The following is a 57,671-nucleotide window of genomic DNA, read 5'->3' on the forward strand; positions in this document are numbered from 1 at the left end:
TGCAAGCACCGGATCATCGTTCGACTTGCATGTGTTAAGCACGCCGCCAGCGTTCATCCTGAGCCAGGATCAAACTCTCCGTAAATGCATTACAGACACAACACAGGCCCCCGGGAAAACGGGAACCCCTGCTGCACAAAATTCGAAACCAGCCAAAAAAACCGGCCCACCACACACAAGGTGCGGCAAACCAGCCAATTCAACCAATCAAAAAACAATCGGTATCAACAAACTTGGCACACTATTGAGTTCTCAAACAACAGGCACTACCGGCACCACACAACCCGCAAAAACCAGGCCATCCTCGCTCCGGAGCAACTTCACAAGCCTACCCGCACCAGCCAGACTCTCCAAATCGGCCGACTCTCACCGTCTCCGCTGCTTCCAGCGGGAACCACGATCTACCGTTTGTGTGAGCGTCATCCGACCGGAATCATCGATCAGCGCGGATATAAACTCTAGCACCTCTGGGCCCGGGAAGTAAATCCCGCCGGGCCCTCTGCAGGGCCCGGCGTCCAAGTATTACGCCTTCGGAGCGAGGTAGAGGACTCCCAGGGGTGGCACCCTCAGGTCGGCGTAGGCCGGCTGGCCATTGTGGGCACCTTCAACGGCGGTCACGGTGCCCGGGTTTCCGACTCCCGAACCGCCGAACTGCTCGGCATCGGTGTTGATGACCTCGGTCCACTCCCCCGCCCAAGGCAGGCCGATCCGGAATCCCTCGTGGGGTCCGCCGGCGAAGTTCGCAACGCACACCAGGGGATTGCCCTGATGGTCCCATCGGATGAAGGACAGCGTGTTGCGTGCACCGTCGCTCTCGTCGATCCACTGGAATCCCGCCGGCTCGTTGTCCCGCACGTAGAGCGCGGGTGTCTGCCGGTAGACGGTGTTCAGCGACCGGACCAGTTCCTGGACCCCCCGGTGCGGCGGGGTGTCGCACAGCCACCAGTCGAGCCCGTGCTGCTCGGCCCACTCGGATTCCTGGGCAAACTCGGAACCCATGAAGATCAGCTGCTTACCCGGGTGCGCCCACTGGAACGCGAGGTAGGCACGCAGGTTGGCCAGCTGCTGCCAGCGGTCACCCGGCATCTTGCGCAGCAGCGAGCCTTTGCCGTGCACAACCTCATCGTGGCTGATGGGCAGCAGGAAGTTTTCGGTGTACGCATAGACCATCGAGAACGTGATCTTGCCATGGTGGTATGCGCGGTTGACCGGATCCTCGGCCATGTACTGGAGGCTGTCGTGCATCCAGCCCATGTTCCACTTCAGGCCGAAGCCAAGGCCGCCCGAGCTCGTGGCGCGGGTGACGCCGTCGAACGCGGTCGACTCTTCGGCGATCATGACGATTCCCGGCACCCGCTTGTACGCGGTGGCGTTGACCTCCTGGAGGAAGGAGATCGCCTCGAGGTTCTCGCGGCCGCCGAAGCGGTTGGGCCGCCACTGGCCCTCTTCGCGCGAGTAATCGAGGTACAGCATCGAGGCGACGGCGTCGACGCGCAGTCCGTCGATGTGGAATTCCTCGAGCCAGTACAGAGCGTTTGCGACAAGGAAGTTGCGCACCTCGCGCCGCCCGTAGTCGAAAATCAGGGTTCCCCAGTCCATGTGCTCCCCGAGCAGCGGGTCACCGTGCTCGTAGAGCGTCCCGCCGTCGAACTTGGCCAGGGCCCACTCGTCCTTCGGGAAGTGCGCGGGAACCCAGTCCATGATGACGCCGATGCCGGCCTGGTGGAGTTGGTCCACGAGGTACTTGAAGTCATCGGGATGGCCGAAGCGCGACGTCGGAGCGTAGTAAGAGGTGACCTGGTATCCCCAGGACCCGCCGAACGGGTGCTCCGCGACCGGCATGAGTTCAACGTGGGTGAATCCCTGCCATTTCACGTACTCGACGAGCTGTTCGGCCAGTTCCCGGTAGCTCAGCCCCACGCGCCATGAGCCGAGGTGAACCTCGTATACGCTCATCGGCCCGTTGTGCGGGTCGGTCGCGGCGCGCTTCTGCATCCAGTCGTCGTCCTCGAAGACGTAGCGGGATTCGACGACGCGCGAACCGGTCAACGGCGGCACCTCGGTGCCGCGGGCCATGGGATCGGCCTTTTCGCGCCAGTGGCCGTCGCTGCCGAGGATTTCATACTTGTAGCAGGCTCCGGCCTGGGCGCCGGGGATGAAGATTTCCCACACACCGGAGCTGCCGAGGGCGCGCATGGCGTTGATGGTGCCGTCCCAGCCGTTGAAGTCGGCCTTGACGCGAACTGCGCGTGCGCTGGGGGCCCAGACGGCGAAGGAGACGCCGTCGATCGCTCCGAGCACCGACGAGTAGTGGCGGACGTGCGCGCCCAGGGCGGTCCACAGCGTCTCGTGCCTGCCTTCGGCAATGAGGTGGATGTCGATTTCACCGAGGGTGGGAAGGAAACGGTAAGGGTCGTCGACCAGCTCGGGTTCACCGCCGTAGGCAACCTCGAGCCGGTAGTCGGGAACGTGCCCGGGGTTCTCGGCCGGCAGCGTGCCGACCCAGATGCCGTTGTGCTCGTGATCAAGCTCCACCCGGCCCTGGCCGGTGACGACGGTGACGGAGCTCGCCAGCCGCCGGAGCGTCCGGATGGTGACGAGGCCCGAAGCGTCGAGGTGGGCACCCAGCACCGCGTGCGGCTGGTGGTGGACTCCTTCCGAAACCTGCTGGAGCAGCTCGCGGGAGACCTGGACGGGGCCGGTGCTCGCGGCGGGAACCTTCGGTGACTTGGCTGCCGGCCGGACGGTTGCCGCCTGCCCGCCCGGGAGGGCGTCAGCGCCGCCGGCTGCAACAACGGCAACCGGTTCGGCTGCTGTTTCCGCTGCTCCGGACGCGGAAAGCGCCTTCAGGGCGCGCCGGACGTCGCGTGCCGGCAGTTCCACCCAGTCGGGCCGGTTGCGCAGGTCGTAAACCACCTCATAGAGGGCCTTGTCCAGCCACAGCGCCTGGAACAGGGTCGACGTCGTATCGACCGGGGTTCCGGCTTCCGCAGCGTATCCCTCAAGGAATGCCGTGCGGGCATCGTCGGCCCACTGGTCGCCTACGCGGGCCTCTTTGGAACCCTCAGCTGAGGCGCCCCGTGACGCGGCAGCGTATTCGAACGAGCGCACCATGCCCACGACGTCGCGCACCGCGACGTCTGGCACGCTGCGCTCGGCGGTGGGGCGCAGCGGCTCCCCTTCAAAATCGAGGACAACCCAAGACCCGTCGGGCGCCCGCAGCACCTGACCGAGGTGGAGGTCCGAGTGGATGCGCTGCAGGTCCGGAAGGCTTGGGATCGAACGGACGCGCTTGACGATCGCTGCGATCTCGGCGTCGAACGAACCAAGGGTGGCCGATGCCTCATGCCACGCCCAGGTGATCCGTCGAACGATGGATTCCTTGAACTCCGCCGCCTCATCCTCGGTTGCCGCGCGGCTGCCGAAGGCGGAGCGGAGCTGGGCGTGGATGCGGCCGACAACGCGGCCCAGTTCCCGGGCCTCGCTGCTGAAGGAGGTGCCTTCGGAGGCCGCGAGGAACGCGACCCGCCAAGCATCGGTGCTGTCTTCGACGAAGTCGCGCAGCACGCTCAGGTGGCCGGTGACGTGGGTTCCGGGAGCCGCGTGGGCTTCCTGCCACTCTCCGGTCACCCACCCGTAGGTCGCCGGGACGTCGGTTGAACCGGCCTCGGTGAGCCGGGCGCTGATCTGTACGTCGGGGCTCTCGCCCGCGGCCAGGACGCGGAAGAATTTGACGATCATCGAACCGGCACCGGCCCCTACGACGACGGAGGTGTTCGACTGTTCCCCCTGCAGCACGCGGACCGCAGGCGGCGCAGCCGCGTCGTCGGCGGGGAGGGAATCGAGCGAGACTCCGTGGATCCGCCCGTCGGCACTGGATGAATTCGAGCGGATCAACTGCAGCCAGGCGCCGATGAACGCTGGATCATGGGTGGCGTCGTAGACCCACCGCGATCCGAGGTCCGGGTGGTCGACCTGTCCAACGAGGCCGGACGCGGCCCCCGGCAGCGGCACCGACCGGTAGCTCAACGGCACGCTGACGACGTCGGTGCGGCGCCCGGATTCGACAGCGAGCAGGTGGACCTCAAGCGCCGCCTCGCCCGTCGGGTCCTCCAGGACGCTGCCGCCCACAACCGTCAGGGAGACGTTCTTCCCCTTCGCCGGGAACCAGCGCTGGTTTGGGAGCCACTCGTTGAGGATTTCTGGGATGAAGGGCGTGTGGTTTCCCATTATCTAATTGCCTCCGAAATAGGTATCACGGGCAGTGCTTCGGTGTGGGGGGACGCGGAATTCGAGCTGGCCGAACGCAGGCGGAGCCAGAAGAAGTCGTGGCTCCCCAGGGTCAGCGTGATGTTTCCGTCCTCGCCGAAGGCCGGGAAGGGTGTGCCGCCGAACAGGTCGCGCAGGCCCCTGCCCGCGTACTGGGGAAGGTGCATGTTCGCCGCGACCGGGTGCTGGGAAAGGTTGAAGATGCACAGCACTACTTCGGGGCGCTCACCTTCCGAGTTTCCCTCGGGGACCTCGCGAAGGAACGCGAGGACGGACTCGGACTCGGTGGCCACATTGCGGTAGTCGCCAAGGCCGAAGGCCGGGTGGGCCCGGCGCACGGCGAGCATCTGGCGCATCCAGTGGAGCAGCGAGCTCGAGGTGGCGAGCTGCGCTTCAACGTTCACGTGGTTGTAGTGATAGACCAGCGACTGGACGACCGGCAGGTAGAGCTTGCCCGGGTCCGCCGTGGAGAACCCGGCGTTGCGGTCGGGGTTCCACTGCATTGGCGTCCGCGACGCATCGCGATCCTCGAGCCAGATGTTGTCGCCCATCCCGATCTCGTCCCCGTAGTAGAGGAACGGGCTTCCGGGGAGGGAGAGCAGGAGCGCATGGATCAGTTCCACCTCGGCGCGTGAATTATCCAGCAGCGGCGAGAGGCGCCGGCGGATGCCGACGTTCGCGCGCATCCGCGAATCGGGGGCGTACCAGCCAAGCATCGCCTCGCGTTCCTCATTGGTCACCATTTCGAGGGTCAGCTCGTCGTGGTTGCGCAGGAACGTTCCCCATTGGGCGCCGTTGGGGATCTGCGGTGTTTCGTTCATGGTCTCGATGATCGGTGCGGCCTTCTGGTCACGCAGGGCGTAGAAGAGCCGGGGCATGATCGGGAAGTGGAACGCCATGTGGCACTCCGGGCCGTCCTCGTCGCCGAAGTATTCGACAACCTCCTCGGGCATCTGGTTCGCCTCGGCGATGATGACCCGGCCCGGGTAGTTCTCGTCGACCATTGCGCGGAGGTCCTTGAGGAACTCGTGCGTCTTGGGCAGGTTCTCGCAGTTGGTCCCCTCCTCTTCGAAGAGGTAGGGAATTGCGTCAGCGCGGAAGCCGTCGATTCCCTGGTCCAGCCAGAACCGGACCACGTTGAAGAGCGCCTCGACCACCTTGGGGTTCTCGAAGTTCAGGTCAGGCTGGTGGCTGAAGAACCGGTGCCAGAAGAACTGGCGGCGCACCGGGTCGAAGGTCCAGTTGGATTCCTCGGTGTCAACGAAGATGATGCGGGCGTCTTCGTATTTCTCGTCGGTGTCGCTCCATACGTAGAAGTCGCCGTACGGGCCCTCGGGGTCCCTGCGGGATTCCTGGAACCAGTGGTGCTGGTCGGAGGTGTGGTTCAGGGGCAGGTCGATGATGACCCGGACACCGCGTGCGTGCGCTTCGGCCACAAGGCGCTTGAAGTCGCTGATCGTACCGAACTCGTCGAGGACATCGTAGTAGTCGGCGATGTCGTACCCGCCGTCGCGCAGCGGTGACTTGAAGAACGGCGGCAGCCACAGGCAGTCGATGCCGAGCCACTGCAGGTAGTCGAGCTTTTCAATGAGTCCCGAGAAATCTCCCGACCCGTCCCCGTTGGCGTCCGCAAACCCACGGACCAGAACTTCGTAGAACACCGCCTTGCGGTACCAGTGGGGGTCGTGCGCGAGACCAGGCGCATTGAGTTGGAAGGGGTTGGGCACTAGTGCTGCCTCCTGACAGAAAGGATGTGTGCCGGCTCAACATGGGCGTCCAGCCTGACGTAGTTATGTTCTCCCCAGTTCCAGCTTGAGCCGGAGATGAGGTCATCGACCCTGAACGTGCCGTCCTCGTTACGGTCGGCCGCGTCGATTGACAAGGCGGAAAGGTCGAGGGAGACGGTGGACTCCCTGGCGCTGTGCGGGTCGAGGTTGACCACGACGATGATCGTGTCTTTCCCCTCATCGGTTTCCTTGTGCTTGGAGAATACGACCGTTGCCGCGTCGGTGCTGGAGTGGATCGTAAGGTTCTCGAGGTCCCCCAGCGCCGGGTGCGCCCGCCGGATGGCATTGAGGCGCGTGAGGTATGGCGCGAGCGACCTGCCTTCAGCTTCGGCCGCCGCGTAGTCCCGCGGCCGGTACTCGAACTTCTCGTTGTCGATGTACTCCTCGGCACCAGGGCGTGCGACGTGCTCGAAGAGTTCGTAGCCGGAGTAGACGCCCCACAGGGGGCTGCCCATCGAGGCGAGGACCGCCCGGATCTTGAAGGCCGCCGGGCCCCCGAACTGCAGGTATTCGGTGAGGATATCCGGCGTGTTGACGAAGAAGTTCGGCCTGAAGTACGGCGCCGAGACCTTGCTGATCTCGGTGAAGTATTCCTCGATCTCGGTCTTCGTGTTGCGCCAGGTGAAATAGGTGTAGGACTGCTGGAATCCGGCCCGGCCGAGGGCGTGCATCATCGCCGGCCGGGTGAAGGCCTCGGCGAGGAAGACGGCGTCGGGGTGCCTGCGGTTGACCTCGGCGATCAGCCATTCCCAGAACTGCACGGGTTTCGTGTGGGGGTTGTCGACCCGGAAGATCTTCACGCCGTGGTCGATCCACATCAGCACGATCCGCAGGATTTCCTGCGAAAGACCCTTCGGGTCATTGTCGAAGTTGATCGGGTAGATGTCCTGGTACTTCTTCGGCGGGTTTTCGGCGTAGGCGATCGACCCATCGACCCGCGTGGTGAACCATTCCGGGTGCGAGGTGACCCACGGGTGGTCCGGTGACGCCTGGAGGGCGAAGTCGAGCGCCACCTCGAGGTTCAGTTCCTGCGCACGCGCAACGAACGCGTCGAAGTCGTCGAAAGTGCCGAGGTCCGGGTGGATGGCGTCGTGCCCGCCGTCCTCGGAACCGATCGCCCACGGCGACCCGGGATCCCCGGGGCGTGCGGTCAGCGTGTTGTTCGGGCCCTTGCGGTGCGTCTTCCCGATCGGGTGGATGGGCGGGAGGTAGACGACGTCGAAGCCCATGTCGGCGACCGCATCGAGGCGCTTGGCCGCGGTGCGGAAGTTGCCCGACGTCCACGACCCGGTTTCGGGGTGGTACACCGCACCCTCGGAGCGGGGGAAGAATTCGTACCAGGATCCACGCCCGGCACGTTCGCGCTCAACGAGGATGGGGTACGGCTGGGAGGCGGTGACCAGGTCGCGCAGCGGCTTGCGCCGGATTGCATCAAGGACGTCGGCGGTGCTTCCGGCGGCGAGCCGCTCCTCGACACTGCGTGAGCTATCGGCAAGCGTGGCGGCGGCGCGGCGGAACACTGCTGCATCGCGGGAGGTCCTGCCCTGGGTTGCCCGGGTGAACAGCGCTGCGCCCTCGGCGAGCATCAGTTCGACGTCGACTCCCGCGGCAATCTTCACTGTCGCGTCGTGCTCCCAGGTCCCGTAGAGGTCCGACCAGCCCTCGATGGTAAAGGTGTGGAGCCCCTCAACCCGGGGGCGCAGCATGCCCCGCCACCGGTCGAGGCCGGCGCCGACCGGTTCAAGGCGGATGCGCTGCACCTCCTTGCCGCGGGGGTCGTAAAGCACAGCCGAGACGCCGAGCTGGTCGTGGCCTTCACGGAAGACTGTCGCTCCAATGACGATGTCCGAACCCGGCACGGCCTTCGCGGGAAATTTCCCGTCTTCGATCACCGGGCTGACCGCGGTGATGGGGATGCGGCCGAAGCGTAGTCCGTCAGCGTACGTACCGGGGGAAGTTTGCTCGCTAGATAAGGTCACTCACAGCACGTTAGCGAGAAAAAGTTGGAAATGCTAAGGGAGCTTTGCGTAACATCGCGATATTTTGCCCTTTTACGCAAGCGGTTACCTTCTTGGCTCCCTTGCCGAAGACAAGTGCGCTAGCGTAACCCGAGTGAAGGCAATCCGTAGATTTACAGTCCGAACCGTCCTCCCCGAAAGCATTGCGCCATTGGCCAAGCTCGCGGGCAACCTGCGCTGGTCGTGGCACCTGCCCACCTCGCGCCTTTTCGAGGACATCGACCCCGCCGCGTGGGAGGCAAGCGACCGCGATCCGGTGACGTTCCTCGGCTCGGTGACGCGGGAGCAGCTCCAGCAGCTCGCGGCTAACGAGGACCTCGTGCAGCGCATCCAGGAGCTGGGAGCCGACCTCGACTCCTATCTTAATGAGCCCCGCTGGTACCAGTCCCTCGGTGACGACGCCCCCCGCTCCATTGCCTACTTCTCCCCCGAGTACGGCATCAGCGCGGTCCTGCCCCAGTACTCGGGCGGTCTCGGCATCCTCGCCGGCGACCACCTCAAGGCTGCATCGGACCTCGGCGTGCCCCTGATCGGCGTCGGACTGCTCTACCAGGCCGGCTACTTTATGCAGTCCCTCTCCCGCGACGCATGGCAGCAGGAGACCTACCCGGTGCTTGATCCCGACGGCCTTCCCCTGACGATGGTGCGCGAAGACGACGGCACCCCGGCGAAGGTTGTCCTGCCGCTGCCCAACGGGCGCAAGCTCTCCGCCCACATCTGGCGCGCCGACGTCGGCCGGGTGCCCCTGCTGCTGCTCGACTCGAACGTCCCCGGCAATGACGAAGCGGCCCGCAACGTCACCGACCGCCTTTACGGCGGAGGCGGAGACCAGCGCCTCCAGCAGGAGCTCCTGCTCGGGATGGGCGGCGTCAAGGCTCTCCGCATTTTCGAGCGGCTGACCGGCACCCCCGCGCCCGAGGTGTTCCACACCAACGAGGGCCACGCGGGTTTCCTCGGCATCGAACGCATCCGCGAACTGATGGATTCCTCCAACGACATCCCCATGAGCTGGGAGGAGGCGCTGACCGCGGGACGCGCCTCGACGGTCTTCACGACGCACACCCCGGTTCCCGCAGGAATCGACCGCTTCGAGCGCGCCCAGATCGAGTACTTCTTCAACGCTGGGCTCGCGCCGTCGGTCCCTACGGACAAGGTGCTGGCCCTTGGCGCGGAGAACTACGAGGGCGGCGACCCGACGAAGTTCAACATGGCGGTCATGGGCCTTCGGCTCGCCCAGCGTGCCAACGGCGTTTCGAAGCTCCACGGCGAGGTGTCCCGCGGCATGTTCTCGGGGCTGTGGCCGGGCTTCGACACCCGCGAGGTTCCGATCACTTCGGTCACCAACGGCGTTCACGTCCCGACCTGGGTTGACCCGCTGATCGCGGACTTCGCACGGGAGAACTTTGGGGCAGAGTCGATCCTCGACCCGCAGTGGGCGCGTGTTTACGACGTCGCGGACACGGACATCTGGGCGCTGCGCCGGAGCCTGCGCTCCAACCTCGTAGACGACGTCCGGGAGCGCCTGCGGTCCTCCTGGAAGAAGCGCGGCGCAGCCGATGCCGAACTCGCCTGGACCAACACGGTCCTCGACCCGGACGTGCTGACAATCGGCTTTGCCCGGCGCGTTCCGACCTATAAGCGCCTTACCCTCATGCTCCGCGACCCAGCACGGCTGAAGGCGCTCCTGCTCCACCCGGAGCATCCGATCCAGTTGGTTGTGGCCGGCAAGTCACACCCGGCGGATGAGCAGGGCAAGCGCATGATCCAGGACCTCGTTCGCTTCACCGACGATCCGGAGGTGCGCCACCGCATCGTGTTCCTGCCCAACTACGACATCGGGATGGCGCGGACCCTGTTCCCGGGCTGCGATGTGTGGCTCAACAACCCGTTGCGTCCACTTGAGGCGTGCGGCACATCGGGCATGAAGGCGGCAATCAACGGCGGCCTCAACCTTTCGGTCCTCGATGGCTGGTGGGACGAGATGTACGACGGCGACAACGGCTGGTCAATTCCCACGGCCAACAATGGGGCAACCGCCGAGGAAAGGGACGACATCGAGGCCGCGGCCCTCTACGACCTGCTCGAAACCCAGGTGGGACCGCGCTTCTACGGCTCGGTCTCCGCGGTCGGGGCGGGCTCCGCAGGCCCGTCGGAGCCATCGCACGACGGCGTCCCCCACCAGTGGATCGCCATGATCAAGCACACCATGGCGACCCTGGGTCCTGCGGTTTCCGCCGAGCGGATGATCCAGGACTATGTGGGCCTGCTGTACCAGCCGGCCTGGCGCTCGGGACGGGATGCAATGAGCGACGGTTTCGCCCAGGCCAGGCGCACCGCCGCGTGGCGCACCCGCATCCAGGGCGGCTGGCCGGCCGTCCAGGTCGAGCACGTCGATTCACTCGGTGTGTCGGAGGATCCGCAGATCGGCGACAGCCTCACCGTCAACGCGTACGTGGCCCTTGGGAACCTCGACCCCGCCGACGTTTCGGTTGAGGTCGCCTACGGCAGGGCATCGAGCACCGATGAACTCAGCGACGTCGCCCTCGCGGAACTGAACGTTGCGGAGAACCTCGGCAGCGGCCGCTACCTGTTCACCGGGGAAACCCGCATCGACCACTCAGGCTCGTTCGGCTACACCGTGCGCGTGCTGCCGCGCCACGTGACGCTCGCCTCGAAGGCCGAGCTCGGACTGGTGGTCAACGCCTAGCACCCCGGGGCTGGCTTTCGGCCCCGCGTTTCCGCACTGTGGACCGGTTCCCCGACGGGAGCCGGTCCACAGTGCTTTCCAAGGGTGGGGCGGGCGGCACGGAGCGCCTGGGCCACCCCCTTCTGCCCACCGGACCTGCGCCGTCGGTGGGCATGTCCGGATATGCCCATTGACCGGCAGGTTTCAGTGGGCGGAAGTCCCGCGGACCCGTTCGCTGGGCAGCAGCGATTCAGCACGCCCGCGTGGGGAACGCCTAAAGGGCCGATACTGCGTTCTCAAGCTCGGAAACCGGGCCCGCAAGTTCAACTGATCCCTCAGACGTCGAAAGTTCAACAACCCGCCAGGTGGGCCCCATCCGGAAAATGCCCTCGGTTACCGTGATATCGCGCTCGCGGCCGACGGAATCCACCCTCAGCGTCAACAGCTCGCCCTCGTCGCCCCCGCTCACCCGTCCCCGCGGTTGAAAGTCGAGCCGGCCGCTCGCACCAGTCGCAAGACCCGGCTTCCAGGTGCGGGGCACGCCGGAAACTCCTCCGCTCCGGGCGCGCAGGAGGCACTCGACCTGGTTCTGGACAGCGCGGCGACGCCGCTGGATATTCGACTGGCGGAGGCCTTCCGACAGCAGGACCCCGGCCACTGCCGCGGTCGGCCAGCTCAACAGCTCATGGGTCCACGGCTTGCCTGCGAGGACATACATGCTCAGAATGGCGGCAAGGCAAACAGCACCTTTGACGCTGACGGCGATGAGTGTATTACGGCAGGGCATAAGGCACCCTACGCCCGCATCCTGCCCTATGGGGAGATCCCGTCACTGGGCATATCCGGACATGCTCACCGACCGGGCGGAGCCGGTGGGCAGGAGCGTGCCGCGGGAATGAGCGGTGGGCGGGTGGGGCCGGGACGTCAGCAGCGGTAGACGACGACCGAGTTCGCTGTGGCACGGTCGAACTCCCCGGATGAGATCCGGGCGCCCCTGCGCCTGCGCCGGGGATCCGCGGAGTCGAAGGCGAGTTCGAAGGACGACGGCCTGGCGTCCTCGATGCCCTGTCCCCGAAGGATCCAGGCCGCCGGGAGGTGGATTTCCTGATCGGAGAGGGATCCGTTGATCACGATCAGGGTCCGCCCGCCGCCTTCGGGAGCGCTCAGCAGGAGCTGCACGGTTCGGGTCTCGGAATCGTGCCAGTCCTCCGGCGTCATCGGCACCCCGGACGCGTTGAACCACAGCAGCGCCGAACTTCCCACCCGGCCAGGAAAGAGCGGGGGCTGGCTGGCGAGGCAGGCCCGCCGGATGGCCAGGAGGTCGCGGGTTGCCCCAAGCATGCGGGAGGCCGCGGCATCGCGGGACCAGTGAACCCAGGCCAGCTCGTTGTCTTGGCAGTAGGCGTTGTTGTTGCCGCGCTGGGTGCGGCCCAGTTCGTCGCCGGCCGTGATCATCGGAACGCCGACCGAGAGCACGAGCGCAGCCATCAGGTTCCGTGCTGTCTGCTCCCGGGCCGCTACGATGCCCTCATTCTCGGTGCGGCCCTCGGCGCCGTGGTTGTAGCTGCGGTTGTCGTTCGAACCGTCGCGGTTCTCCTCGCCGTTCGCTTCGTTGTGCTTGCGCTCGTACGAGGTGAGATCCGCCAGGGTGAACCCGTCATGTGCAGTGACGAAATTAATCGAGGCAAGGGGTGTGCGCCCGGAGTGTTCGAACATCTCCGCGGACCCCGCAAGGCTGCGGGCAAGCCGCGCGGCCGAACCGGCCTGTCCGCCGGAGCGGAGCGACTCCTGGTCGCGGAGCCAGAAGTCCCGCATTGTGTCGCGGAAGTTGTCGTTCCAGTCGGCCCAGCCGTGCGGGAACTGCCCGGTCTGCCAGCCGCCCAGTCCGAGGTCCCAGGGTTCGGCGATGAGTTTGGTTCCCCGGAGCGCCGCCGAGGCTCCGACGGCGACGAGGAAGGGGTGGCGCGGCGTGAAGTTGTTGTGCTCGTCGCGGGCAAGGGTGACGGCGAGGTCGAAGCGGAAGCCGTCGATGTGGAATTCCTCGACCCAGTACCGCAGCGAATCCAGGGCGAACTGGATGACCTTCGGCTGCGAAAAATTCAGCGAGTTGCCGACGCCCGTGGTGTCCAGGTACCTGCCGGCGTCGTCGTGCCTGTAGTACTCAGCATCGCCGAGGCCGCGCCAGCACAGGGCAGGGCGGTCCTTCCCCCCTTCGGCCGTGTGGTTGTAGACGACGTCGAGCAGCACCTCAAGGCCAGCCTCGTGGAGGCGCTTCACCGTTGTCTTGAGTTCGGCGATCACGGCAGCGGGGCCGGCGGCCCGGGCAGCGGCGGTGGCGTAGGCGGCGTGCGGCGCGAAGAACCCGAGGGTGTTGTACCCCCAGTAATTGGAAAGGCCCAGCGGTTCGAGGTGCGGCTCGTCGATGAAGAACTGGATGGGCAGCAGCTCTACGGCGGTGATCCCCAGCCCGAGCAGGTGCTCGATCATGGCGGGGTGGGCAAGGCCGGCGTACGTGCCACGCAGTTCCTCGGGGACGTCGGGGTGGAGCTTGGTGAGGCCCTTCACGTGGGCCTCGTAGATGACGGTGTCGCGCCACGGGGTTGCCGGCCGGGATGATGCGCCCCAGTCGAAAGACTCCTCGACGTAGACCGACCAGTAGACGGCCCGCTCCGAGGTGCCCACCGGCTCCTGCGTCTCGACGGCCCGGGCGTACGGATCAAGGAGCAGCTGCCCGTCCTCCGGCAGCGCCTTCCCTGTGGGCCAGAACCCATACCGGGTGGTGTCCGGAAGCGGGCCGACGACGCCGTGGTGCACTCCCCCGTCGAGCCCTGGCAGCGTCTCGCGTGTCCAGCGCCCATCCTCCAGTTGGAAGTGAACATCAATCGAGGAGACGGCCGGGGCCCAGACGGCGGCGTTGACGTGCCCGTCGACGGCCCACCGGCTCTTCAGCCGGTGAAGGCCGAGCGGAAACTCACGCGAGGCCGCATTGACCGGCAGGGAGAGACTCATGGCTGGCGGAGGATCAGGCCGAACGCTGGCGGGAAATCTCGTAAAGGCTGATTCCCACCGCCATCGACGCGTTGAGCGACTCCATTGCGGAATCGATGGGGATCGAGACGATCTGGTCGCAGTTCTCACGGACGAGCCGGGACAGGCCCTTGCCCTCCGAGCCCACAACCAGGCATACCGGATCTTTCCCGAGGGTCAGTTCAGGAAGGGAGATGTCGCCGTCGCCATCGAGGCCGAGCACGAAGATGCCCATGTCCTTGAAGGATTTCAGCGCCGAGTTGAGGTTGCCGACCCGGGCGACGGGCACCCGCACCGCAGCACCGGCGCTTGTCTTCCACGCCGACGCGGTGACGCCGACCGAGCGGCGTTCGGGGACAACGACGCCGTGCGCGCTGAAGGCCGACGCCGAACGGATGATTGCACCAAGGTTGCGGGGGTCGGTGATGCCGTCGAGCGCAATGAACAGCGGGGCGTTGGAGATGTGCCCGCGCTTGAACTTGTCGATCGTTTCGGCGACGAGGTCGATGGCGTCGGCGTACTCATAGGGCGGGATCTGCAGCATGAGGCCCTGGTGCACCGCACCCTCGGTCATGCGGTCAAGTTCAGGCTTGCCGGTCTCCATGACGGGGACGCCGCGTTCGGTGGCGAGCTTGAGCGCCTCGCGTACGCGGTCGTCCATCTCCACGCGGATCGCGACGTGGAGGGCTTTGGCGGGGATTCCGGCACGCAGAGCCTCAACCACAGAGTTGCGGCCGGTGACGATTTCCTCCGTGGCCTTGCCCTTGCGGCCCGAACCGGCGTTCTTGCCGCCGGCCCGCTTGGCGGCGGAGCGCTCGGCCAGCTCCTTGCTCTTGTACGCCTTGTGGTAGGGGCGGTCCTCCGCCTTCGGGGTGGGCCCCCTGCCTTCAAGGGCCTTGCGTCCGTGCCCGCCGGTGCCTGTGGTGGGGCCCTTTTTCAACTTGCGCACCGCGCCTGGACGTCCGTGACTGGCCATGGGGAAACACCTTCGAATAGAGGAAAAGTCACCTCCAGTTTACGCGGACGACGCCCGCCGGCATTCCCGCGCGCGAATCCGCCCGCTCAGCGGGCCTCGAAGTCCACCTCAGCGGCCCGCGAGACTCCATTCCGCGCCATCTACGGAGTCCTCAACGAGGATGCCCGCGCTGGCGAGTGCGTCGCGGATGGCATCGGCACGCGCCCAGTCCTTCGCGGCACGGGCGGCTGCGCGGTCGCGCAGCTGGGACCGGATGAGCGAGTCAAGGGCAGCGGTCTGCTGTCCGTCCGCGGGGCCGACGGCGTCCGTTGCGTCATTGAGCCCGAGCACCTCGACCATCGCGGCAACCGCGGCCTGGGCGGTGCGGGCCCCGTCCGGATCACCGGCCGCAAGCGCGGTGTTGCCGGCCCGCACAGTCTCGTGGAGGACTCCGAGCGCCTGGGGGATATTGAGGTCGTCATCCATCGCAGCGCCGAAGGCGTCCGGAAGGTTCGCGGGCTCCGGCGCCGCGGATCCGAAGCGGGCCTCGGCCTTTGCCAGGAAGCCGTCAATGCGCTCGACGGCGGAAGCCGCCTCGTCAAGGGAGGACGGCCGGTAGTCAAGGACCGAACGGTAGTGGGCCTGCCCCAGGTAGTACCGCACGACGCGGGGCCGGGCGACGGCCAGCATTTCCTCGGGGCTGACTGTGTTGCCGATGGACTTAGACATCTTGTCGCCCTCGTAGGTGACGAGGCCGTTGTGCATCCAGTACTGGGCGTAGCCGCGCTTGACCGCGTGTGCCTGTGCCATCTCGTTTTCGTGGTGCGGGAAGCGCAGGTCGAGCCCGCCGCCGTGGATGTCGAACCGCGGTCCGAGGTACTTGTTGGTCATCGCGCAGCATTCGGTGTGCCAGCCGGGGCGCCCAGCGCCCCAGGGGCTCGGCCAGGACGAGGAGGCGGGGTCGGTGTCCTTGTGGCCCTTCCACAGCGCGAAGTCGCGCGGGTCGCGCTTGCCGCGGGGGTCGGCGTCGGTTGCGGCCTGCATGTCGTCGATGTTCTGGTGGGTGAGGGAGCCGTACTCCGGCCAGGAGCGGACGTCGAAGTACACATCCCCGGATCCGTCCGGGGCGGGATACGCATAACCGGCGTCGATGAGTTCCTGGATGAGCGCCTGCATCTCCGGGATGTGGCCCGTCGCGCGCGGCTCATACGTTGGGCGGCGCACCCCAAGGGTGTCGTAGGCCTTGTTGAATTCAAGCTCATAGCGGTAGGCGAGCGCCCACCACTCCTCGTTCGGTATGCCGCCCGGCGCCGGTTCGGCGCCGTCGAAGGAAGCCTTCGACTTTTCGAGGATCTTGTCGTCGATGTCGGTGACGTTCCGGACTGAGGTAACCCGGAAACCGCGGGCCTCGAGCCACCGGGTCAGCTGGTCAAAGACAATGGCGGAGCGGACGTGGCCCACGTGCGGCATCCCCTGAACCGTCGCACCGCAGTAGTAAAGGCTGACGGCCCCCGGAGTCAGGGGGACGAAGTCCCGTACCTCGGCAGTGGCGGTGTCATAGAATCTCAGGCTCACTGCTCCAGATTAGCCGAACCGGGGGCACCGGCCGGGCTGTTACCCAGCAGAAATGACGACGGCGGTCGCCACCGCGGCAATCCCCTCGCCGCGTCCCGTCAGGCCGAGCCCGTCGGTTGTTGTCGCAGAGACGCTCACCGGCGCTCCGGCCGCCTCCGACAGGGCCGCCTCGGCTTCGGCGCGGCGCGGGGCGAACCGGGGCCGGTTGCCGATCAGCTGCACGGCGACGTTCCCGATTTCGAACCCGGCCCCGCGGACGATTGCTGCGGCTTCCCCGAGCAGCCGCACTCCGGAGGCGCCGGCGAGCTCAGGGCGGTCGGTGCCGAAGTGCGTGCCGAGGTCGCCAAGCCCGGCGGCCGAGAACAACGAGTCGGCGGCGGCGTGTGCGACGACGTCACCGTCGGAATGCCCGGCCAGCCCGCGTTCGCCGTCCCACAGCAACCCCGCGAGCCACAGGGGTGCGGGTGCCTCTTCCGGGGCGAAGGCGTGGACATCGATGCCCAGCCCGGTGCGGGGCAGGTGCGCGTGCTGGGTCATGGTGAGGTTTCCTCGGGGAGGTCGGAGGGGACTTGGATCGTGGATTGCGCGGGTGTGGCGGCGAGAGGTTCGGCGAGGAGGGCCTCGGCGAGCAGCAGGTCGAGCGGCGTAGTGATTTTGAAGCCCGCGGCGTCCCCGTCGACAACGAGGACGGCGGCGCCCTGGGCCTCGACGAGCATCGAGTCGTCGGTGATGAGCGGATCGCCGGCTCCCGGCCGCGCGTGGGCCGCCCGCAGGACGTCGGCGGCGAAACCCTGGGGTGTCTGCACGGCGCGCAGTTCGGCCCGGTCCAGGGTGCCGGCAACCTGCCCACCCCTGACGGTCTTGACCGTATCGGCAACCGGCAGCACCGGCAGCACGGCGGGCGCCCCCTGGATCAGCCGTCCGGCGACCCGGCGGAAGACCTCCGGTGGGGTGAGCGCACGGGCCGCGTCGTGGACGAGGATCAAGGGGGCGCCACCGGAGAGGGCTGCAATACCTGCGGCAACCGAAGCGGAGCGGCTTGCCCCTCCGGGAACGATGCGGACCGGGACGGGGCTGGGAACCGCTGCGGCCGCGTCGGCCAGCGCTGTGTCGCCCTCCGGGATGACGACGGCGACTTCGGCGGCAACGCCGCTCGCGAGGATGCCGCGCAGCGCCCGCTCAAGAAGGGTCATCCCGCCGCAGAGGACGCGGGCCTTCGGAATGCCCTGCCCCAGGCGTTGCCCGGAGCCCGCGGCAACCAGGACCACCCCGGCGGTGCCGCGGGTGTCCGGGGGATTCCCGGCCGCGGTCGACGGCGCCGGCTGGGCGTGGGCGGGAAGGGGCGAAGACACACGAATACCCTACGGCACACAACAAGAGGGGCCCCTTCCGGGTGCCCCTCTTGTTGTGTTGAACCCGCCTAGGAGGCGAGGACCTCGTCGAGGACCGTTGCGGCCTTCTCTTCGTCGGTCTTCTCCGCCAGTGCGAGTTCGGAAATCAGGATCTGCCGGGCTTTGGCAAGCATCCGCTTTTCGCCCGCCGACAGCCCGCGGTCGTGGTCGCGGCGCCACAGGTCGCGGACGACCTCGGCAACCTTGATGACATCGCCTGAGGCGAGCTTCTCAAGGTTCGCCTTGTAGCGGCGCGACCAGTTGGTGGGCTCCTCGGTGAACTCGGCGCGGAGTACATCAAAGACGTGCTCCAGGCCTTCCTTGCCCACCACGTCCCGTACTCCGACTAGGTCAACGTTCTCTGCTGGTACTTCTATTGTCAGATCACCCTGTGCCACCTTGAGCTTGAGATACATCTTCTCTTCGCCCTTGATAACGCGCATCTTGATCTCTTCGATCTTCGCTGCGCCGTGGTGAGGGTAAACAACTGTCTCGCCGACCTCAAAAACCATGTGGACTTTCCCCTTTCCCGCAAGTCAGTTTATCACGGCAACGACACGCCCGACTTCGCGTTTTCGCAGGTCAGGGCACTCAACCCGCGCGTCCGAACTATGATTCGCCTCTTGACTGGGCAGGCTTTTGGTGCTGCCGCCGTGTCACGCGGGCGAATCGTCTCTCCAAACTTCCGCTTTGCCGTTAGTCTGGTTCTTGTTTCACCGACATGGTGGAGACCGCAACCGAACCGATCGCCTTATCGGAGAACCCCAGGAGTTTGTGCTGTGAGAAGTGCACCGAACAACCGAGTGCAGCAGGCCGTCGCTGCCGGCGCCGTGCTGGCCATGCTGGGAATCTCCGGCTGCAGCACCATCAATGAGCAGTCGACCACGCGGCAGTACTCGGCATCGGACGGCATCGTCGAGGACCTCGGACCGCTGCAGCTGCGCAACATCCTCATCATTTCCACGGCCGAAGGCGAGCCGGGGACGCTCCTTGGAACAGTGTTCAACCCCACCGACTCACCGGTGCAGTTGACCATCGAGAGCCAGAACACGACCACTGACATCCGCATCGATGCGCGTGACAAGTATGTCTTCGAGGACGAGGCCAGCGACGACGGGACCATCCAGGGCGTCTCCCAGATTCCCGGCTCCCTTGTCGACCTTGATTTCACGGTGAACTCGGAAACCGCCACCTACGCCGTGCCCGTCCTCAGCGGAACGCTCCCCGAATACCGGGAGTTCGTTCCCGGCGGCTACACCCCTGAGCCCAGCGAACCTGCGGCAACCGAGGGAGCAGGCGGCGGGGAGGCCGAAGGCGGCCACGGGGGCGGGTAGCCTCCGGCAGCCTCAGGGCTCGAACTTGTAGCCGAGCCCGCGCACCGTGATGAGGTAGCGCGGGTTCGACGAGTCGGGCTCGATTTTCCCCCTCAGGCGTTTGACGTGGACGTCGAGGGTCTTGGTGTCCCCCACATAGTCGGCGCCCCAGACCCGATCGATCAGCTGCCCCCGGGTGAGCACCCTTCCCGAATTGCGCAGCAGCATCTCGAGCAGCTCGAACTCCTTGAGGGGAAGAGGCACCTGGGCGCCATCGACGCTGACAACGTGGCGTTCGATATCCATCCGCACCGGGCCGGCCTGCACCGTTGTCGAAACCAGCTCCTCGGGTTCGCCCTGGCGCCGCAGCACAGCCCGCACCCGTGCCACCAGTTCGCGTGAGGAGTAGGGTTTCGTCACGTAGTCGTCGGCGCCCAGCTCGAGGCCCACAACCTTGTCGATTTCGGCGTCTTTCGCGGTCAGCATGATCACCGGGACGCTGGAGCGCTGCCTCAGCTGGCGGCACACCTCCGTACCGGAGAGGCCCGGCAGCTGCAGGTCGAGCAGGACGAGGTCCGCCCCGGCACGGTCGAATTCCTTGATTGCGTCAAGCCCGTTGTCGACGACGGCCACCTCGAACCCCTCCTTCCCCAGCAGGTAGGAAAGCGGGTCGCTGAAGGACTCCTCGTCCTCGACTATCAAAATGCGGCTCAAGCAGTTACTCCCTGTTCGTGGGCGTCGGTTCCGCCCTTGTGTTCTGCCGGGTGCGCGGTCAGCCCCGGATTGCCGGTTTCGGCGGTTTCCATCTCGGGAAGGCGCACAGTGAAGGTGCTGCCCTGGCCCGCCATTGACCACACTGTCACTTCGCCGCCGTGGTTCGAGACGACGTGCTTCACGATGCTCAGCCCCAGCCCGGTGCCGCCGGTCTGGCGTGACCGCGCGGCGTCGATTCGGTAGAACCTCTCAAAGATGCGTTCCTGCTCTTCGGGCGTGATTCCGGTTCCCTGGTCCTTCACCGAAATCTCGGCGAGCCCCTCGCGCGAGCGCAGGCCGATGCCCACGTGGGTTCCTTCGGGCGAGTAGCGGATGGCGTTGTCGATCAGGTTGCGGAACGCCGTCATCAGCTGGTCAGGGTCCCCGAAGACCGGTTCGGTGATCGTTCCCTTCACCACGATCTCGATGGAGTTCGCTTCGGCGGGGAGCCGATTGCGGTCAACTGCCTCGGCGATCACCGCGTTGATGTCGACGGGTTTGCCCTTGCCCACGATGTCGGTGCCCTGGAGGCGGGACAGTTCGATGATGTCCTGGACCAGCGCCGAGAGCCGGCTTGATTCCTTGTGCATGCGCCGGGCGAACCGGCGTACCGCAACCTCGTCCTCGGCGGCGTCGTCGATCGCTTCGGCGAGCAGGGAGATGGCGCCCACGGGGGTCTTGAGCTCGTGCGACACGTTCGCCACGAAGTCGTTGCGGATTTCCTCGGTGCGGGTGATCTCGGTGCGGTCATCGGCGAGGATCAGGATGTATTCGGCACCAAGGGACGCGACGCGCACCTGCAGGACCATCGTGCTGCCGCCGACCGGCCCCCGGAGAAGCTCGAGCTGCTTCTGCTCGATCACCCCGTCGCGGCGTACGCGGGCCGTCAGGTCCAGCAGCTCGGAGTGGACGACTGTATGCCCGCGCACCAGCCCGAAGGCGTAGGCGGCGGGGCTGGCGCGGACGACGCCGTCGATCGCGTCGACGATCACGTACGCCCGCCCAATGATCGAGAGGACCTCCGCTGCGCCGTCGGGGAGGGTCAGCTCGTCCTCGTACAGCAGCTGGGTCCGTTGCGCCTCACTGACGCGGTGCGCCACGGCGCCGAAAACACCGAGCGCGAGGCCCACGAGCCCTGCGATGAGGCTAAGCAGTACGGGATCCACGCTCCTAGCTTATGCGCAGAACTCCGGGCCCAACCCGCATCCGGTGGTAATAGACCAGTGGTTCAACTAACGTTCACCTAAAGCCGAGGAAGCGTTAACGGGCCGCTGAGAAACTGGCCTGCGGACCGCTCACATCGGCGAGTTTCTCCACCAACGGAAAGGACGCCCACGTGCGTAAGGTTTTTCAGGCCGAGCTTCACCAGATTGGCGAGGAATTGATTGAGATCTCGCAGCTGGTGTCGGAGGCCATCCAAAAAGCCAACAGCGCTTTCCAGGGTGCCGACACCGAACTTGCCCAGGAAGTAATCGCCGCTGACGCGCGCATCGATTTCCTCCAGAACTCCCTCGACGAACGCGCCATCGACATCCTCGCCCTCCAGGGGCCGGTTGCCAGCGACCTGCGGATGATCGTTGGCGCCCTGCGCATGAGCGCTTCGCTCGAGCGGATGGGCGACCTCGCCCGACACGTCGCGCAGTTGGCGCGCCTGCGGTACCCCGCCAATGTGATTCCCGAGAAGATCCGTCCCACGTTCGACGAGCTTGCAGCGCTGGACATCCAGATCGCGGGCAAGGTGACGGAGCTGCTTGAGACGCGGAACCTTGAGCTGAGCAACGAAATCAATGCCGCGAACGCCCGGGTCAATGAACTCCATGCAAGCGTCTTCAGGGCCGTTGCGGCCGCGGACTGGAACGAAACCGCGCCAACCACCGTCGACGTCACCCTTGCCAGCCGGTACTTCGAACGCTTCGCCGATCACGGCGTGTCCGTGGCACGGAAGGTCACCTACCTGGTGACCGGCGAATGGCAGCCCAGCGCGCCCCTGAACTAGGCGCAGGATCGGACGGGCCTACAGCTGAAGGCCCACACCAAAGAACGACGGCGGCTTCCCGAAGGAAGCCGCCGTCGTCGTTAACGGGTCCGCCCCACCTAGTGCTTGCCCTGGTTCGCGACCGCCTTGATGGAGGCCGCCGCCGCCTCGGGGTCGAGGTAGGTGCCACCGGCCTTGACCGGCTTCAGGTTCTCGTCGAGTTCGTAGACAAGCGGAATACCTGTGGGGATGTTCAGGGCCGCGATGTCGGCGTCGCTGATCCCGTCGAGGTGCTTCACCAGTGCCCGCAGCGAGTTGCCGTGTGCTGCGACAAGGACAGTCTTGCCCGCTGTGAGGTCCTTGCTGATGTCGGTTTCCCAGTAGGGAAGGAAACGCTCAAGTACGTCCTTGAGGCACTCGGTGCGGGGCAGGTCCGGGCCGAGGTCTGCGTACCGGGGGTCGTGTGCCTGCGAGTATTCGCTTGAGTCCTCGAGGGGCGGCGGCGGGGTGTCGTAGGAGCGGCGCCACAGCATGAACTGCTCTTCGCCGAATTCGGCGAGGGTCTGCGCCTTGTCCTTGCCCTGGAGTGCACCGTAGTGGCGCTCGTTGAGGCGCCAGTTCCGCTTGACATCGATCCAGGTGCGGTCGGCGGCCTCGAGGGCGAGGTTGGCCGTGATGATCGCGCGCTTCTGCCGTGACGTGTAGACGATGTCGGGAAGCAGGTCGTGTTCGACCAGGAGCTGTCCGCCGCGGGTGGCTTCCTCCCGGCCCTTGTCGGTGAGCGCCACATCGACCCAGCCCGTGAAGAGGTTCTTCTCGTTCCACTCACTCTGCCCATGGCGCAACAAAATCAATTTGAAGGAAGTCATGAACCCTAGTGTGCCGTATCGGAGGGCGTGCGGGCATCCGGGGAAGGCATCTGTTACCAGTACCCTTGATACGGTGCCATACCTCAAACGCAGCGGAAAACCCGTTGGGAGCATCACCCGTGGAACCACCAACCCGAACCGCCTGCGGCGGGTTGACCGGTGGCTCGCCGGCACCCAGACCTGGCGGCTGCGCCATTCGGCCGACCCGCTCGTCGTCGATCTCGGCTACGGAGCGGCCCCGGTGACGGCGGTTGAACTCTTCGAGCGGCTGCGCCGGGTGCACTCCGCAAGCGAAGTGATCGGCATCGAAATCGACCCGGCAAGGGTGGAGGGGGCGCTGCCGCTGGAGCGGCCGGGCCTCAGCTTCGTGCAGGGAGGGTTTGAGCTGCCGATCCCGGGGCGGCGGCCGGTCGTGGTGCGCGCCTTCAATGTGCTCCGGCAGTATGACGAGGACGAATACCTCGCCCACTGGGACCAGGTGCGCTCCCGCCTCTCGCGTGACGGATTGTTCATCGATGGCACCTGCGACGAGATCGGGCGCCGTTCAACGTGGATTGCCGTCGACCGGGACGGCCCGGTGTCATTGAGCATCTCGTTGAAATTCGGGTCATTTAGCCTTCCCTCGGACACCGCGGAACGGCTTCCCAAGGCCTTGATCCACCGGAATGTGCCGGGCGAGAATGTGCACCGGTTCCTTGGCTCGATGGACCGCGCCTGGCTGGACGCCGCACCGCTTGCCGCGTTCGGAGCGCGTCAGCGGTGGAGCGCCATGTGCCGGGCGCTGGCCGCGGACGGCTGGCCGCTGCTCGATTCGCCGTCGCGCTGGCGCCTGGGTGAGATCACCGTCGCATGGGACGCCGTCGCGCCCATTCCGGCCGCCGTGCCATAGGGCGGGCTTGAAGATCGGGTCCAGTCCCGGCGGCGCGGGAAATGCCGAGGAGCTTACCAGGGGCCGTAGGGGCCCTGGTTTCCGCGCCCGCGGACTTCGCTGACGGCCGGTTTGACGTCGGCGAGGTAGACGCAGGCCGCAACGACGGCAACGAGTTTGAACAGGCCGAACCCTGGGCTGAGGGCGCTGAACACGCCGACCACGACGGCACCGCCGGTCACCGCCGTCCAGAAGCCCTTGGTGCGCTTGAAGGAGGCTTCGAAGGAGGCAGAGCTGCGGCGCAGGCAGTCGGTGAACGCCCAAATTTCGATTCCGAGCGCAAGGTAGCCAAGCGCGAGGTAAAGGTACGTCTGAAACTCCAGGATGATGCCCACGCGTTTAGCTTAGCGGCTGGACGGCGTCGAGGGCTCCAGCGAGGTCGGCCCAGAGATCCTCGACGTTCTCAATGCCGACCGATAATCTCACCAGCGCTTCCGGCACCGTGGCGGGCTCCCCCGGCTGCCGGCGGCGCCGTTCGATCAGCGACTCGACTCCGCCGAGCGAGGTGGCGGGCATCCAGAGCCGCACCGCCTCAACCAGCGCATCGGCGGCGCGCACTCCACCGGCGGGTTCGATGCTGATGATGGCGCCGAAGCCGTTAAGCTGCGCCTTGGCCCGTTGATGGCCGGGATCCTGCGGCAGCCCCGGGAAGCGGACGCGTTCGATTGCCGGGTGCCCGGCGAGGCGATCGGCGAGCACCGCGGCGCTCGCCTGGGCGCGCTCCATGCGCAGCGCAAGGGTGCGCAGCCCGCGCAGGGCAAGCCACACCTCGAACGGTCCTGCGATCGCCCCGCGCAGGGTGCGGTGCGCCAGGAGCTGATCGCGGCGTACGGGATCCGAGGTCACGAGCGCACCGAGGACGACGTCGGAGTGGCCGGCGAGGTACTTCGTCACCGAATGCAGGACGACGTCCGCCCCGAAGTCCAGAGGACGGCAGAGGATGGGTGTGGTGAACGTGTTGTCAACGACGACGAGCGCTCCAACGGCATGCGCGGCCTCGGTGAGGCGGGCCGTCTCGGCCACCTCCAGCATGGGATTCGTCGGGCTTTCAAGCCACAGCATCACCTGCCCCGGCTGCATGCGCGTTCCCAGTCCCGCCAGTTCCGCCAGCACCGTTTCCGTTTCGGCAACGTCGATCGGTACCAGGGTGAACCGGCCCAGGGCTGCCTCCGCTGCGGCAAGGCTGATCGATCCGGCGTAGGCGTGCCGCGGCATGAGCACAACGCCATTCGTCGGCACGAGCGCGAGCGCGGCGGCGGCGGCACCGAGGCCGGAGCTGAACACCAGGGCGGGCAGCGCCGCGCCCTCAAGCCGGCCCAAAGCCTCTTCGAAGGGGTCCCAGGTGGGATTGGACATGCGCCCGTAGACGCGGTCGCCGGGCTGCGGGGCCCGGGTCTCGTGGAACGTCGTCGAGAGTTCGATCGAGGGATTGACCGGTGAATCGTGCGCCCGCTCGGGGCGGCCGGCGGCCACGACGAGGGTGTCGGGTGCCAGGGCGGGAGAATCTGTTGCCATGGCCTAAGGGTAGCGTCCCGGGCGTTTTCCCCGGCCGATCCGGGACGGCGGCAATAGTCACCGTCACTCGGTAGTCTGGAGGCGTGACGCTCCATAAACCGCACGGCCTTCCCGGGCTCTTTGTTGCCTTCGAGGGCGGCGACGGGGCCGGTAAATCAACCCAGGTCGGTGCCCTGTGCCGCGCGCTCGAGCAGAGCGGCCGGACAGTGGTGCGCACACGGGAACCCGGAGGCACTCCCGTTGGGGAGAAACTCCGTGCCCTGGTGCTCGAACACGGGCAGGGTGAAATCGATGCGCGGACCGAGGCCCTGTTGTTCGCCGCCTCCCGTGCCGCCCATGTCCAGCAGGTGATCCTTCCGGCCCTGAGGCGCGGCGAGGTCGTCGTGTGCGACCGCTACGTCGATTCCTCGGTGGCCTACCAGGGCGCAGGGCGCGATCTGGGAGCCCAGAGCGTGCTTGACCTCAACCTCTGGGCGGTGGAGAACCTGCTGCCGGACCTCACTGTGCTCCTCGATGTTTCACCCGAGGTGGGCCGCAGCCGGCGCACCGCCGGTGATGCGGCCGAGGACCGGATGGAGTCCGAGCCCGACGACTTCCATCAGCGCATCCGCTCGGCGTTCCTTGGGCTGGCCGGGCAGGCGCCCGGACGGTACCTCGTCCTCCCGGCCGGTGGCGCTGTCGACGACCTCGCCGCGGACATCCTGGCTGCGGTGCTGGAGCGGCTGCAGTGAGCGTCTGGGCCGATCTGCGGGGGCAGGAGCCGGTGCTGGAGCAGCTTCGAAGGGCGTCGCAATCGGGCGCTCCGACTCACGCATGGCTGTTCACGGGTCCGCCGGGATCGGGCCGTTCAAACGCCGCCCGGGCCTTCGCCGCGGCGCTGCTGTGCGACCGCGAGGCGCTCTCCGAACGCGGCTGCGGAACGTGCAAGGGCTGCCGCACCGTGCTCGCCGGGTCGCACGCCGACCTGACGAACGTGACGACTGAGAAGGTCACGATCACCATCGAAGAAGCCCGCGAGCTGGTGCGGAAGGCCCAGGACAAGCCGTCCACGGGCCGCTGGCGGGTGATCATCGTCGAAGACGCCGACCGGATGCAGGAGCGCAGCACGAACGTGCTCCTGAAGGCCATTGAGGAGCCGCCGCCACGCACCATCTGGCTGCTTTGCGCGCCGAGCCCCGGGGATGTCCTTGTCACGATCCGTTCCCGCTGCCGGATGGTCAGCCTGCGCCTGCCCCCGGTGCGCGACGTGGCCGAACTGCTCGTGGCGCGCGACGGCATCGATCCGGCCACCGCCGAGGCGGCGGCCCGCGCCGCCCAGAGCCACATCGGGGTAGCAAAGCGGCTCGCCACCGACGAGGGCGCCCGCGAACGCCGCAACCAGATTGTCCGCCTGCCGCTGACCCTGCGCTCCGTCTCCGGCGCCATGAAGGCAGCGGCCGACCTCGTGAAGCTCGCCGAGGCCGAGGCGACAAGTTCATTCGAACAACGCGACGCGAGCGAACGCGCCGCCCTGCTCACCGCCCTCGGCGCCCCCGAAACCGGAACCCTTCCGCCGTCAATGCGCGGCCAGGTCAAGCGCCTCGAGGAGGACCAGACCCGGCGCGCCAAGCGCTCGAAGAACGACTACTTCGACCGGGCGCTGACCGACCTCATCTCCTTCTACCGCGATGTGCTCATGCTTCAGGTGTCGAGCGGGCGCGAGCTGGTCAACGAACCGCTGCGACCCGAGCTTGAGGAGTTCGCCCGGCGCGAGTCGCCCGAGGACACCCTGCGGCGCATCGAGGCGATCAACGAGGTCCGCACCCGCCTGGTCGGAACCAACGTGTCACCGCTGCTGGCCATCGAAGCCATGGCCGTGAGCCTGCTGTCCCGAAAGGACCTCGCCCGATGACACTGTCCGCCGGACCCGCTCCGCACCGGCGCGGAGCACGCCGCCGGCTTGCGGCCGCTAGTGCGGCCCTGCTCTTCGCCATCTCGGGGTGTTCACTGCCCTTCCTGCAGCCCGACCGCACCCCGGAAACCGGAGCGGTGACGGCGGATCCCGAAGTGATTGGAGCGGTTCCTCCCGACCTTGAGCCCTTCTACAGCCAGGAAGTGGAGTGGGAGCCGTGCGAGGAGGACTTCGCCTGTGCCCGGGTGGAGGTGCCGATGGACTACTCCGATCCGGGGCGGGCGACAATCGAGGTCCAGGCGATCCGCGCCGACTCCACCGGTGAGGCGCAGGGGACGGTGCTGGTGAATCCTGGCGGGCCGGGCGGCTCCGGCTACAACATCGTCCGGGACTCGCTCGACCGGGTGGTCAGCGAGCGCCTTCGGGAGGCCTACGACGTCGTCGGGTTCGACCCGCGCGGGGTGAGCAGGTCCACCGCCGTCGAGTGCCGCACCGACGCGGAGCAGGACGCGGCCCGCGAGGAGTTCATTCCCGGCGCCACCCCCGACGCCGAAGCGCTTGAGCTGCTGCGCGCCGATGCCCGGGAGTACGCGGACCTTTGCGCCGAGCGCACCGGCGAGCTCCTCGGCTTCGTCGACACCGAAAGCGCAGCACGCGACATGGACATCCTGCGCGCACTGTCCGGGGGCCCCAAGCTGAACTACCTCGGGTTCTCCTACGGTACGCAGCTCGGAGCGGCGTATGCCGGGCTCTTCCCGGGACGCTCGGGCCGGCTTGTGCTAGACGGCGCCATCGACCCGGCGCTCACCAGCGAGGAAGTGACGCTGGGCCAGGCCGTGGCGTTCGAAAAGGCGGTGCGGGCCTACGTCGCCGACTGCCAGTCCCGCGACGAGTGCCCGCTGTCGGGCAGCGTCGATGAGGGTGTTGCGGAGCTTCAGGAGCTCTTCGCGTCGGTGGAAAAGGAGCCACGAACCGCCGCCGACGGCCGGCTGGTGACGGTCGGGGCGTTCGTACAGGGGTTCATCCTCCCCCTGTACGACGACGCGAACTGGCCGGTGCTCACCGAGGCCGTCGACAGCGCCCTGCAGGGCGACGTGGATCCCATGCTGCGCCTTGCGGACCTCGCCTATGAGCGCGAGCCCGACGGCACCTACGCCTCGAACGCGACCGACGCCTTCCTCGCGGTCAACTGCCTTGACTACCCGATGGTCTCGAGCCCCGAGGGGATGCGCGCCGACGAGCAGAAGCTCGTTGCCGCGTCTCCGACCTTCGGGGAGTTCCTTGCCTACGGCGGGGTGACCTGCGAGGCATGGAAGTACGGGCCGGTTGACAAGCCGGCTCCCGCCAGCGCCCCGGGAGCGGAACCGCTGCTCGTCATCGGCACGACGGGCGATCCCGCCACACCCTACGAATGGTCGCTCTCCCTTGCGGAGCAGCTCGATTCGGCCGTCCACGTCACCTGGGAGGGCGAGGGCCACACCGCCTACGGGCGTGCCGGGGACTGCATCGAGGACATCGTCGATTCCTACTTCATTGACGGAACGGTGCCCGAAGACGGCGCCCGGTGCTGAAACGGGTGCTGCTTCCCCCGCTTTGACCAGCGGGCTCAGGCTCTTATAGAGTTGGTCCTTGTGGAATGGCCCGCCTCTCGGGGCGCCGGCCAGGAAGCGTGCCTCCTTAGCTCAGTCGGTAGAGCGTCTCACTCGTAATGAGAAGGTCGCCAGTTCGACTCTGGCAGGAGGCTCAACGAAACCCCTGGAATCTGCGGATTCCGGGGGTTTTCTGGTTCCAGCTGCACCCGTGTGCCGGCGGCACGCCCGCTCCGCCCTTTACGGTCGGGGCGGCTTGCGGGATGATCGGTGCCGGGAGTTGATGTGGAACAAGAACCCGAACTGGTTGACCATACTGCCGTCCGCGCCGCACGGTTCATCACGTCGAACGCCGGCGGGCCGCTTTCCCTCGCCGATATCGCCGACCATGTGAGCTACAGCCCCTTCCACCTGGCCCGGCGCTTCGAGTCGTACATCGGCATTCCGCCCGGCAGGTACCTTGCGAACTCACGGTTCGCACGTGCCAAGAAGCTGCTCCTCGAAACCGATGAACCGGTGGTGGATATCTGCTTCGAGGTGGGATTCACCTCGCTTGGCACGTTCAGCAGGAGGTTTGCCGAGGATGTCGGGTTCAGCCCGGGCCGCTTCCGCGTGCTGCCGCACATCCTCGCCGACCACCCGCCCCGGCCTGTCTATCTGCCGCCCCGTCACCCGGGCGGCGGCGTGGTGGCCGGAACCCTTGAACTGCTCCCCGCCGCTGCCGAGGCGGTCGGTCATGCCCCTTCGGTATATGTCGGCCTGTTTGCGACGCCGTCTCCCCGCGGGCGGCCGGCCGCCGCATGCCTGCTTGATGGCACCGACACGTTCGTGTTCCTCAATGTTCCGGCAGGAAGGTACTGGGTGCTCGCCTACGCGGTTCCGGGTGCCGCGGATCCGGTGGGGCAGCTGGCTCCGCCGCACAGCGTCCTGGGACGGGCTCCCGGGCCGGTCGTGATCACGCCGTCGTCGGCCTATCACTGCGTGGGCATCGTGTTGGCGCCCGCGAGGGACTGGCAGCTGCCCGTGCTGCTCGCAGCTCCCGCTCTTGCCTCGGCGGGCACCTGATCCACGGGACCCCCGCCGCAGCCGGACGGGCCCTCACGGCCCGGACCGGCGCACCCCGTCCCGGCTCAGCTGGCCGGCCAGCCACTGCCGCTGGGCGTGGCGCTGGTGGCTCTGCCCGCCCTCGTGGTTGTTGAAGGGGTAGGCGATGATCTCCTTGACCGTCCCGGCGTATGAGTTGAACGCGGCATAGACGGTCGACGGCGGGCACACTGTATCCATCAGGGCCACCGAGAACAACGCCGGTGCTGCGGCCCGCCGGGCGAAGTTGACCGCGTCGAAGTACGAAAGCGTGGTGAGGGCCGTCTCCGCCGTTCCCCGGTGCACGGCGAGATACCTGACGATCTCGGCGAACGGGTCGGTCTCGCAGATCTCCAGCGCCCTCTCGAAATGGCAGAGGAACGGGACGTCGGGCAGGACCGCCGCGAGGTCCGGAACCAGGCCGGCAACCGCAAGGGAGATTCCTCCGCCCTGGCTGACCCCGTGCACCGCGACCGTGTCCGGGTTGACCTGCGGCAGCGCGCGGGCCGCTTCGACGGCGCGCACGGCGTCGGTGAAGACCCTGCGGTAGTAGTACGACTCCGGGCTTTCGATCCCGCGTGTCATGAAGCCCGGGGTGCTGGCCCCGGAGCCGTGCGGGTCAGGTGTCGAGCCCTGCCCTCCGGCGACGGCGCCCTGCCCCCGGGTGTCAACCAGCAGGTGCGCATAGCCCGCGCTCGCCCAGTGCAGCTTCTCCCCGGGCAGGTCCCTGCCGTCGTTGTAGCCGATGAATTCGACGACGGCCGGCAGCGGCCCCGTGGCGTGGGCGGGCGTGGTGAGCCAGGCGCTGATACGGTCGCCGCCAAAGCCACGGAATGACACATCCCGGACCGTCACCGTGGTGTACGGGGTGTCGACTACCCGGGCGGCGACGTCGAGGTCGTGCTCCCGCGCCTGTCTGAGGGTCCGGTCCCAGAACGCGTCGAAGTCCCCAGGCTCCCGCACCGCCGGCCGGTATTCGACGAGTTCGGCGAGCGGCAGGTCGGTGCGGGGCATGAAGGCTTGTCCTTAGCGGAAGTCGGCGATCGTGGGGTCGGCGCCGAAGCGGCCGGCTTCACCCTTGTCGAGGGCGTTGATCGCCTGGATGTCCTCATCCTCGAGCGTGAGATCCAGCGAGGCCCAGTTCTCCTCGATCCGGGACTGGGTCACGGACTTGGGGATGACGACCATGCCCAGGGCCAGATGCCACGCAAGGACAACCTGGGCGGCGGTGGCGTTGCGCCGCTTCGCGATGTCCTGCAGCACCGGATCGTCGAGCAGGCCCCTGCCGGAGCCCAGCGGCGAGTACGACTGGTGCAGGATGCCGTTGGCTTCCTCGAAGGTGCGCAGTTCCTGCTGGTTGAAGTACGGATGGGTCTCAACCTGATTGATGACCGGCGTCACTCCGGTGGCGTCGATGAGTTCCTGCAGCGTGTCGACTGTGAAGTTCGAGACGCCGATGCTCTTGATGCGGCCCTGCTTCTGCAGTTCGATGAAAGCCTTCCACGTCTCCAGGTACTTCCCCTGCTTGGGCTGCAGCCAGTGGATGAGGTAGAGGTCGAGGGTTTCGAGTCCGAGGCGGTCCATCGAGTCGTCGAAGGCGCGAAGGGTGGTGTCGTACCCCTGGTCGCTGTTCCACAGTTTCGTCGTGATGAACAGCTCGTCCCGCTCCAGCCCCGATGACGCGATGGCGCGGCCCACGCCCGCCTCATTGCCGTAGATCTTGGCGGTGTCGATGTGTCGGTAGCCGGCCTTGAACGCCTGGCCCACCACGTCTTCGGCCACATTGTCCTCGACCTGCCATACGCCGTAGCCGAGCTGCGGGATGGTGGAGCCGTCGTTGAAGGTCAGATTCGGTGATGTAGTCATATCAGGACAACTAAGCACACTCGGGATTTATTTCGCAAGGCAACCATCGGATGTTTCAACCCGCCCCGGCGGTCAGCCGGGCAGCTGCGCCTCGGCCTCCACCACGTCCTCGGTCACCAGTGCCGCGCGCCTGCGCACGTTTTCAAGACCTGCTGACGCCACCCCCCAGCGTTCGCCGTCGAGCCGGGTCATGGCGGCGGCCTCAGCCGTCGTTGCGAGGGTGTTTCCGGCGCGGGACAGCGCCCGGTGCACCTGGATGCCGCCCCCTGGAATGTCGAGCCCCTCGCTGGGCCAGCTTGCGTGGGCCAGCGCGCACACGGCGCGCACCCGGGGCAGCAGTTCGGCGAGGGTGTTGGCAACGGCCACGAGCTCGTTGTACAACTCATCGTCCTCAACGCCCTCAAGGACCTGGTGGTAGCGGTCGAGCCCCCGCCGGAAACGGTCATGGGCACGCCGCCACACCCCTGTACCGAGCTCAGCGTCATCCTGGCGGCCCTGCCGGGCCGCTGCGAAAAAGGCCATGTAGTACTAGAGGTACTGGCCGGGACGGCGGGAATCCGGCGGGTGTGTTTCGTCGTGGCCCCGGACGGTGACGCGCTTGGGTTCGCCATCCTCACCGACCACGATGCCCGGGCCGATCACCGTCCCCGGCGGAAGCTGGCGGAGTTGAAGCTTCGCGGCCAGCTGCTGGTTTGCCATCTGCTGGGCGGCAAGGGCAGTTTGGATGCCATGGAACAGGCCTTCAAGCCAGCCAACGAGCTGCGCCTGGGCCACCCGCAGCTCGGCGTCGGTGGGCACCGATTCCCCGTCGAAGGGCAGATTGATGCGCCGGAGCTCGTTCACCAGTTCGGGCGCGAGGCCGTCCTCAAGCTCGGTCAGGGACCGGTCATGGATTTCGGCGAGGCGTGTGCGGCCGGCATCGTCGAGCGGGGCCGAGCGCACTTCCTCGAGGAGCTGCTTGAGCATCGTGCCGATCCGCATGACTTTCGCAGGCTGGTCGACGAGTTCGGCGAGCGTGGCCGGCCTGCCCTGTTCAGGGGCCCCGGGTGCCGCCTCGGGGCCGCCGGCCTCCGGCATCGTCTCCTGGCCGCCGTCCTCCTGCACCGGCCCGGCAGGCGGTGGAACGCTGCTCGATGGGCTCCCTGGCTGTTCACTCATGTGCCTATATTCTCACGCCCACCGCCTGCCCGACCGGGAAGTGACGTTCGACGGGCACCTGCACCGCGGGCCCGCCGGCCGCGTTAAGGCAAGAACCGGCCGGAGACTCCCCGTGGGGAATCTCCGGCCGGCCCGGATGCCGAGGTGCGCCTAGCAGCAGCGGCCTTCGGGGTTGCTGTCCTGACGGTCGGTCTTGTCCCGCCAGAACTCCCGCTCGCTCATTGGCTTCTTGCTGCTGTGGGTTGCAGCATGGTGCTCGAGGTACGCCTGGTAGGCGTTTTCGCCCATGACCCCCTTGAACAGCCAGGCCAGTTCGCGGGCGGTTTCACGCGCCTTGCCGAAGACGGTTGCCGTGCTCATCAGTGCCCCGACCTCACCGGGCGCTTGTTGAGCTCAAGGGCGTTCCACTGCCGTTCGAGCTCCTTCTCCGCCGGAGTGGCGATCAGGCCGGACGGTGCGTAGGAGCGTGAGGGAACGGCGGGATCCTCCATGCTGGCTCCCCCGCCGTTGCGGTAGGCCTTGATCGTGGCGAGGATCGCCGTGATGATCACGATGATCGCCAGCGTCACGAAGACGATGGACAGGGTGCCCTGGATGAAGGTGTTGGTGACCACCTTCTCCATCGCCTCAACCGTCGGGGCGTTGCCGAAGCTCTGCTCGCCGGCAGCAAGGGCGTCCTTGAACGCGTTGTGCTGCGCCCAGTAGCCGATGGCGGGCACCGGGGAGAAGATCTTCAGGAACGACGCCGAGATGGTCACCACAGCGGCGAAGGCCAGCGGAAGGGCGGGGATCCACAGGTACTTGAAGGCCCCCTTCTTCGCGCAGATTGCCATGCAGACGGCCAGCGCGATGGCGGCGAGCAGCTGGTTGGCGATGCCGAACAGCGGGAACAGGGTGTTGATGCCGCCCAGCGGGTCGGTGACGCCCATGATCAGGATCGCCCCCCAGCCCGCGACCATGATCGCTGTACACACCCAGGCCCCTACCCGCCAGGAGGTGTCCTTGAAGCGCGGGACGAAGTTGCCGATGCTGTCCTGGAGCATGAACCGGGCAACGCGGGTCCCGGCGTCGACTGCGGTGAGGATGAACAGCGCCTCGAACATGATGGCGAAGTGGTACCAGAAGGCCATCGCCCCGGACCCGCCGAACAGGCCCTGCATGATCTGGGCGATGCCGACGGCGAGGGTGGGTGCCCCGCCGGTGCGTGACACAACAGATTCCTCACCGACATTGCCGGCCAGCTGGGTGAGCGCCTCGGGTGCGAGGTTCACGCCGGTCAGCCCGAGGCCGTTGACGAAGGCGACAGCGCCCTCCACCGTGCCTCCGGTTGCCGCCGCCGAGGAGTTCATGGCGAAGTAGATGCCGCGGTCGATCGAGAGCGCCGCGACGAGCGCCATGATCGCGACGAATGACTCCATGAGCATTCCGCCGTACCCGATGAAGCGGGTCTGGCGTTCCTTTTCGATCAGTTTCGGCGTCGTTCCCGAGGCGATCAGTGCGTGGAAGCCCGAGAGGGCACCACAGGCGATCGTCACGAAAAGGAAGGGGAAGAGCGGGCCGGGGACGACCGGGCCGGTGCCTGTCGCAGCGAATTCGCTGACCGCCGGCACGCTGATTTCCGGACGGGTGATGATGATGGCCACGGCCAGCAGCACGATCGTCCCGATCTTCATGAACGTCGAAAGGTAGTCACGGGGTGCAAGGAGCAGCCAGACCGGCAGGACGGCGGCGATGAACCCGTAGATGATGATGCCCCAGGCGATGGTGACGCGGTCGAGGGTGAAGAGCGCGACGCCCCACTCGGTTTCGGCGATCCAGCCGCCGGCAACGATGGCGAGCATCAGCAGGACGAATCCGATCAGTGAGACCTCGGTGACCTTGCCCGGCCGCAGGTAGCGCAGGTAGACGCCCATGAACAGCGCGATGGGGATGGTCATGGAGACCGAGAACACGCCCCACGGGCTCTCACCGAGGGCGTTGACGACGACGAGGGCGAGGATGGCCACGATGATGATCATGATCGTCAGGGTCGCGATGAGGGCCGCGGTGCCGCCGACGACGCCAAGCTCCTCCCGGGCCATCTGGCCCAGCGAGCGGCCGCCGCGCCGCATCGAGAAGAACATCACGAGGTAGTCCTGCACCGCACCGGCGAGGATCACTCCGAAGATGATCCAGAGCGTGCCGGGGAGGTAGCCCATCTGGGCTGCGAGGACCGGGCCGACGAGCGGGCCGGCGCCGGCGATCGCGGCGAAGTGGTGTCCGTAGAGCACGCGGCGGTCGGTGGCGACGTAGTCCTTGCCGTCGGCCTTGTACTCGGCGGGAGTGGCCCGGCGGTCGTCGGGCTGGAGCAGCTTCCGCTCGATGAACTTCGAGTAGAACCGGTAGGCGATGAAGTAGGTGCAGACAGCCGCGAAGACGAACCAGATGGCGTTGACTGTCTCACCCCGGACGATGGCCAGCATCACCCAGGCGATGCCGCCCAGCAGTGCGATGCCTACCCAGATGGCGATCTTGGCCGGTGTCCACCGGCGGTCCTCCGCGTCAGCCACCGCCGCGTCGATTGCGGTGGGCGGAAGGTCGGGGTCGGTCTTGAGCACTCCTTCGTGCCCGTGCGCCCCGTTGTGCTTCTCACTCATGGTGCTCCCTATGAATACGAGTGGTGTGATGCACAGAAAGGTAGCAACGTACTGAGGTGCGCGTCACATCTCAAGGCCTTCTCCGGGGTTTAGTCGCCGAAAGGCCGTGGATCTGCGGCGAACGACGCCGCTCCGGCATGCCCGTGCGTCCCCCACCCCGTGGTGCGGGCGGGGAGCCAAGGGTCGACCGGTGGGACCTACCGGTCGTCGTCGTTGGCGTTTGAGCCTTCGCTCAGGCTTGAGTGGGTCCGGGTGCGTGGATCTTCGCCCTCGTTGGCGGTGTCGTGCGGCCCACTGTCAATGCCGTCGGGCACCTGGTCGGCAAGGTTCTGGGTCAGGCTTTCGGCCGCCTGGGACAGTCCGCCCTTGTTGTCCTCGTTTTCATCTGCCGGGGTCTGGTTCGACACGGAGTTCCTCCTCGTCATGGATGCCGTTCGGATGCCTCAAGCTTTCCACTGTTGACGGGCTTTCGGAAGCACACTTACGGACCGGCGGGGGACGCTTCGACGGCGAGCAGGATCTTTCCCGTGTGGTCCCCGGAGTCGAAGTACGCGTGCGCTGCCGCGGCCTCGGCAAGGGGGAAGGTCCGGTCCACGAGGGGCCGCACCCGGCCCTGTCCGACGAGTGGCCACACATGCTCCCGAACGGCGCTCATGATCCGCGCCTTCTCGCTGACGGAACGTGGCCGCAGCAACGTGCCGGTGAGCCAGGCACGCTTGGCCAGGAGCGCACCAAGGTTGAGTTCGGCCGTCACGCCGCCCTGCAGCCCGATGACCACCAGGCGCCCGCCGTCGGCGAGCGCCTCGATGTTGCGCTGCAGGTACTTGGCGCCGATGACGTCGAGGATCACGTCGACACCCGCCCCGTCCGTCGCCGAGACAGCCTCGGCGACGAAGTCCTGGTCGCGGTAGTTGATGAGCGTCTCGGCCCCCAGCGATGCGGCGAGACGCAGTTTTCCGGCGGATCCCGCCGTGACCAGCGGAACCGCACCAAACTCGCGGCAGAGCTGTATCGCCATCGTGCCGATCCCGCCCGCGCCTCCGTGGATCAGCACCCGCTCCCCGGCCTTCAGTCCGGCCGTCAGGAACAGGTTGGAGTAGACAGTGGCGGCGGCTTCGGGCAGGGCGGCGGCTTCGACGAGGCTCACGCCGCCGGGCGCCTCGAGGACCTGACCCGCCGGAACGGCGACCCGCTCGGCGTAACCCCCGCCGGCCAGGAGTGCGACGACCGCGGCGCCCTCACTAAAGCTTGACCCGTTCGGGTCGGCCACCCTGCCCGAGACCTCAAGGCCCGGATAGTCGGATGCGCCGGGAGGCGGCGGATACACGCCGCGGCGCTGCTGCACGTCGGCACGGTTCAGGCCGGCGGCAACCACCTCGATCAGCACCTCCCCCGGGCCGGGCACGGGGTCGGGAACCTCGCGCAGTTCGAGGCTTTCAGGCCCTCCGGGACGGCTGATCACTACGGCTTTCACTGGCTGTGTCCGATCGCATAGGGATTTGGGGGGAGCAGGTTCACCATGAAAGACTACTGAGGGGAAGGTTGTCCGAGCGGCCGAAGGAGCTGGTCTTGAAAACCAGTGGGCGGTTACCCCGTCTCAAGGGTTCGAATCCCTTACCTTCCGCTCCCTGAGAAACGGTTCCGGCTTCGGCCGGGGCCGTTTCTGTTTAAGTACGGTCGGCCCCCACACTCCCCCTTCTGTCAAGGATTCGGGAAAAAAGCAGCGCGGGATGGCGCATGCTCTTCCCTTCCTCGTCATCGGGAGTTAAGGATGATCTGGTTGACTGCTCGCGAACCACGAATGTCACATGCGTCACTTATTCTTGGCGCAGATCCACCCGGCCAATAAGGCCGACCCCCACTCACGGCTGTACCCAGCCAGAATTACTGAAAGTCGGACCGAATGAAAAACTCGCCATGGAAAGGCGCGCTGAGTGCGGCGCTGGCGGTAGGAATGCTCGCCACACCGGGGGCAGCGCTCCCGGCGGCCGCGGAGGAAGCAACCCCCGCCGCCGGAGCATCAGTTCTGATCAACGAGGCCTATGTCACGGGCGGCAGCGATGGAGCGCCGTTCCGCAACAAATTCATTGAGCTCTACAACCCCACCGACGCCGCCGTGAACCTCGACGGCTGGTCGCTCCAGTACCGGTCTGCGACGGGCACGGCGGCCCCGACCGGCACCACTCCCCTGACCGGCACCATCCCTGCCCGCGGCCACTTCCTGGTGCAGGGTTCAAGCAACTCAACCCATGGTGCGCCGCTTCCCGCCCCCGACGTCGTGGGGAACCTCAACTTCAGCGGAAGCTCCGGAACAATCCTGCTCGCCCGCCAGAGCGCCGCCGTCAACCCGCTGGCCACGCAGTCGGTCGTCGGGCACGCCGTCGTGGCTGACCTGCTGGGCTACGGCACCTCGAACACCTTTGAGGGCGCCGCCGCATCAGGACCGGGCGGCACCCAGAAGTCGATGAACCGCGCAAACGGCGCCGACACCGACAACAACCGGGCGGACTTTGCGCTCTCCAGCACGATCACCCCCACCGCCTCGTCGGCGACTCCCACCGACCCGCCGACCGATCCGCCGACTGAGCCTCCGGCACCGGTGCCGGCGGTGGCCATCCGCGAGATCCAGGGTTCCGGGGCTGAAACCCCGTTCAAGGGCAAGACTGTCACCACCCGCGGCAAGGTGACTGCGGCCTACCCCACAGGCGGCCTCGCAGGGTTCTACCTCCAGACCCCGGGCACCGGCGCGGCCGCGGACCAGGGCGCATCAGATGCAGTGTTCGTCTTCTCCCCCGCCACCGTCGGTTCTGTCGCCGTCGGCGACCATGTCGAGGTGACCGGGACGGCCGGGGAGTTCTTCTCCCTGACCCAGATCACCGTCGCCGCGGGAGGGCTGACCAAGCTCAGCGAACCCGCCGAGGAAGTCAAGGCTCCGTCCCTTCCCCTTCCGGCGTCCGCGGAAGCCCGTGAGGCGCTCGAGGGAATGCTCCTGACCCCCGAAGGCACCTTCACCGTCGCCGACAACTACTCGCTGAACCAGTACGGCGAGGTCACGCTCGCGGCCGGCACCAAGCCGCTCCTGCAGCCCACCGAGGTCGCTCCCCCGGGCACCCCCGAGAACGCCGCAGTGGCCGCCGACAACACCGCACGTTCGGTTCGGCTCGACGACGGCGCAACGACCAACTTCCTCAACGACGCCAACCGGAACAAGCCCCTTCCCTATCTCACGCCGGACCAGCCGGTCCGGGTGGGCTCGACGGCCACCTTCACCTCGCCCGTCGTCCTTGACTACCGCAACAGCGCCTGGAAGTTCCAGCCGGTCGGTGAGTTGACCCCGGCGACTGCCGGAACCCTGCAGCCGGTCGCCTTCGCGGGCGAGCGCCCAGCCGCTCCCGCCAATGTCGGAGGCAACCTCAAGATCGCCTCGTTCAACGTCCTTAACTACTTCCCGACCACCGGCGACCAGCTCACCGGGTGCACTTACTACACCGACCGCGCCGGCAACCCGATCACCGTGCGCGGCGGGTGCGACGCCCGCGGCGCCGCGAACGCGGAGAACTTCGAGCGGCAGGAGGCGAAGATCGTCTCGGCGATCACCGCTCTCGGTGCCGACGTCGTGACCCTCGCGGAGATCGAGAACTCCGCGAAGTTCGGCAAGAACCGCGACAACGCGCTCGCCACGCTGACAGCCGCGCTGAACGAGCGCAGCCCCGGTGTCTGGGATTACGTCCGTTCGCCCGCCGCGCTGCCTGCCCTCGAGCAGGAAGATGTCATCCGCACGGCGTTCATCTACAAGAAGGCAGCGGCCGTTCCGGTCGGCGAGTCGGTCATCCTCAACGACAACACGGCCTTCGCCAACGCCCGCAAGCCGCTCGCGCAGGCGTTCGAGCGTCCCGGCGGCGGCGCGGAAACCCGCTTCCTCGCCATCGTCAACCACTTCAAGTCGAAGGGTTCCGACCCCAAGACCGGCGAGAACGCCGACACCGGCGACGGCCAGGGCGCCTGGAACGCCGCCCGGGTGCAGCAGGCCACCGCCCTCGTTGGCTTCGCCGACAGGATGAAGGCCGAGGCGGGAACCGAAAAGGTGTTCCTGACCGGTGACTTCAACGCCTACTCCGCCGAGGATCCCCTCCAGGTGCTCTACAAGGCCGGCTACCTCAACCAGGGCGAAAAGACCGACAAATACTCCTACATCTTTTCCGGCCTGAGCGGCTCGCTCGACCACATCCTCGCTTCACCGGCCGCCGATGCGACAGTGGCAGGGGTGGACACCTGGAACATCAACGCCGGCGAGTCGGTCGCCCTCGAATACAGCCGCTACAACAACAACATCACCAACTACTACTCCCCCGACCCCTACCGGGCCAGCGACCACGACCCGGTGATCGTGGGGCTGAACCTCGACGCCGCCGACGCGACGACCGAGCTGAACCTCCTGAACATCAACGACTTCCACGGGCGCATCGACTCCAACACGGTGCGGTTCGCCGGAACCGTTGAGAAGCTCAAGGCCGACTTCCCTGAGGGCAGCTCCGCGTTCCTCTCGGCCGGTGACAACATCGGCGCCTCGCTGTTCGCCTCGTCGCTGCAGCAGGACAAGCCGACGCTGGACGTGCTCAACGCTCTTGACCTGCGTGCCTCGGCCGTTGGAAACCACGAGTTCGACGGCGGCCTTGCCGACCTCACCGGACGCGTCAGCGACACGGCCAAGTTCCCCTACCTCGGGGCGAACGTCTACGCCAAGGGCACCGAGGATCCGCTGCTCGAGGAATACGCTCTCCTGGAGGTGGGCGGGCTCGACGTCGCCGTCATCGGCGCCGTCACCGAATCCACGGCAACCCTTGTCAGCCCGGCCGGCATCGCCAACGTTGAGTTCGGCGACCCGGTTGAAGCAGTCAACCGGGTGGCCAAGGAGATCGAGGCGGCCGGGCTTGCCGACGTCATCGTTGCCGAGTACCACGACGGCGCCGGCGACGGCGTTGCCGAGGGCGGAACGATCGAGGAGGAGGTCGCCGCCGGCGGGACCTTCGCCGACATCGTCACCCTGACCACCCCGCTCGTCGACGCGATCTACACCGGGCATACGCACAAGCAGTACGCCTGGGATGCGCCGATCCCCGGCGCCCCCGGGGAAACCCGGCCGATCCTGCAGACCGGGTCCTATGGCGAGTTCATCGGCCAGATCACGCTGACGGTCGACAGCAGCACGGGCGACGTGGAGTCCTACGCCGCGCGGAACGTCCCCCGGACCACCGACAGCAACGAATCCCTCGTCGCTGCCTACCCCCGGGTCGCCCAGGTGAAGGCAATCGTCGACGCCGCGCTGAAGGAGGCAGCCGTGATCGGCGGACAGCCGGTCGCATCGGTCACCGCCGACATCACCACCGCATTCACCGGAACCACCCGCGACGACCGGTCCTCCGAATCGACGCTGGGCAACCTGGTTGCCGATTCGCTGAAGGCGAGCCTTTCCTCGGCCGAGCGGGGCGGGGCGGAGATCGGCGTCGCCAACCCGGGAGGCCTTCGCAACGAGCTCTACTACGGGCCCGACGGAGTGATCACCTACGCCGAAGCCAACGCGGTTCTCCCGTTCGTGAACAACCTGTGGACCACCACCCTGACCGGTGCGCAGGTCAAGGAACTCCTTGAGCAGCAGTGGCAGCCCGAGGGGAGCTCGCGCTCCTTCCTCGCGCTGGGGCTCTCCAAGAATGTGAGCTACACCTTCGACCCGGCGCTGGAGCGTGGTTCGCGTATCACCTCGGTGACCGTCAACGGCGAGCCGATCGACCCCGCCCGGGGCTACCGGATCGGGACGTTCAGCTTCCTGGCCCAGGGCGGCGACAACTTCTCCGTCTTCGCCCAGGGCACCGGCGTCAAGGACTCCGGCCTCGTCGACCGCGACGCCTGGATCTCCTACCTGAAGGACAACAGCCCGGTGTCGCCGTCCTTCGCCCGCCGCGGGGTTGTCGTCGAGAACGCACCGAGTGCGGTGCGGGCCGGCGAAGCGGTGTCCTTCGGGGTGTCCCGCCTGGACCTTACCTCCCTCGGCAGCCCGGTCAACACCTCGTTGAGCGCGGCCTATGTCGGAAGCGACGGCACAACCACGCAGCTTGGGACAGCTCCCGTTGCCGCAGGTGCTGCCGCCGTCACCGTGACCGTTCCTGCGACGGCGTCGGGCGCGGGGCGCATCGTGCTCACCGCGGCCGAGTCCGGAACCACCGTGACGCTCTTCGTCACCGCCGAGCCGGGAGCCGTCAAGCCTCCGGTCTGCGGTAACGGAAACGGCAAGGGTGGGGAAAAACCGGGGAAGGGCGCCGATAAGCCGGGCGGCCCGAAGTGCACCCCGCCCGGGAGGCGCTGAACCGGCCTGATCCCTCAGCAGTCGCGTTGAGTTATCAGATCACCACCCCACGGGACGCCCGTGGGGTGGTGATCTGCTATTTGGGAAGGGTCAGGCCTGGTGTTCAGCGGTTTCGCGGGGCTGCAGGGCCCGAAACGAGGCGAGCAGCGCGGCGGCGATGTCGTCGGCGTCGCGCAGGGTACGTCCGCCCGCGTCGAGTGGAGCCCCGGCCTCGGCGGCGATCGCCGTCCCCCACTGCACCGACGCCAGTTGGAGGCCGAGCACGTACAGGTTGGCCTGGGGCTCACCCGTGCCGCTCACGGGGCGGTACGGGGGCAGCGTGACGTCGAGGCCGGCGGAGAGCACCGGCACGCCGTCTTCGGCCATGCGCAGCCGCGGCCGCACAATGCCCTCCTCGACCATCTGCCGGAGCAGCACGGACAGGCTCGTTGACACCTGGTTCGCCGGCATCATCGCCTCAACGAGGTAGCCCGCCGTGAAACCGGTGCCCGCCACCCACGGCGAGGACGCGCGGAAGATTCCGTCATCCGGGTCGATTCCGAACTTGGGGTTCGGCCCAACGAATTCGACGAGCCCTGCCCGGGCCAGGGCGGCGAGCTGGGCGATACGCAGCGGCGGCGGCCCGCTGGCGAGCCCCTCGACGAGCGGTTCGAACCAGCCGCGCAGCTCGGCGTCCCAGGCCGCATCGGTCAGCCCGCCGTCGGCCACCACCTGCTTGATCACCGACCGGCCCGCGTTGAGGGCGCCGATGGCCATCTTCAGCGGATCGTCCTCCCCGCGGGCGGAGCTTGCGGCGTCTTCGTCAAGGTAGTCGATGACGGCGGCGGTGAACGCCGCACTGCCGGGGAACCTCCGACGCGCGAACGGCTGGGCCAGTGCCTCGACGTCGAGCCGCAGCTTCACGGGCAGCGCGCCTTCGAGCGCCGCCTCGAGTGCCGCCTGCCACCCGGGACCGGGGATGTCGAGGGCCGCGCGCAGCTCGGCGAGCACGGCGGGGGCGGGGCGCAGGAACACCTCGGGCTTCACCCGCGCGAGCGTGGAGTAGTAGGCGGCAATGACATCGCGGTGAAGCAGGGGCCACACGTCGTGGTCGAAGCCGGGCTGGATGCCCGCGGCTGCGAAAGCACCAAGCGCCTCGAGGGTGCAGTACCGGAGGGTGACGCTGCGCGGCACGTACGAGTCGATGACGGCCTTCGCCCGGTAGGGAACACCCCTGCGGGAGGCGGCGATGAGGCGCGGTTCCTTCCCGGACGGGATGTAGCTCAGGCGCCCGTCGGGGCCCTCGGTGAACCTGCCGCCGCGGCCTTCGGACAGCTGGATCATGACGTCGAAGAAGTTAAGCCCCAGCCCCCGGACGAGCACGTCCTTGCCGGCCGGAAGGCGTTTCCAATCGAGGTCGCCGGGGACGGCCGGCGGCCAGTACTGGAGTCCGTGCCGGGCCGCGCCGTCCTGGAGTTCGCTCTGTTCCGGGCTGAGCCGGGCCGGCAGGTGCCCCAGGGCGAGGACGACGCCGTCGGCGCTGAGCCGGGTTCCCCCGCCGAGGGTCAGGTCCCAGCGCGGGCCGGTCCGGGTGAGCGCAAGCACTTCATCGGCGTGGTGGACCACCCGTACGCCCTCGCCCGGATCCGCCGCGAGTGCCGCGTAGACCCAGGCGAGGTACCTGCCGTACAGCGCCCGGCTGGGGAAGTCGGCACTGCCGAGGCGTGCGGCCTCGGCCGTCTCATCGGCGGTCAAGCCGTCGATGGCTCCGGCGGCCGCCGCTTTCCGCCACTTCTCGAAGTCGAAAGGGACACGTGAGGCAGGGACCTCGCGCGCGGCACCGCGGACGGGAACCACAGTTGGGTAAAGGGCGGGGGTGTTCATGAGGAAAAGCCGCGACTGGTCGGTGCGCCAGACATGGCCGGGCCCGGGCGGGAACGGATCGATCACGTGGATGGTCAGCTTGCCGGAGGGCACCGGCTCGGCACGCCACCGGGCGATCAGCCGCTCCACGACGGAGGTGCCGCGCGGCCCGCCGCCGATAACGGCAACCTCTGCGCCCTCCATGGTGATCATCCGCCAAGCTTATCGAACGTGCACGGACCGCCTGCACCCGCTGCCGGGCCGGGCCTGCATAGGATGGCCCAATGAACAGCACTCCGGCACCGCACTCGGACGCCCCCGACGACGAATTCCTCTGGCTCGAAGACATCTACGGGGACAAGCCGCTCGACTGGGTCCGGTCGCACAACGCCGTCACCGAGGACCGGCTCATCACGCCGGAGTTGCTTAAGCTCGAGCAGGACATCCTCGCGGTGCTCGACTCCACCGAGCGTATTCCCCTGGTGGGCAAGCGCGGGAACCACTACTACAACTTCTGGCGCGACGCCGCCAACCCGAAGGGGCTATGGCGCCGCACCACGTGGGACAGCTACAACTCACCCGAACCGGAATGGGAGGTGCTGCTCGATGTCGACGCCCTCAGCCGGGCCGAAGGCGTTGACTGGGTCTGGGGTGGGTCAATGTTCCTGCGTCCACCCGAGGGCGAACCGTACCGGCGGGCCCTGGTGGCTCTCTCCCCCGACGGCGGCGACGCGTCCCGGTACCGGGAGTACGACGTCGACTCCCTTACCTTCGTGGCGGACGGCTTCGACATCCCCACGGCGAAGAGCCGGATCAGCTGGGCCGGGCCCGATGCCCTGCACGTCGCCACCGACTTCGGGCCGGGATCGATGACCTCGAGCTCCTACCCCCGCACCGTCCGTACCGTGCGCCGCGGCGAAAGCCTCGAAGACGCCCCGCTGTACTTCGAGATACCCGAAGAGCACATGATGGCGGTTGTCGTCCACGACTCCACCCCCGGCTTCGAGCGCGACATCGCGGTCGACACGATCGACTTCTATTCACGGCGCACCCACCTGCGCAATAGTGACGCGTGGGTGCAGCTCGATGTGCCAGACGACGTCGATGTTTCCCTCCACCGGGAGTGGATCGCTTTGCGCCCGCGCACCGACTGGGCCGTCGGCGGAGCCGTTCACCAGGGCGGATCCCTCCTGGTGATGCCGCTCGAGGCCTTCCTTGCCGGAGACCGCGCCTTCACCACGATCTTCGCCCCGGACCCGGCGACCTCCCTCCAGTCCTGGAGCTGGACACGGAACTACCTGCTGGTGAACCTCCTTCGCGATGTCTCATCGGAGATCCTCGTGCTCGACCCGGCCGACGGCTGGTCCGCTTCCCCCCTTGGCGCCCCCGGCCTGTCCACCGTCGACGCCTATGCGGTTGACGACGAAGACGAGGACGCCGGCGACGACTACTGGCTGATCGCTACCGGTTTCCTGACCCCGTCGACGCTGCACCGGGGCGCGATCGGTGCCGGGAGCGGCCCGGTGAAGGCCGCTCCGTCCTTCTTCGACGAGGACCGGTTCGCGGTGGAGCAGCACTTCGCCGTCTCCAAGGACGGGACGCGCGTGCCCTACTTCCAGGTGGCGGCCAAGGACCTGCGGCTCGACGGCGGCAACCCGACCCTCCTGTCCGGGTACGGCGGCTTCGAGCACGCCCTGACCCCCGCGTACAGCGGCGTGATCGGGCGCGGCTGGCTCGAGCGCACCACCGAGGACGGCCGCCACGGGGTCTACGTCCTGGCGAACATCCGCGGCGGCGGGGAGTACGGCCCGGGCTGGCACCGGGCCGCGCTCCAGGAGAACCGTCACCGCGCCTTCGAGGACTTCGCGGCCGTCGCCGAAGACCTCGTGGCCCGTGGCGTCACCCGACCGGAGCTGCTTGCCGCTTCGGGGCGCAGCAACGGCGGCCTCCTCGTGGGAAACATGCTGACGAACTACCCCGAGCTCTTCGGCGCGATCTCCTGCGGTGTCCCGCTGCTGGACATGCGCCGCTACACCAAGCTCTCTGCGGGCTACTCCTGGATCGCCGAGTACGGTGACCCGGACAAGCCCGAAGAGTGGGAGTTCGTCCGCACGTTCTCCCCGTACCATCTGCTGCGCGAGGGCGTCGCCTACCCGAAGACCCTGATCTGGACCGCGACGAGTGATGACCGGGTGGGGCCGGTCCAGGCGCGGAAGATGGCGGCGCGCATGGAGGCGATGGGAGTGAAGAACGTCTGGTTCCACGAGGCGCTCGAGGGCGGCCACGCCGGTGCCTCCGACAACCGGCAGGCGGCGCGGATGCACGTGATGACCTTCGAGTTCCTGTGGAAGGCACTGACTGGCGTCCTGTAACCGGGGGCGTCAACGGTTTTGCTCTTGTGTGCCCTTCTGGGTAACCTTGGGTGGCTAGCAATAGCCATTGGAGACGTGCCAGAGCGGCCGAATGGGCTTCACTGCTAATGAAGTGTGGGCCTAAAGCCTACCGGGGGTTCAAATCCCCCCGTCTCCGCGTCAAGACCCCCTAGCGATAGGGGGTCTTTTTGCGTTGCGGGTCCGGAATGCAACCCGCAACGCACGGCTCAGGCCCGCAGCGCCAGGGTGAAGGGAAGCACCGATTCCGCCCCCGCCTTGCGCAGCGCCCTTCCCGCAACCGTGATTGTCCACCGGCTGTCGGCAAGATCATCGACAAGCAGCACCGGTCCCGGATTGGCAGCGAACCACGCCGCTCCCTCCTCGGGGACCTGGAAGCGGTCCCACACGGAGGCGAGCCGGAACGCGCTGTTCCCGCCCGGCTGCCCCTCCGGCCACCCGTGCGGAAGGTTGAGGGCGCCGAGGTGGGGTATGCGGCCGATGCCGGCAAGGGCCTGGGCGAGGGACGCGATCAGGGCCGGGCGCCGGCGCGAGGGCATCGACACAACGGCAACCGGCCGGGTTTCCCAGTTCCACTGGGCCAGCACCTTCACGCAGGCCTCGACGACGTTCGGCTCAAGGGGTGCGTCGGGCGCGGTCTCGGCGAGCAGTTCGCGCAGGACCGAACCCCAGCCAAGGTCGGTCATCCGTGCCAGCGCCCTGCCCGGGGCCGAGATCTCGTCGGGCTTCAGCTTTCCCTTCACCGGCACGCCGAGCTTGTCCATACCCGAGGGCCACTGGCCGCGCGGTTCAAGCTCGACGCCCACCCGGCTCAGCGCCTGCTGGGCGCTGTCGGAGGCTTCGTGGGCGACGTCGTCGGAGTACCACGCTCCGGCGCAGTTGTCGCAGCGTCCGCAGGGGGCTGCGGCGGGGTCGTCGAGGGCGTGAGCGAGGAACTCCATGCGGCAGCCGGCCGTGTTTTCGTAGTCGAGCATCGCCCGCTGCTCGGCGACGCGCGCCTTCCGGATCCGGCCGTAGCGGTCGGCGTCGTAGGTCCACGGATTTCCCGTGCTCTCCCACCCGCCGGTGACCTTGCGGACGGCACCGTCGACGTCGAGGACCTTGAGCAGGAGCTCAAGGGGTGAGCGTTTCAGGTTGACCCGGGCCTCGAGCGCCGGGGTGGAGAGGACGGTGCCGGGTTCGAGGGCTTCGAGGACGCGGTGCGCGGCGTCTTCCGAGGGCATCGAGGCGGTGGCGAAGTATTCCCAGATGTCACGGGCCTCGGGGCCGGGAAGCAGCAGCACGTCGGCGTTGGGCGTGCCGCGTCCGGCGCGGCCCACCTGCTGGTAGTAGGCCACCGGCGACGACGGCGCTCCGAGGTGAACAACGAACCCCAGGTCGGGCTTGTCGAAGCCCATGCCCAGCGCGCTTGTCGCGATGAGCGCCTTGACCTCGTTGGCTTTGAGCGCCGCCTCGGCCGCCTCGCGGTCGGCAGGGTCGGTGCGTCCGGTATAGGCGCGCACCGGATGCCCGTGCTCGCGCAGCAGGCGCGCGGTGTCTTCAGCGGCCGAAACGGTCAGGGCGTAGATGATGCCGCTGCCGGGCAGCGAGTCGAGGTGGGTCAGCAGCCAGGCGAGCCGGGAGCGGGCGCTGGGCAGCCGGAGGACCCCGAGGCGCAGCGAATCGCGGGCAAGCTTGCCCCGCAGTGTGAAGACGTCGGTGCCCCCTGTGCCAAGCTGCTCCTCGACGTCGCGGACAACACGGGCGTTGGCCGTGGCCGTCGTGGCAAGGACCGGCACCCCACCCGGGAGGGAACGGATAAGTTCGCGCAGCCGCCGGTAGTCGGGGCGGAAGTCGTGGCCCCAGTCGGAGATGCAGTGCGCTTCGTCGATCACCAGCAGGCCGGTCCTGCGCATCAGTTCCGGCAGCTGGTGTTCCCGGAAGGCTGGATTGTTGAGGCGCTCCGGCGAGACGAGCAGGACGTCGACCTCGTTTGCCTCGAGCCGGGCCGTCACTTCCTGCCACTCGGTCTGGTTCGCCGAGTTGATCGCCTCGGCCCGCACCCCTGCGCGGGCGGCCGCGGCGACCTGGTCGCGCATCAGCGCCAGCAGCGGCGAAACGATAAGGGTTGGGCCCGCTCCCCGCGAACGCAGCAGCAGGCTCGCGACGAAGTACACCGCCGATTTCCCCCACCCGGTCCGCTGCACCACGAGGGCGCGCCGACCGCCCTCGACCAACGCTTCGATCGCCTCGTACTGCCCGTCGTGGAAACGCGCATCCTCCCTGCCGACGAGGGTGCGGAGGATTGCTGTTGCCTGATCACTGAGGGTGGTTGTCTCGGCCATGCACCCCAGTATCCCAGCCGGCACCCCCTCTTTCCGGGCCGGGGCCCCTTTGGGGATATCCCACGGCATGCACAATGGGGGAGACAAAGGCCGGGGAGCCAGAGATAGACTGCGAGCGTGAACAGTACCTATGATCTCTCTGCATCGTTCAAGGCCTACGACGTACGCGGCATCGTGGGTGAGACAATCACCGTCGAGACCGTGACGGCGGTTGGGGCGGCTTTCGTCGATTCGCTTGGCCTCGCAGGGCAGACGGTCCTCGTCGGCGGCGACATGAGGCCCTCCTCGCCCGAGTTCTCCAAGGCGTTCGCGAAGGGCGCCACCCGCCGGGGAGCGGACGTGGTGCTGCTCGACCTCATCTCGACCGATGAGCTGTACTTCGCCAGCGGAACCCTCAACGCCGCCGGCGTGACCTTCACGGCAAGCCACAACCCGGCCGAGTACAACGGGATGAAGCTCACGCGCCCGGGCGCGGTTCCGGTCTCCTCCGAAACCGGCCTCAAGGAAATCCAGTCCCTTGCCGAGCAATACCTGGAGCGCGGCTTCATTGCCTCGGTTGGCCGGCCAGGACAGATCAGCGTGCTCGACGTCCTCGAGGACTACTCCCGCTTCCTGCGTGCCCAGGTCGACCTCTCGGCGTCGCGGCCGCTCAAGATCGTCGTCGACGCCGGCAACGGCATGGCCGGGCTGACCACCCCTGCGGTGCTGGGCGACCGCCTGCTGCCTGCCCTGCCCTTCGAGATCGTTCCCCTGTACTTCGAGCTTGACGGCTCGTTCCCCAACCACCCTGCCAACCCGCTTGAGCCGGAGAACCTGCGCGACCTCCAGGCAGCGGTTGTCGCCCATGGAGCGGACATCGGCATCGCGTTCGACGGCGACGCCGACCGCTGCTTCATCATCGACGAACAGGGCGATCCCGTCTCCCCCAGTGCCATCACGGCGATGGTCGCCCGGCGCGAAATCGCCCGCGCCCAGGCCGCGGGCGAGGAGAAACCGGTGATCATCCACAACCTGATCACCTCCCGTGCGGTGCCCGAACTCGTCACCCGCTCCGGTGGCCGGCCGGTCCGGACCCGCGTCGGCCATTCCTTCATCAAGGCGGTCATGGCCGATGAGGGCGCGGTCTTCGGCGGCGAACACTCGGCCCACTACTACTTCAGGGATTTCTGGAACGCCGACACCGGGATGCTCGCCGCGATGCACGTGCTCGCCGCGCTCGGCGAGCAGGATGGTCCGCTGTCGGATCTTGGCCGCGAGTACGAGCCGTACTTCTCCTCGGGCGAGGTCAACTCAAGGGTTGCCGACGTGCCGGCCGCGGTGTCCCGCGTGCGTGAGGAATTCGAAGTCGACGGCGTCTCAATCGACCGGCTCGACGGGGAAACCTTCACCGCGGACAACGGCGACTGGTGGTTCAACCTCCGGCCTTCGAACACCGAGCCGTACCTGCGCCTCAACGCCGAAGCGGTGAACCCGCAGACCCTGAAGGAAATCGTGGACCGGGTCCTGGCGCTGGTGCGCCAGTAACTCTCCGGCACATCTGCCTTGGGGCCGCGCGTGCTCCCCTAGGATGGTCGAATGAAAACGGGGCTCGAACGCGTTCAGACCGATGCCGCGGCGCGCGGCATCCCGGTGGAGTTCATCGCCCGCTCGGATATTGACCCAAACACGGCCGACCGGTCGAACTTCGTGAAGTCAATGGTCGTCAAACGCCACGACGGAACGTTCCTGTTTGCCCTCATCCCCGTCACCCGCAAGATCTCCTGGCCCAAGCTCCGCACGGTCGTGGGGGTGAACAAGCTGGTGCTGCCCGAGGCCTCAACCGCGTTCGAGGCAACCGGCCATGTGCGGGGCACCATCACCCCGCTCGGCAGCACCACGCCGTGGCCGGTGTTCATTGATGAACGCCTCGCTGGCCGCCGCATCGGCATGGGCAGCGGGGCTCTCGACACGGCTGTGTTCCTCGACGCCGATACCCTCATCCGCAAGCTCACGGCGACAGTCGCCGACATCTCCGACTAGCACGCAGGAAGACGGGCGGCCCCGCCTACGAAGGGCCACCCGCCTTCCGGCCCTAAGGCCGGTTCACACGCTCAGTTCAGCTGCTTGGCGCTCAACCGGCCGTGAAACTCAACCAACAGTGAAACGCTCCTTGAGTTCGTTGAGCTGCCCGCGGAGTTCCTCGGGAAGGGATTCGCCGAACTGCTCGTACCACTGCTCGATTCCCTCAAGCTCGGCTGCCCATTCAGCGGAATCGACGTGCACCGCGGCTTCAACCTCGGCCGGGGTCATGTCGAGGCCGGTGAGGTCGAGGGCATCCGGGGTCGGGACGAAGCCGATGGGTGTCTCCACGGCGTCGGCGGTTCCCTCGATGCGCTCGACAACCCACTTCAGGACACGCGAGTTGTCACCGAATCCCGGCCACGCGAACCCGCCGTCGGCGGTGCGCCGGAACCAGTTCACGAGGAAGATCTTCGGCAGCCGCTCCTGGTTCGCCTTTGAACTCAGGGCGATCCAGTGCTTGAGGTAGTCCCCGGCGTCGTAGCCGATGAACGGCAGCATCGCCATAGGGTCCCGGCGCACCCGCCCGATCTGCCCGGCCGCCGCTGCGGTCGTCTCCGAGGAGAGGGTTGAGCCCATGAAGATGCCGTTCGCCCAGTTGCGGGACTGCGTCACAAGCGGCACCGTGGTCTTGCGGCGCCCGCCGAACAGGATGGCCGAGAGTTCGACGCCGTCGGGTCGATAGTATTCCTCGGCGAGCATATCGATCTGGTCGATCGGCGTGCAGAACCGGGCGTTCGGGTGCGCGGCAGGTTCCCCCGACTCGGGGGTCCACTCGTTGCCCCGCCAGTCAGTGAGGTGGGCGGGCACTTCCTTGGTCATTCCCTCCCACCACACGCCGCCGTCGTCAGTCAGGGCGACATTGGTGAAGATCGAGTTTCCCTTGGCGATGGCGCGCATTGCGTTCGGGTTCGTCTCCCAGCCGGTTCCAGGAGCCACACCGAACAGGCCCGATTCGGGGTTGACCGCGCGCAGCTCACCCTCCTTCCCGAAGCGCATCCAGGTGATGTCGTCGCCCAGGGTCTCGACCTTCCATCCTTCAATGGTCGGGTCAAGGAGGGCAAGGTTGGTTTTTCCGCAGGCCGAGGGGAAGGCCGCGGAGAGGTAGTAGCTCTTCTGCTGGGGCGAGGTGAGCTTCAGGATCAGCATGTGCTCGGCGAGCCAGCCCTCGTCGCGGGCCATCACCGAGGCAATCCGCAGCGAGTAGCACTTCTTGCCGAGCAGCGCGTTGCCGCCATAACCGGAGCCGAAGGACCAGATGGAGCGTTCCTCGGGGAAGTGGACGATCCACTTATCGTCGTTGCAGGGCCACGGTACGTCCGCTTGGCCCGGCTCAAGGGGCGCGCCGAGGGAGTGGAGTGCGGGGACGAAGTCGGCGTCGAGTTCGGTCATCCGGTCGAGCACGTCGGTCCCGATGCGCGCCATGATGCGCATGGAGGCGACGACGTAGCCGCTGTCGGAGATTTCGACGCCGAACTTGGGATCCTCCGCGTCGAGGTGTCCCATGACGAATGGGATCACGTACATGGTCCTGCCGCGCATCGACCCGTTGAAGAGCAGGCGCAGCTTGTTCTTCATCTCCCCCGGATCCATCCAGTTGTTGGTGAAGCCGGCCGAACGCTCGTCCTCGGAGCAGATGAAGGTCTGCTCCTCGACACGGGCGACGTCCTTGGGGTCCGAAAACGCCGCGAAGGAGTTGGGGAAGGTTTCGGGATTGAGGCGGACCAGGGTGCCAGCCTCGACCAGCTCATCGGTCAGCGCCCGGTTTTCCTCTTCCGATCCATTGACCCAGTACACGCTGTCCGGCTGTGTAAGCGCCGCGACTTCCTCAACCCAGGCAAGCAGGCGAGCGTGGGTGGTGGGCGCTGTGCCGGCGGTTCCCACCGCGGCAGCAGGACTCTGGTCGGCCGTGCCGAAATTACCGTCAACCTTCTGGCGCACGGAATCTCCCATTACTGTTCCCTTCGTTGGGTGCATGGTGTGTATCGATGCTAAGGCGGCGGAACCGGGGCTCCGGCGGCTTTTTTGCCGTGTGGGGTGCGGCGTCTCGAGGGAAAACACTGCAACTGCACGGAATTGGCCCGGCCCTTGCTTCGTTTAAGTGACAAAGGTCACATAGACCGGTCTAGTTCACGTGGGGCCTTAGAGGCAATTAGGCGCAGATGCTTTTTGCCTGTAAAGTTGTCTACGGCCAAACGGCCCGCTGGTAAGACGGAAGGCGCAACGCCGGAAGAGCTTATTGGATGCGTGCGTAGCTCAACGGATAGAGCATCTGACTACGGATCAGAAGGTTGGGGGTTCGAATCCCTTCGCGCGCACATCGATGTGAAAGAGGCCCCGGTTCCGACCGGGGCCTTTTTTCTTTTCCGCTCCCGTCCGTGGACGGTGCTCCTTCGCCCGTGGACCCTGCTCCTCGTCGGTGGCGGACCGGCCAGCGCTGTGCGCCGAAGCGGATCGGCGGGCGCAGCCCGTAAAGTTCCGTTAACAAACCCCCGCGGTCGAGGAATTCGCCGCGGCTGCAGGCTTCGGTCCGGCCCGGCAGGGCCGCCGCCTCCCGGCGACGAATTCCCACGCCAGCGCGCAGATTCCCGCCACCTGCCGTGAACACCAGCGTCTCGGCACCCCCGGACCTCCCTTCCGTTCCCCGGTGCCCGGCCCAAGGACTCTTGCCCCGTTCCGGCGCAGGTGGAAAGCTCTGCACATGAGCGAAGCACGGGAAACCGATGTGATTGTGATCGGCGCAGGCGCCGCGGGCGAAAACGTGGCCGGACGGGTTGTGGCCGCGGGTTTGGAGGCGGTGCTTGTCGAATCGGAGCTTGTGGGAGGTGAATGCTCCTACTGGGCATGCATGCCCTCCAAGGCACTGCTGCGCTCCGGCTCGGTCCTCAACCGCGCACGTTCGGTTGCCGGCGCGCGCGAAGCCGTCACGGGCAAGCTCGACGTGCAGCAGGTCCTTGAGCGGCGGACCACAATGACGAACAACTGGGACGACGCTTCCCAGGTGAGCTGGGTCGACGGCGCGAAGATCAGCCTGGTGCGCGGCTCGGCCCGCATCAGCGCGGAGCGCGAGGTCGAGGTGACGAACGACGACGGCGTCACCCGCATCAGCGCCCGCCATGTGGTCGTCCTCGCAACCGGCTCAACGCCGAACGAGCCGCCGATCAAGGGGCTTGCCGGCCTCGACTACTGGGGCACCCGCGATGCGACCTCGGCGAAGGAAGTGCCGGAGCGCCTCGCAGTGCTCGGTGGCGGCGTCTCGGGAGTCGAGCTGTCCCAGGCCTTCGCGCGCCTTGGCTCGAAGGTGACAATCGTGGCGCGGCACCGGGTCCTGGGGAACTACCCGGCCGAAGCGGTTAAGTTGGTGGAGAAGGGACTGCGCCGGGACAACATCGAAATCCTCACCGACACCTCAACGGAGTCGGTCGAACTCGATCCCGACGGACGGTTCATCCTCACGGTCTCCGGAAACCGGCACGTCCGGGCGGACAAGCTCCTGGTCTCGACCGGGCGCACAGCGCACACCCGGGGACTGGGCTTGGAGGAACTGGGAATTGATCCCAAGACGTTGTCCTTCGACCAGACCGGGCGCGCTGTCGGCGCAGACTGGCTGTATGCGGTCGGTGACGCCGCTGCGAAGGTGCTGCTCACCCACCAGGGCAAGTACGAGGCCCGCGTCACCTCCGATGCCATTGTGGCGCGTGCAGCCGGTACGCTCGGCGACACGGCGCCCGAGTGGAGCAAATACACAGCCACGGCCGACCACTACGCCGTCCCCCAGGTGGTTTTCACCGATCCGGAGATCGCAATGGTCGGACGCACCGCGGAACAGGCACGCGCCGACGGCATCCGCACCTCCGAGACGTCGCTCCCCATCACCGTCGCGGGGAGCCAGATCCATTCGGACGATTACAAGGGGTGGGCCACAATGGTCGTTGACGAGGACCGGAAGGTCATCGTCGGCGTCGCCTTCGCCGGACCCGACGTCGCTGAACTGCTCCACTCGGCGACAATCGCGATCGTAGGGGAAGTGCCGCTCGACCGGCTCTGGCACGCAGTACCGCCGTACCCCACCGTCAGCGAGGTCTGGCTGCGCCTACTCGAGAAATACGGGCTCTAAGCCCTATGTACAACTAGGCCCACAACTAGGCCCTGCGCACGACGAAATCGGTGACGGCAGCATCCCGTCCGTCCAGTTCGGCCCAGTCGCGGTCGTGCCTGAGGACTGTGAGTCCGGCGGTGGGATAGTGGGTGGCCATCTCCATGACGGCGTCCTCGTCGGAGTCGACCGACGCCAGGCGCATGGCGAGGTCCTGGACGCCCGGCATGTGCCCGACGACGAGAAGGCTCGTGACCGTTGCCGGAACATTATTGATGATGGCGAGGATCTCCTCGGGGCGGGCCGCATACAGCCCCTCCTCGAGCTTTGGGGTTGGCGCCTTGTCCCCGAGCTCCTTGCACACCCACGTGGTCGTCTGCCGCGCGCGCAGCGCCGTGGAGCACAGGATCAGGTCCGGGACGGAGTCGTTGTCAACCATCCAGCGACCAGCGAGCGGGGCGTCGAGGTGCCCTCGGGTGCTCAGTGAGCGCTCATGGTCTGGCACTCCTGCCCGCCATTCGGCCTTCGCGTGGCGCAGCAGCATGAGCCGCTTGAGGTGATCGGTTGCCATGGGCTGAAGTCTATCGGCCCGGGAAGGCGTCCTAGATCGAGTACTCAGGTGCTGCCCACACCACAACTTCGGGGTGGTCGTAGAAGCGGTAGCCCTGCCCGCGTACTGTGCGCACGGTGTTGGCCAGGCGCCCGAGCTTGGAACGCAGCCTGCGGATGTGCACATCGATGGTGCGCTCGTTGGGCACCTCGTCGACGTTGCGCCACAGACCGCAGAGCAGTTCCTCGCGGCACACAGTCCGGGCCCCGTTCTCAACGAGGTAGTTCAGCAGCTCGAACTCCTTGAACGTGAGGTTCAGCGCTTCTCCGTCGAGGTGCACTTCACGGCGGGAGAGGTCGATGAGGACTCCGCTGGGGCGGGCCGCCGCACCGGGCTGGGGATGCTGGTGGTCCGTGCGGGGACGGCGCAGCACCGTCGGATCGCCGAGCGCGGCGCGGACGACGTCGATGTCGCTTCCGGGTGCGTCCGCCGGCGCGAGGGCCACTGCTGCGTGGCTTTCCGCCGTGGGAACGATCGAACGGACATAGGCCCGCACGTCCTGTGCCAGGCGAGACAGGGTGGTCCCGTTGGCAGCAGCGGTTTCCTCGTCGAGGGCTACGTAGAGTACGAAGCCCCGCGCGCTCGTGTCGCCGGAAACGGCCTGGGGACCGGGAATCCCGTTGGGCGTCACCACAGGAGTGGGCGCGGTGATTGGGTGCTTGGTGCCGCCGACGGACTGGAGGGGGCGGTGGGCAGGCGGGGCGAAGGATGGAGCAGCCGCCTGGGCGTAGGTAGAGTGCCCCTGCCCGTACTGCGGCCTGAGGGCACTGCCGCCACGGTTCTGGGGAGTGCGCAGGGATATATGGACGTAGCCCGATGGAACTGACATGAAAACGACCTCAATGTGATTCGCCGTATTGACGGCGCGAATGCTGGGGCGCCCGGTCTGAACGAGATCTAAGTGGTTCCCGTCGGCGATCCGGGGAATGCGTATTTAGGTTGGGGTAGAACCGTTACGCGTGCATTCGACAACTGCGGAATCCCACGCGGTGCGCGGGGCCCGCGGCGAGAGCTGCGGCTGCAGATGCTCCTGAGTTGGTGTTCACGCTCCAAATTATTGCACGCAATAATCCCTTACTCGCAAGTAACAAGGAACTCAACATTCGTGGAGTACGTTACGCTCGCGCGCCGCGATCAGCCGACGATCCCGTAGAGCCTGTCACCGGCGTCGCCCAGGCCGGGCACAATGTAGGACTTTTCGTTCAATCGCTCGTCGATCGAGGCGAGTACGATCGTCACGTTTTTGCCCTCGAGTTCCTCCTGCAGGGCCGCGAGACCCTCGGGAGCGGCGAGGAGGCAGATGCAGGTCACGTCGGCCGCTCCGCGCTTGAACAGGAACTTGATTGCCTCGCGCAGCGTCCCACCCGTGGCGAGCATGGGGTCGAGTACGAATACCTGCCGCCCGGTCAGGTCATCGGGTAGCCGCTCGGCGTAGGTGATTGCCTCGAACGTCTCCTCGTTCCGTGCCATGCCGAGGAACCCGACCTCGGCCGTCGGCACAAGGCGCGTCATGCCCTCGAGCATGCCCAGGCCCGCCCTGAGGATCGGCACAACCAGCGGCGTGGGCTTGACCAGTCCGGTGCCTTCGGCGCTGGTGACGGGTGTTTCTACGGTCACCTTCTCCACTCGAACGTCACGGGTCGCTTCGTAGGCGAGCAGGGTGACAAGTTCTTCGGTCAGCATGCGGAACCCCGGAGAGGACGTCCGCTTGTCCCGGAGAACGGTCAATTTGTGGGCAACAAGGGGATGGTCGACTACCAGTACGCGCATAGGTCAAAAGTACCATTGGGATCATGACCCCTTCCCTTCCCGGATCCGCTTCCGCCCACGAGCGGTGGATGGGCCTGGCGCTTGAGGCCGCAGCCCGCACGGGCGCCAGCGGCGATGTACCGATCGGCGCCGTCGTGGTGGGGCCCGGCGGCGAGGTACTCGGCACCGGGTGGAACCAGCGGGAGGAATTCGGAGATCCGACCGCCCACGCGGAGGTTCAGGCGATCCGGCAGGCCGCAGCAGTGCTGGGCGGCTGGCGGCTGGAGGGGTGCACCCTGGTTGTCACCCTCGAGCCGTGCGCCATGTGCGCCGGCGCTTCGGTGCTCGCCCGGATTCCTCGGGTGGTCTTCGGTGCATGGGATCCCAAGGCGGGAGCGTCAGGTTCGGTGTTCGACGTGCTGCGGGAACGCCGGTTGAACCACTGGACCGAGGTGTTCCCCGGAGTCCGCGAGGCCGAGTGTGCGGCCCTGCTCAAGGACTTTTTCGCAAGCCACCGAACGGGTTCCGCCCCCGCACTGTGATGCCTAGGCTTGATGGACAGGCACCTCCAAGAAGCCCTCCGAGAAGCAAGGAGCACCGATGGATACCCAGCAGGACGGCATGCAGGAACTGAGGAAGATCCTGGACAAGGCGGACATCGCGATCCTCACCACAACGAACCTGCAGGGCCAGCTCGTCAGCCGCCCGCTGGCGGTGCATGGGAAGGACTTCGACGGCGACCTGTGGTTCTTCACCGAGGACCCCTCACCCAAGGCGGACGAAATCCGGGCCAACCCGCAGGTGAACGTGTCGATCAGCACCGGGAAGGGCTACCTCTCGATCGCAGGCACCGCCACCCTCAGCCGCGACCAGGCGAAGATCGACGAGCTCTGGGGTCCGTCGGTTTCGGCATGGTTCGAGAACGGCAGGGACGATCCGGCCGTCTCCCTCATCAAA

The 57,671-nt window shown here is 67.1% G+C and carries 44 protein-coding genes, 4 tRNA genes and 1 rRNA gene (1 of these 49 running past the window's edge); 19 read left to right on the forward strand and 30 right to left on the reverse strand.

Annotated elements, in window-relative coordinates; genetic code table 11:
* From AC4D14_RS11515 to AC4D14_RS11530, 4 genes are all read right to left on the reverse strand, one after another.
* Positions 1 to 85, reverse strand: a 16S ribosomal RNA gene (locus AC4D14_RS11515); the annotation flags it as partial.
* A 437-nt stretch (positions 86 to 522) separates the two neighbouring features.
* The gene (gene glgB, locus AC4D14_RS11520) at positions 523 to 4,230 is read right to left on the reverse strand and encodes a 1,4-alpha-glucan branching protein GlgB (RefSeq protein WP_490902410.1); all 3,708 of its coding nucleotides are present in this window, start codon (positions 4,228 to 4,230) and stop codon (positions 523 to 525) included.
* Positions 4,230 to 5,996: a maltose alpha-D-glucosyltransferase gene (gene treS / locus AC4D14_RS11525; RefSeq protein ID WP_490902412.1), complete on the reverse strand. Its 1,767-nt coding sequence runs from the start codon at positions 5,994 to 5,996 to the stop codon at positions 4,230 to 4,232. The genes glgB and treS overlap by 1 nt, the downstream gene beginning before the upstream one ends.
* A complete protein-coding gene (locus tag AC4D14_RS11530; RefSeq protein WP_490902413.1) occupies positions 5,996 to 8,035 on the reverse strand; it encodes an alpha-1,4-glucan--maltose-1-phosphate maltosyltransferase in 2,040 nt (679 codons plus the stop codon). Before AC4D14_RS11530 ends, treS begins: the two co-directional genes overlap by 1 nt.
* A 133-nt stretch (positions 8,036 to 8,168) precedes the next feature.
* Between AC4D14_RS11530 and glgP the strand changes: the two genes are divergently transcribed.
* Positions 8,169 to 10,781, forward strand: coding sequence for an alpha-glucan family phosphorylase (gene glgP, locus AC4D14_RS11535; RefSeq protein ID WP_490902414.1), 2,613 nt, complete (start codon positions 8,169 to 8,171; stop codon positions 10,779 to 10,781).
* Positions 10,782 to 11,034: 253 nt separating this feature from the next.
* On the opposite strand, the gene AC4D14_RS11540 is transcribed toward glgP, so the two are convergent.
* The 7 genes from AC4D14_RS11540 to AC4D14_RS11570 all read right to left on the reverse strand — a co-directional run bounded on the left by AC4D14_RS11540 (position 11,035) and on the right by AC4D14_RS11570 (position 18,220).
* A complete protein-coding gene (locus tag AC4D14_RS11540; RefSeq protein ID WP_490902416.1) occupies positions 11,035 to 11,478 on the reverse strand; it encodes a hypothetical protein in 444 nt (147 codons plus the stop codon).
* Between the two features lie 206 nt (positions 11,479 to 11,684).
* Positions 11,685 to 13,769, reverse strand: coding sequence for a glycogen debranching protein GlgX (gene glgX / locus AC4D14_RS11545; RefSeq protein WP_490902418.1), 2,085 nt, complete (start codon positions 13,767 to 13,769; stop codon positions 11,685 to 11,687).
* A gap of 13 nt (positions 13,770 to 13,782) precedes the next feature.
* On the reverse strand, positions 13,783 to 14,763 hold the full coding sequence (gene rlmB / locus AC4D14_RS11550; protein ID WP_490902420.1) for a 23S rRNA (guanosine(2251)-2'-O)-methyltransferase RlmB: 981 nt from the start codon (positions 14,761 to 14,763) through the stop codon (positions 13,783 to 13,785).
* Positions 14,764 to 14,871: 108 nt separating this feature from the next.
* Positions 14,872 to 16,317 carry a cysteine--tRNA ligase gene (cysS, locus tag AC4D14_RS11555; RefSeq protein WP_490902421.1) on the reverse strand — a complete coding sequence of 482 codons (1,446 nt, stop codon included), beginning with the start codon at positions 16,315 to 16,317 and terminating at the stop codon, positions 14,872 to 14,874.
* A gap of 39 nt (positions 16,318 to 16,356) precedes the next feature.
* Positions 16,357 to 16,854 carry a 2-C-methyl-D-erythritol 2,4-cyclodiphosphate synthase gene (gene ispF, locus AC4D14_RS11560; protein ID WP_490902423.1) on the reverse strand — a complete coding sequence of 166 codons (498 nt, stop codon included), beginning with the start codon at positions 16,852 to 16,854 and terminating at the stop codon, positions 16,357 to 16,359.
* Positions 16,851 to 17,669, reverse strand: a complete 819-nt coding sequence (gene ispD / locus AC4D14_RS11565; protein ID WP_490902424.1) for a 2-C-methyl-D-erythritol 4-phosphate cytidylyltransferase — start codon at positions 17,667 to 17,669, stop codon at positions 16,851 to 16,853. Before ispD ends, ispF begins: the two co-directional genes overlap by 4 nt.
* A gap of 68 nt (positions 17,670 to 17,737) precedes the next feature.
* Positions 17,738 to 18,220, reverse strand: a complete 483-nt coding sequence (locus AC4D14_RS11570) for a CarD family transcriptional regulator (protein ID WP_056546372.1) — start codon at positions 18,218 to 18,220, stop codon at positions 17,738 to 17,740.
* A gap of 267 nt (positions 18,221 to 18,487) precedes the next feature.
* Here AC4D14_RS11570 and AC4D14_RS11575 point away from each other — a divergent pair, with 267 nt between their 5' ends.
* Positions 18,488 to 19,042: a hypothetical protein gene (locus AC4D14_RS11575; RefSeq protein ID WP_490902426.1), complete on the forward strand. Its 555-nt coding sequence runs from the start codon at positions 18,488 to 18,490 to the stop codon at positions 19,040 to 19,042.
* A gap of 12 nt (positions 19,043 to 19,054) precedes the next feature.
* Here the strand turns inward: AC4D14_RS11575 and AC4D14_RS11580 are convergent, their stop codons facing one another.
* Positions 19,055 to 19,735 carry a response regulator gene (locus AC4D14_RS11580; RefSeq protein ID WP_490902428.1) on the reverse strand — a complete coding sequence of 227 codons (681 nt, stop codon included), beginning with the start codon at positions 19,733 to 19,735 and terminating at the stop codon, positions 19,055 to 19,057.
* Positions 19,732 to 20,940, reverse strand: coding sequence for a sensor histidine kinase (locus AC4D14_RS11585; RefSeq protein WP_490902430.1), 1,209 nt, complete (start codon positions 20,938 to 20,940; stop codon positions 19,732 to 19,734). Before AC4D14_RS11585 ends, AC4D14_RS11580 begins: the two co-directional genes overlap by 4 nt.
* A gap of 170 nt (positions 20,941 to 21,110) precedes the next feature.
* Here AC4D14_RS11585 and phoU point away from each other — a divergent pair, with 170 nt between their 5' ends.
* Positions 21,111 to 21,770, forward strand: a complete 660-nt coding sequence (phoU, locus tag AC4D14_RS11590; protein WP_490902432.1) for a phosphate signaling complex protein PhoU — start codon at positions 21,111 to 21,113, stop codon at positions 21,768 to 21,770.
* Between the two features lie 98 nt (positions 21,771 to 21,868).
* On the opposite strand, the gene AC4D14_RS11595 is transcribed toward phoU, so the two are convergent.
* A complete protein-coding gene (locus AC4D14_RS11595; RefSeq protein ID WP_490902434.1) occupies positions 21,869 to 22,618 on the reverse strand; it encodes a phosphoglyceromutase in 750 nt (249 codons plus the stop codon).
* A 73-nt stretch (positions 22,619 to 22,691) separates the two neighbouring features.
* Here AC4D14_RS11595 and AC4D14_RS11600 point away from each other — a divergent pair, with 73 nt between their 5' ends.
* A complete protein-coding gene (locus tag AC4D14_RS11600; protein WP_490902435.1) occupies positions 22,692 to 23,507 on the forward strand; it encodes a class I SAM-dependent methyltransferase in 816 nt (271 codons plus the stop codon).
* A 53-nt stretch (positions 23,508 to 23,560) separates the two neighbouring features.
* On the opposite strand, the gene AC4D14_RS11605 is transcribed toward AC4D14_RS11600, so the two are convergent.
* Complete coding sequence (locus AC4D14_RS11605) at positions 23,561 to 23,881, reverse strand: DUF2516 family protein (protein WP_490902437.1); 321 nt, start codon at positions 23,879 to 23,881, stop codon at positions 23,561 to 23,563.
* A 4-nt stretch (positions 23,882 to 23,885) separates the two neighbouring features.
* Positions 23,886 to 25,061 carry a trans-sulfuration enzyme family protein gene (locus AC4D14_RS11610; RefSeq protein WP_490902438.1) on the reverse strand — a complete coding sequence of 392 codons (1,176 nt, stop codon included), beginning with the start codon at positions 25,059 to 25,061 and terminating at the stop codon, positions 23,886 to 23,888.
* A gap of 83 nt (positions 25,062 to 25,144) precedes the next feature.
* Between AC4D14_RS11610 and tmk the strand changes: the two genes are divergently transcribed.
* The 5 genes from tmk (at position 25,145) to AC4D14_RS11635 (ending at position 29,606) form a co-directional block, all read left to right on the forward strand.
* Positions 25,145 to 25,792 carry a dTMP kinase gene (gene tmk / locus AC4D14_RS11615; protein ID WP_490902439.1) on the forward strand — a complete coding sequence of 216 codons (648 nt, stop codon included), beginning with the start codon at positions 25,145 to 25,147 and terminating at the stop codon, positions 25,790 to 25,792.
* The gene (locus AC4D14_RS11620) at positions 25,789 to 26,952 is read left to right on the forward strand and encodes a DNA polymerase III subunit delta' (RefSeq protein ID WP_490902441.1); all 1,164 of its coding nucleotides are present in this window, start codon (positions 25,789 to 25,791) and stop codon (positions 26,950 to 26,952) included. Before tmk ends, AC4D14_RS11620 begins: the two co-directional genes overlap by 4 nt.
* Entirely contained in the window at positions 26,949 to 28,523 is a 1,575-nt protein-coding gene (locus tag AC4D14_RS11625) for an alpha/beta hydrolase (RefSeq protein ID WP_490902443.1), read from the forward strand. Before AC4D14_RS11620 ends, AC4D14_RS11625 begins: the two co-directional genes overlap by 4 nt.
* Positions 28,524 to 28,623: 100 nt before the next feature.
* Positions 28,624 to 28,696, forward strand: a tRNA-Thr gene (locus AC4D14_RS11630).
* A 130-nt stretch (positions 28,697 to 28,826) separates the two neighbouring features.
* Positions 28,827 to 29,606, forward strand: a complete 780-nt coding sequence (locus AC4D14_RS11635; RefSeq protein ID WP_490902444.1) for a helix-turn-helix domain-containing protein — start codon at positions 28,827 to 28,829, stop codon at positions 29,604 to 29,606.
* A gap of 33 nt (positions 29,607 to 29,639) precedes the next feature.
* Here the strand turns inward: AC4D14_RS11635 and AC4D14_RS11640 are convergent, their stop codons facing one another.
* From AC4D14_RS11640 to AC4D14_RS11675, 8 genes are all read right to left on the reverse strand, one after another.
* Positions 29,640 to 30,638 carry an acetylxylan esterase gene (locus AC4D14_RS11640; RefSeq protein WP_490902445.1) on the reverse strand — a complete coding sequence of 333 codons (999 nt, stop codon included), beginning with the start codon at positions 30,636 to 30,638 and terminating at the stop codon, positions 29,640 to 29,642.
* Between the two features lie 12 nt (positions 30,639 to 30,650).
* On the reverse strand, positions 30,651 to 31,490 hold the full coding sequence (locus tag AC4D14_RS11645; RefSeq protein WP_490902448.1) for an aldo/keto reductase: 840 nt from the start codon (positions 31,488 to 31,490) through the stop codon (positions 30,651 to 30,653).
* A gap of 72 nt (positions 31,491 to 31,562) precedes the next feature.
* On the reverse strand, positions 31,563 to 32,012 hold the full coding sequence (locus tag AC4D14_RS11650) for a hypothetical protein (protein WP_490902449.1): 450 nt from the start codon (positions 32,010 to 32,012) through the stop codon (positions 31,563 to 31,565).
* Positions 32,013 to 32,018: 6 nt separating this feature from the next.
* On the reverse strand, positions 32,019 to 32,648 hold the full coding sequence (locus AC4D14_RS11655; protein WP_490902451.1) for a bacterial proteasome activator family protein: 630 nt from the start codon (positions 32,646 to 32,648) through the stop codon (positions 32,019 to 32,021).
* 150 nt (positions 32,649 to 32,798) lie between these two features.
* Positions 32,799 to 33,008: a YbdD/YjiX family protein gene (locus AC4D14_RS11660; RefSeq protein ID WP_490902453.1), complete on the reverse strand. Its 210-nt coding sequence runs from the start codon at positions 33,006 to 33,008 to the stop codon at positions 32,799 to 32,801.
* Positions 33,008 to 35,284 (reverse strand): carbon starvation CstA family protein, encoded by a 2,277-nt coding sequence (locus AC4D14_RS11665; protein WP_490902454.1) that lies wholly within the window; start codon positions 35,282 to 35,284, stop codon positions 33,008 to 33,010. Before AC4D14_RS11665 ends, AC4D14_RS11660 begins: the two co-directional genes overlap by 1 nt.
* A gap of 197 nt (positions 35,285 to 35,481) precedes the next feature.
* Positions 35,482 to 35,691 (reverse strand): hypothetical protein, encoded by a 210-nt coding sequence (locus AC4D14_RS11670; RefSeq protein ID WP_490902455.1) that lies wholly within the window; start codon positions 35,689 to 35,691, stop codon positions 35,482 to 35,484.
* A 74-nt stretch (positions 35,692 to 35,765) separates the two neighbouring features.
* Positions 35,766 to 36,758 carry an NAD(P)H-quinone oxidoreductase gene (locus AC4D14_RS11675; RefSeq protein WP_490902456.1) on the reverse strand — a complete coding sequence of 331 codons (993 nt, stop codon included), beginning with the start codon at positions 36,756 to 36,758 and terminating at the stop codon, positions 35,766 to 35,768.
* Positions 36,759 to 36,820: 62 nt separating this feature from the next.
* On the opposite strand from AC4D14_RS11675, the gene AC4D14_RS11680 reads away from it, so the two are divergent.
* Positions 36,821 to 36,908, forward strand: a tRNA-Ser gene (locus tag AC4D14_RS11680).
* A 279-nt stretch (positions 36,909 to 37,187) separates the two neighbouring features.
* Positions 37,188 to 41,645, forward strand: coding sequence for an ExeM/NucH family extracellular endonuclease (locus AC4D14_RS11685; protein ID WP_490902458.1), 4,458 nt, complete (start codon positions 37,188 to 37,190; stop codon positions 41,643 to 41,645).
* Positions 41,646 to 41,735: 90 nt separating this feature from the next.
* Here AC4D14_RS11685 and AC4D14_RS11690 read toward each other — a convergent pair whose 3' ends face one another.
* Positions 41,736 to 43,700 carry an FAD/NAD(P)-binding protein gene (locus tag AC4D14_RS11690; RefSeq protein ID WP_490902459.1) on the reverse strand — a complete coding sequence of 655 codons (1,965 nt, stop codon included), beginning with the start codon at positions 43,698 to 43,700 and terminating at the stop codon, positions 41,736 to 41,738.
* A gap of 71 nt (positions 43,701 to 43,771) precedes the next feature.
* On the opposite strand from AC4D14_RS11690, the gene AC4D14_RS11695 reads away from it, so the two are divergent.
* Both AC4D14_RS11695 and AC4D14_RS11700 read left to right on the forward strand, forming a co-directional pair.
* On the forward strand, positions 43,772 to 45,859 hold the full coding sequence (locus tag AC4D14_RS11695) for a prolyl oligopeptidase family serine peptidase (protein ID WP_490902461.1): 2,088 nt from the start codon (positions 43,772 to 43,774) through the stop codon (positions 45,857 to 45,859).
* Positions 45,860 to 45,928: 69 nt separating this feature from the next.
* Positions 45,929 to 46,016: transfer RNA gene (locus tag AC4D14_RS11700), tRNA-Ser, on the forward strand.
* Between the two features lie 70 nt (positions 46,017 to 46,086).
* Here AC4D14_RS11700 and AC4D14_RS11705 read toward each other — a convergent pair.
* Positions 46,087 to 48,201: a RecQ family ATP-dependent DNA helicase gene (locus AC4D14_RS11705; RefSeq protein WP_490902463.1), complete on the reverse strand. Its 2,115-nt coding sequence runs from the start codon at positions 48,199 to 48,201 to the stop codon at positions 46,087 to 46,089.
* Positions 48,202 to 48,318: 117 nt separating this feature from the next.
* Between AC4D14_RS11705 and AC4D14_RS11710 the strand changes: the two genes are divergently transcribed.
* Both AC4D14_RS11710 and AC4D14_RS11715 read left to right on the forward strand, forming a co-directional pair.
* Positions 48,319 to 49,725 carry a phosphomannomutase/phosphoglucomutase gene (locus AC4D14_RS11710; protein ID WP_490902464.1) on the forward strand — a complete coding sequence of 469 codons (1,407 nt, stop codon included), beginning with the start codon at positions 48,319 to 48,321 and terminating at the stop codon, positions 49,723 to 49,725.
* Positions 49,726 to 49,776: 51 nt separating this feature from the next.
* Entirely contained in the window at positions 49,777 to 50,220 is a 444-nt protein-coding gene (locus AC4D14_RS11715) for an aminoacyl-tRNA deacylase (protein ID WP_490902465.1), read from the forward strand.
* A gap of 108 nt (positions 50,221 to 50,328) precedes the next feature.
* On the opposite strand, the gene AC4D14_RS11720 is transcribed toward AC4D14_RS11715, so the two are convergent.
* Positions 50,329 to 52,212 carry a phosphoenolpyruvate carboxykinase (GTP) gene (locus tag AC4D14_RS11720; RefSeq protein WP_490902466.1) on the reverse strand — a complete coding sequence of 628 codons (1,884 nt, stop codon included), beginning with the start codon at positions 52,210 to 52,212 and terminating at the stop codon, positions 50,329 to 50,331.
* 292 nt (positions 52,213 to 52,504) lie between these two features.
* On the opposite strand from AC4D14_RS11720, the gene AC4D14_RS11725 reads away from it, so the two are divergent.
* Positions 52,505 to 52,577 (forward strand) — tRNA-Arg (locus AC4D14_RS11725).
* Positions 52,578 to 52,960: 383 nt separating this feature from the next.
* Positions 52,961 to 54,376: a dihydrolipoyl dehydrogenase family protein gene (locus AC4D14_RS11730; protein ID WP_490902470.1), complete on the forward strand. Its 1,416-nt coding sequence runs from the start codon at positions 52,961 to 52,963 to the stop codon at positions 54,374 to 54,376.
* Positions 54,377 to 54,401: 25 nt separating this feature from the next.
* Here the strand turns inward: AC4D14_RS11730 and AC4D14_RS11735 are convergent, their stop codons facing one another.
* The 3 genes from AC4D14_RS11735 to upp form a co-directional block, all read right to left on the reverse strand.
* The gene (locus tag AC4D14_RS11735; protein WP_490902474.1) at positions 54,402 to 54,926 is read right to left on the reverse strand and encodes a SixA phosphatase family protein; all 525 of its coding nucleotides are present in this window, start codon (positions 54,924 to 54,926) and stop codon (positions 54,402 to 54,404) included.
* Positions 54,927 to 54,957: 31 nt separating this feature from the next.
* Complete coding sequence (locus tag AC4D14_RS11740) at positions 54,958 to 55,794, reverse strand: winged helix-turn-helix domain-containing protein (RefSeq protein WP_490902477.1); 837 nt, start codon at positions 55,792 to 55,794, stop codon at positions 54,958 to 54,960.
* Between the two features lie 305 nt (positions 55,795 to 56,099).
* Positions 56,100 to 56,735, reverse strand: coding sequence for a uracil phosphoribosyltransferase (gene upp, locus AC4D14_RS11745; RefSeq protein WP_490902479.1), 636 nt, complete (start codon positions 56,733 to 56,735; stop codon positions 56,100 to 56,102).
* A 23-nt stretch (positions 56,736 to 56,758) separates the two neighbouring features.
* On the opposite strand from upp, the gene tadA reads away from it, so the two are divergent.
* Positions 56,759 to 57,256 carry a tRNA adenosine(34) deaminase TadA gene (tadA, locus tag AC4D14_RS11750; RefSeq protein WP_490902480.1) on the forward strand — a complete coding sequence of 166 codons (498 nt, stop codon included), beginning with the start codon at positions 56,759 to 56,761 and terminating at the stop codon, positions 57,254 to 57,256.
* Between the two features lie 58 nt (positions 57,257 to 57,314).
* Positions 57,315 to 57,671, forward strand: the 5' portion of a protein-coding gene (locus tag AC4D14_RS11755) for a pyridoxamine 5'-phosphate oxidase family protein (RefSeq protein ID WP_490902481.1). Its footprint extends 129 nt past the window's final position; 357 of the gene's 486 nt are visible here — the first part of the coding sequence; the start codon lies at positions 57,315 to 57,317; its stop codon lies beyond the right edge, outside the window.

The sequence above is a fragment of the Arthrobacter sp. TJ-254 genome (assembly GCF_058269175.1).

What these genes read in the sequence shown, in the direction of transcription:
- tadA (WP_490902480.1), top strand. Translation starts at nt 56,759, where the DNA reads ATGACCCCTTCCCTTCCCGGATCCGCTTCCGCCCACGAGCGGTGGATG.
- AC4D14_RS11650 (WP_490902449.1), bottom strand. Translation starts at nt 32,012, where the DNA reads ATGGCCTTTTTCGCAGCGGCCCGGCAGGGCCGCCAGGATGACGCTGAG.
- glgX (WP_490902418.1), bottom strand. Translation starts at nt 13,769, where the DNA reads ATGAGTCTCTCCCTGCCGGTCAATGCGGCCTCGCGTGAGTTTCCGCTC.
- upp (WP_490902479.1), bottom strand. Translation starts at nt 56,735, where the DNA reads ATGCGCGTACTGGTAGTCGACCATCCCCTTGTTGCCCACAAATTGACC.
- AC4D14_RS11730 (WP_490902470.1), top strand. Translation starts at nt 52,961, where the DNA reads ATGAGCGAAGCACGGGAAACCGATGTGATTGTGATCGGCGCAGGCGCC.
- AC4D14_RS11610 (WP_490902438.1), bottom strand. Translation starts at nt 25,061, where the DNA reads ATGGCAACAGATTCTCCCGCCCTGGCACCCGACACCCTCGTCGTGGCC.
- AC4D14_RS11695 (WP_490902461.1), top strand. Translation starts at nt 43,772, where the DNA reads ATGAACAGCACTCCGGCACCGCACTCGGACGCCCCCGACGACGAATTC.
- AC4D14_RS11735 (WP_490902474.1), bottom strand. Translation starts at nt 54,926, where the DNA reads ATGGCAACCGATCACCTCAAGCGGCTCATGCTGCTGCGCCACGCGAAG.
- AC4D14_RS11625 (WP_490902443.1), top strand. Translation starts at nt 26,949, where the DNA reads ATGACACTGTCCGCCGGACCCGCTCCGCACCGGCGCGGAGCACGCCGC.
- AC4D14_RS11715 (WP_490902465.1), top strand. Translation starts at nt 49,777, where the DNA reads ATGAAAACGGGGCTCGAACGCGTTCAGACCGATGCCGCGGCGCGCGGC.
- AC4D14_RS11665 (WP_490902454.1), bottom strand. Translation starts at nt 35,284, where the DNA reads ATGAGTGAGAAGCACAACGGGGCGCACGGGCACGAAGGAGTGCTCAAG.
- AC4D14_RS11540 (WP_490902416.1), bottom strand. Translation starts at nt 11,478, where the DNA reads ATGTATGTCCTCGCAGGCAAGCCGTGGACCCATGAGCTGTTGAGCTGG.
- AC4D14_RS11720 (WP_490902466.1), bottom strand. Translation starts at nt 52,212, where the DNA reads ATGGGAGATTCCGTGCGCCAGAAGGTTGACGGTAATTTCGGCACGGCC.
- AC4D14_RS11660 (WP_490902453.1), bottom strand. Translation starts at nt 33,008, where the DNA reads ATGAGCACGGCAACCGTCTTCGGCAAGGCGCGTGAAACCGCCCGCGAA.
- AC4D14_RS11690 (WP_490902459.1), bottom strand. Translation starts at nt 43,700, where the DNA reads ATGATCACCATGGAGGGCGCAGAGGTTGCCGTTATCGGCGGCGGGCCG.
- ispF (WP_490902423.1), bottom strand. Translation starts at nt 16,854, where the DNA reads ATGACCCAGCACGCGCACCTGCCCCGCACCGGGCTGGGCATCGATGTC.
- AC4D14_RS11740 (WP_490902477.1), bottom strand. Translation starts at nt 55,794, where the DNA reads ATGTCAGTTCCATCGGGCTACGTCCATATATCCCTGCGCACTCCCCAG.
- AC4D14_RS11640 (WP_490902445.1), bottom strand. Translation starts at nt 30,638, where the DNA reads ATGCCCCGCACCGACCTGCCGCTCGCCGAACTCGTCGAATACCGGCCG.
- AC4D14_RS11645 (WP_490902448.1), bottom strand. Translation starts at nt 31,490, where the DNA reads ATGACTACATCACCGAATCTGACCTTCAACGACGGCTCCACCATCCCG.
- glgB (WP_490902410.1), bottom strand. Translation starts at nt 4,230, where the DNA reads ATGGGAAACCACACGCCCTTCATCCCAGAAATCCTCAACGAGTGGCTC.
- rlmB (WP_490902420.1), bottom strand. Translation starts at nt 14,763, where the DNA reads ATGGCCAGTCACGGACGTCCAGGCGCGGTGCGCAAGTTGAAAAAGGGC.
- AC4D14_RS11705 (WP_490902463.1), bottom strand. Translation starts at nt 48,201, where the DNA reads ATGGCCGAGACAACCACCCTCAGTGATCAGGCAACAGCAATCCTCCGC.
- AC4D14_RS11685 (WP_490902458.1), top strand. Translation starts at nt 37,188, where the DNA reads ATGAAAAACTCGCCATGGAAAGGCGCGCTGAGTGCGGCGCTGGCGGTA.
- AC4D14_RS11595 (WP_490902434.1), bottom strand. Translation starts at nt 22,618, where the DNA reads ATGACTTCCTTCAAATTGATTTTGTTGCGCCATGGGCAGAGTGAGTGG.
- AC4D14_RS11655 (WP_490902451.1), bottom strand. Translation starts at nt 32,648, where the DNA reads ATGAGTGAACAGCCAGGGAGCCCATCGAGCAGCGTTCCACCGCCTGCC.
- AC4D14_RS11570 (WP_056546372.1), bottom strand. Translation starts at nt 18,220, where the DNA reads ATGGTTTTTGAGGTCGGCGAGACAGTTGTTTACCCTCACCACGGCGCA.